The 56703-nt window shown below is 42.3% G+C and carries 55 protein-coding genes and 1 riboswitch; of the genes, 37 read left to right on the forward strand and 18 right to left on the reverse strand.

All coding sequences use genetic code 11. The annotated features are described in order from the left end of the window. Positions 1-124: 124 nt before the first annotated feature. The 4 genes from FCV43_RS16140 to hemC are packed head-to-tail and all read right to left on the reverse strand — an operon-like array spanning position 125 to position 4210. Entirely contained in the window at positions 125-1306 is a 1182-nt protein-coding gene (locus tag FCV43_RS16140; RefSeq protein WP_136995769.1) for a heme biosynthesis protein HemY, read from the reverse strand. Then, a complete protein-coding gene (locus FCV43_RS16145; protein WP_136995770.1) occupies positions 1306-2523 on the reverse strand; it encodes a uroporphyrinogen-III C-methyltransferase in 1218 nt (405 codons plus the stop codon). Before FCV43_RS16145 ends, FCV43_RS16140 begins: the two co-directional genes overlap by 1 nt. Positions 2524-2540: 17 nt before the next feature. Then, the gene (locus tag FCV43_RS16150; protein WP_017052857.1) at positions 2541-3269 is read right to left on the reverse strand and encodes a uroporphyrinogen-III synthase; all 729 of its coding nucleotides are present in this window, start codon (positions 3267-3269) and stop codon (positions 2541-2543) included. Between the two features lie 2 nt (positions 3270-3271). Further along, on the reverse strand, positions 3272-4210 hold the full coding sequence (gene hemC / locus FCV43_RS16155; RefSeq protein WP_136995771.1) for a hydroxymethylbilane synthase: 939 nt from the start codon (positions 4208-4210) through the stop codon (positions 3272-3274). 347 nt (positions 4211-4557) lie between these two features. Here hemC and FCV43_RS16160 point away from each other — a divergent pair, with 347 nt between their 5' ends. Beyond that, entirely contained in the window at positions 4558-7086 is a 2529-nt protein-coding gene (locus tag FCV43_RS16160; protein ID WP_136995772.1) for a class I adenylate cyclase, read from the forward strand. An 84-nt stretch (positions 7087-7170) separates the two neighbouring features. On the opposite strand, the gene cyaY is transcribed toward FCV43_RS16160, so the two are convergent. Continuing rightward, positions 7171-7485 (reverse strand): iron donor protein CyaY, encoded by a 315-nt coding sequence (gene cyaY, locus FCV43_RS16165; RefSeq protein ID WP_017052860.1) that lies wholly within the window; start codon positions 7483-7485, stop codon positions 7171-7173. A gap of 75 nt (positions 7486-7560) precedes the next feature. Between cyaY and lptM the strand changes: the two genes are divergently transcribed. The 8 genes from lptM (at position 7561) to FCV43_RS16205 (ending at position 17551) form a co-directional block, all read left to right on the forward strand. Continuing rightward, positions 7561-7677 (forward strand): LPS translocon maturation chaperone LptM, encoded by a 117-nt coding sequence (lptM, locus tag FCV43_RS20870; protein WP_017052861.1) that lies wholly within the window; start codon positions 7561-7563, stop codon positions 7675-7677. Positions 7678-7708: 31 nt separating this feature from the next. Further along, positions 7709-8962, forward strand: coding sequence for a diaminopimelate decarboxylase (lysA, locus tag FCV43_RS16175; RefSeq protein WP_136995773.1), 1254 nt, complete (start codon positions 7709-7711; stop codon positions 8960-8962). A gap of 11 nt (positions 8963-8973) precedes the next feature. Beyond that, positions 8974-9804, forward strand: a complete 831-nt coding sequence (dapF, locus tag FCV43_RS16180) for a diaminopimelate epimerase (protein ID WP_113798807.1) — start codon at positions 8974-8976, stop codon at positions 9802-9804. 40 nt (positions 9805-9844) lie between these two features. Continuing rightward, positions 9845-10564 carry a DUF484 family protein gene (locus tag FCV43_RS16185; RefSeq protein WP_136995774.1) on the forward strand — a complete coding sequence of 240 codons (720 nt, stop codon included), beginning with the start codon at positions 9845-9847 and terminating at the stop codon, positions 10562-10564. Beyond that, on the forward strand, positions 10530-11471 hold the full coding sequence (xerC, locus tag FCV43_RS16190) for a tyrosine recombinase XerC (protein WP_113798809.1): 942 nt from the start codon (positions 10530-10532) through the stop codon (positions 11469-11471). The genes FCV43_RS16185 and xerC overlap by 35 nt, the downstream gene beginning before the upstream one ends. A gap of 55 nt (positions 11472-11526) precedes the next feature. Continuing rightward, positions 11527-12243, forward strand: a complete 717-nt coding sequence (gene yigB, locus FCV43_RS16195) for a 5-amino-6-(5-phospho-D-ribitylamino)uracil phosphatase YigB (RefSeq protein WP_136995775.1) — start codon at positions 11527-11529, stop codon at positions 12241-12243. Between the two features lie 165 nt (positions 12244-12408). Further along, positions 12409-14898, forward strand: coding sequence for a bifunctional diguanylate cyclase/phosphodiesterase (locus FCV43_RS16200; RefSeq protein ID WP_136995776.1), 2490 nt, complete (start codon positions 12409-12411; stop codon positions 14896-14898). Positions 14899-15064: 166 nt separating this feature from the next. Next, the gene (locus tag FCV43_RS16205) at positions 15065-17551 is read left to right on the forward strand and encodes a bifunctional diguanylate cyclase/phosphodiesterase (protein ID WP_170961679.1); all 2487 of its coding nucleotides are present in this window, start codon (positions 15065-15067) and stop codon (positions 17549-17551) included. Between the two features lie 96 nt (positions 17552-17647). Here the strand turns inward: FCV43_RS16205 and FCV43_RS16210 are convergent, their stop codons facing one another. From FCV43_RS16210 to FCV43_RS16225, 4 genes are all read right to left on the reverse strand, one after another. After that, the gene (locus FCV43_RS16210; RefSeq protein WP_029203402.1) at positions 17648-18286 is read right to left on the reverse strand and encodes a tRNA-uridine aminocarboxypropyltransferase; all 639 of its coding nucleotides are present in this window, start codon (positions 18284-18286) and stop codon (positions 17648-17650) included. Between the two features lie 50 nt (positions 18287-18336). Then, complete coding sequence (locus FCV43_RS16215; protein ID WP_017052870.1) at positions 18337-19365, reverse strand: COG3650 family protein; 1029 nt, start codon at positions 19363-19365, stop codon at positions 18337-18339. A 187-nt stretch (positions 19366-19552) separates the two neighbouring features. Further along, complete coding sequence (locus tag FCV43_RS16220) at positions 19553-20404, reverse strand: Cof-type HAD-IIB family hydrolase (protein WP_170961676.1); 852 nt, start codon at positions 20402-20404, stop codon at positions 19553-19555. 152 nt (positions 20405-20556) lie between these two features. Further along, positions 20557-21543 carry an alpha/beta fold hydrolase gene (locus FCV43_RS16225; protein WP_136995778.1) on the reverse strand — a complete coding sequence of 329 codons (987 nt, stop codon included), beginning with the start codon at positions 21541-21543 and terminating at the stop codon, positions 20557-20559. A 76-nt stretch (positions 21544-21619) separates the two neighbouring features. Between FCV43_RS16225 and rhtB the strand changes: the two genes are divergently transcribed. The 6 genes from rhtB to arsJ all read left to right on the forward strand — a co-directional run bounded on the left by rhtB (position 21620) and on the right by arsJ (position 26860). Beyond that, positions 21620-22237 carry a homoserine/homoserine lactone efflux protein gene (gene rhtB, locus FCV43_RS16230; RefSeq protein WP_017052873.1) on the forward strand — a complete coding sequence of 206 codons (618 nt, stop codon included), beginning with the start codon at positions 21620-21622 and terminating at the stop codon, positions 22235-22237. Between the two features lie 38 nt (positions 22238-22275). Then, on the forward strand, positions 22276-23502 hold the full coding sequence (locus tag FCV43_RS16235; protein WP_017052874.1) for an EAL and HDOD domain-containing protein: 1227 nt from the start codon (positions 22276-22278) through the stop codon (positions 23500-23502). 120 nt (positions 23503-23622) lie between these two features. Next, positions 23623-23958 carry a metalloregulator ArsR/SmtB family transcription factor gene (locus FCV43_RS16240; RefSeq protein WP_017052875.1) on the forward strand — a complete coding sequence of 112 codons (336 nt, stop codon included), beginning with the start codon at positions 23623-23625 and terminating at the stop codon, positions 23956-23958. A 36-nt stretch (positions 23959-23994) separates the two neighbouring features. Continuing rightward, positions 23995-24996 (forward strand): ArsJ-associated glyceraldehyde-3-phosphate dehydrogenase, encoded by a 1002-nt coding sequence (locus FCV43_RS16245; RefSeq protein WP_136995779.1) that lies wholly within the window; start codon positions 23995-23997, stop codon positions 24994-24996. A gap of 12 nt (positions 24997-25008) precedes the next feature. Further along, the gene (locus FCV43_RS16250) at positions 25009-25512 is read left to right on the forward strand and encodes a cyclin-dependent kinase inhibitor 3 family protein (RefSeq protein ID WP_136995780.1); all 504 of its coding nucleotides are present in this window, start codon (positions 25009-25011) and stop codon (positions 25510-25512) included. Between the two features lie 124 nt (positions 25513-25636). Continuing rightward, positions 25637-26860: an organoarsenical effux MFS transporter ArsJ gene (gene arsJ, locus FCV43_RS16255; protein WP_017052878.1), complete on the forward strand. Its 1224-nt coding sequence runs from the start codon at positions 25637-25639 to the stop codon at positions 26858-26860. 103 nt (positions 26861-26963) lie between these two features. On the opposite strand, the gene FCV43_RS16260 is transcribed toward arsJ, so the two are convergent. Continuing rightward, on the reverse strand, positions 26964-27803 hold the full coding sequence (locus FCV43_RS16260) for a LysR family transcriptional regulator (RefSeq protein ID WP_113798830.1): 840 nt from the start codon (positions 27801-27803) through the stop codon (positions 26964-26966). 143 nt (positions 27804-27946) lie between these two features. Here FCV43_RS16260 and FCV43_RS16265 point away from each other — a divergent pair, with 143 nt between their 5' ends. Together FCV43_RS16265 and FCV43_RS16270 are read left to right on the forward strand one after the other, a co-directional pair. Beyond that, positions 27947-28666, forward strand: coding sequence for an SDR family oxidoreductase (locus FCV43_RS16265; protein WP_017052880.1), 720 nt, complete (start codon positions 27947-27949; stop codon positions 28664-28666). Positions 28667-28787: 121 nt separating this feature from the next. Continuing rightward, positions 28788-29801, forward strand: a complete 1014-nt coding sequence (locus tag FCV43_RS16270) for an acyltransferase (RefSeq protein ID WP_136995781.1) — start codon at positions 28788-28790, stop codon at positions 29799-29801. A gap of 26 nt (positions 29802-29827) precedes the next feature. Here the strand turns inward: FCV43_RS16270 and FCV43_RS16275 are convergent, their stop codons facing one another. Continuing rightward, positions 29828-30163, reverse strand: coding sequence for a DUF2500 domain-containing protein (locus FCV43_RS16275; RefSeq protein ID WP_136995782.1), 336 nt, complete (start codon positions 30161-30163; stop codon positions 29828-29830). Between the two features lie 247 nt (positions 30164-30410). Between FCV43_RS16275 and FCV43_RS16280 the strand changes: the two genes are divergently transcribed. From FCV43_RS16280 to FCV43_RS16300, 4 genes are all read left to right on the forward strand, one after another. Further along, entirely contained in the window at positions 30411-30779 is a 369-nt protein-coding gene (locus tag FCV43_RS16280) for a hypothetical protein (protein WP_017052883.1), read from the forward strand. Between the two features lie 934 nt (positions 30780-31713). After that, complete coding sequence (locus FCV43_RS16290; protein WP_113798836.1) at positions 31714-32334, forward strand: lysoplasmalogenase; 621 nt, start codon at positions 31714-31716, stop codon at positions 32332-32334. A gap of 75 nt (positions 32335-32409) precedes the next feature. Beyond that, positions 32410-32643, forward strand: coding sequence for a YecH family metal-binding protein (locus FCV43_RS16295; RefSeq protein WP_017052885.1), 234 nt, complete (start codon positions 32410-32412; stop codon positions 32641-32643). Positions 32644-32740: 97 nt separating this feature from the next. After that, on the forward strand, positions 32741-33325 hold the full coding sequence (locus FCV43_RS16300; protein WP_017052886.1) for a YhgN family NAAT transporter: 585 nt from the start codon (positions 32741-32743) through the stop codon (positions 33323-33325). 75 nt (positions 33326-33400) lie between these two features. On the opposite strand, the gene FCV43_RS16305 is transcribed toward FCV43_RS16300, so the two are convergent. Together FCV43_RS16305 and rsmD are read right to left on the reverse strand one after the other, a co-directional pair. Further along, positions 33401-33667 carry a DUF1145 domain-containing protein gene (locus FCV43_RS16305; RefSeq protein ID WP_017052887.1) on the reverse strand — a complete coding sequence of 89 codons (267 nt, stop codon included), beginning with the start codon at positions 33665-33667 and terminating at the stop codon, positions 33401-33403. Beyond that, positions 33664-34263: a 16S rRNA (guanine(966)-N(2))-methyltransferase RsmD gene (gene rsmD, locus FCV43_RS16310; RefSeq protein WP_017052888.1), complete on the reverse strand. Its 600-nt coding sequence runs from the start codon at positions 34261-34263 to the stop codon at positions 33664-33666. The genes FCV43_RS16305 and rsmD overlap by 4 nt, the downstream gene beginning before the upstream one ends. Before the next feature lie 184 nt (positions 34264-34447). Here rsmD and ftsY point away from each other — a divergent pair, with 184 nt between their 5' ends. The 6 genes from ftsY (at position 34448) to glpG (ending at position 39977) form a co-directional block, all read left to right on the forward strand. After that, positions 34448-35680 carry a signal recognition particle-docking protein FtsY gene (ftsY, locus tag FCV43_RS16315; RefSeq protein WP_136995783.1) on the forward strand — a complete coding sequence of 411 codons (1233 nt, stop codon included), beginning with the start codon at positions 34448-34450 and terminating at the stop codon, positions 35678-35680. Positions 35681-35724: 44 nt separating this feature from the next. Next, positions 35725-36399, forward strand: a complete 675-nt coding sequence (gene ftsE / locus FCV43_RS16320) for a cell division ATP-binding protein FtsE (RefSeq protein ID WP_017051804.1) — start codon at positions 35725-35727, stop codon at positions 36397-36399. Then, complete coding sequence (ftsX, locus tag FCV43_RS16325; protein WP_017051805.1) at positions 36389-37360, forward strand: permease-like cell division protein FtsX; 972 nt, start codon at positions 36389-36391, stop codon at positions 37358-37360. Before ftsE ends, ftsX begins: the two co-directional genes overlap by 11 nt. Positions 37361-37566: 206 nt before the next feature. After that, complete coding sequence (gene rpoH, locus FCV43_RS16330; RefSeq protein ID WP_017051806.1) at positions 37567-38424, forward strand: RNA polymerase sigma factor RpoH; 858 nt, start codon at positions 37567-37569, stop codon at positions 38422-38424. A 398-nt stretch (positions 38425-38822) separates the two neighbouring features. After that, positions 38823-39143, forward strand: a complete 321-nt coding sequence (gene glpE / locus FCV43_RS16335) for a thiosulfate sulfurtransferase GlpE (protein ID WP_017051807.1) — start codon at positions 38823-38825, stop codon at positions 39141-39143. Next, entirely contained in the window at positions 39144-39977 is an 834-nt protein-coding gene (gene glpG, locus FCV43_RS16340) for a rhomboid family intramembrane serine protease GlpG (protein ID WP_136995784.1), read from the forward strand. It begins immediately after the preceding gene. 133 nt (positions 39978-40110) lie between these two features. Here the strand turns inward: glpG and FCV43_RS16345 are convergent, their stop codons facing one another. After that, the gene (locus FCV43_RS16345; RefSeq protein WP_017051809.1) at positions 40111-40518 is read right to left on the reverse strand and encodes a flagellar basal body-associated protein FliL; all 408 of its coding nucleotides are present in this window, start codon (positions 40516-40518) and stop codon (positions 40111-40113) included. A gap of 151 nt (positions 40519-40669) precedes the next feature. On the opposite strand from FCV43_RS16345, the gene FCV43_RS16350 reads away from it, so the two are divergent. Both FCV43_RS16350 and ubiA read left to right on the forward strand, forming a co-directional pair. After that, on the forward strand, positions 40670-41209 hold the full coding sequence (locus tag FCV43_RS16350) for a chorismate lyase (protein ID WP_017051810.1): 540 nt from the start codon (positions 40670-40672) through the stop codon (positions 41207-41209). Further along, positions 41210-42064 (forward strand): 4-hydroxybenzoate octaprenyltransferase, encoded by an 855-nt coding sequence (gene ubiA, locus FCV43_RS16355; protein WP_017051811.1) that lies wholly within the window; start codon positions 41210-41212, stop codon positions 42062-42064. A gap of 77 nt (positions 42065-42141) precedes the next feature. Here ubiA and plsB read toward each other — a convergent pair whose 3' ends face one another. Then, complete coding sequence (plsB, locus tag FCV43_RS16360; protein WP_136995785.1) at positions 42142-44562, reverse strand: glycerol-3-phosphate 1-O-acyltransferase PlsB; 2421 nt, start codon at positions 44560-44562, stop codon at positions 42142-42144. Positions 44563-45031: 469 nt separating this feature from the next. On the opposite strand from plsB, the gene lexA reads away from it, so the two are divergent. From lexA to dinF, 3 genes are all read left to right on the forward strand, one after another. Continuing rightward, positions 45032-45646: a transcriptional repressor LexA gene (gene lexA, locus FCV43_RS16370; RefSeq protein ID WP_029203273.1), complete on the forward strand. Its 615-nt coding sequence runs from the start codon at positions 45032-45034 to the stop codon at positions 45644-45646. An 83-nt stretch (positions 45647-45729) separates the two neighbouring features. Next, positions 45730-46542, forward strand: a complete 813-nt coding sequence (locus FCV43_RS16375) for a class I SAM-dependent methyltransferase (protein ID WP_136995786.1) — start codon at positions 45730-45732, stop codon at positions 46540-46542. A gap of 114 nt (positions 46543-46656) precedes the next feature. Then, complete coding sequence (gene dinF, locus FCV43_RS16380) at positions 46657-48027, forward strand: MATE family efflux transporter DinF (protein WP_170961677.1); 1371 nt, start codon at positions 46657-46659, stop codon at positions 48025-48027. 135 nt (positions 48028-48162) lie between these two features. Here dinF and sthA read toward each other — a convergent pair whose 3' ends face one another. Continuing rightward, on the reverse strand, positions 48163-49563 hold the full coding sequence (gene sthA / locus FCV43_RS16385; protein ID WP_017051815.1) for a Si-specific NAD(P)(+) transhydrogenase: 1401 nt from the start codon (positions 49561-49563) through the stop codon (positions 48163-48165). A 300-nt stretch (positions 49564-49863) separates the two neighbouring features. Between sthA and fabR the strand changes: the two genes are divergently transcribed. Beyond that, positions 49864-50505 carry an HTH-type transcriptional repressor FabR gene (fabR, locus tag FCV43_RS16390; RefSeq protein ID WP_029203275.1) on the forward strand — a complete coding sequence of 214 codons (642 nt, stop codon included), beginning with the start codon at positions 49864-49866 and terminating at the stop codon, positions 50503-50505. Next, on the forward strand, positions 50505-50882 hold the full coding sequence (locus FCV43_RS16395; RefSeq protein ID WP_017051817.1) for a YijD family membrane protein: 378 nt from the start codon (positions 50505-50507) through the stop codon (positions 50880-50882). The genes fabR and FCV43_RS16395 overlap by 1 nt, the downstream gene beginning before the upstream one ends. A gap of 61 nt (positions 50883-50943) precedes the next feature. On the opposite strand, the gene trmA is transcribed toward FCV43_RS16395, so the two are convergent. Next, positions 50944-52053, reverse strand: coding sequence for a tRNA (uridine(54)-C5)-methyltransferase TrmA (trmA, locus tag FCV43_RS16400; RefSeq protein WP_136995788.1), 1110 nt, complete (start codon positions 52051-52053; stop codon positions 50944-50946). A gap of 154 nt (positions 52054-52207) precedes the next feature. After that, positions 52208-52412, forward strand: a riboswitch (cobalamin riboswitch). 40 nt (positions 52413-52452) lie between these two features. Here trmA and FCV43_RS16405 point away from each other — a divergent pair. Genes FCV43_RS16405 through murI form a run of 3 tightly spaced genes read left to right on the forward strand, consistent with a single transcriptional unit; the run spans position 52453 to position 55847 of the window. Continuing rightward, the gene (locus tag FCV43_RS16405) at positions 52453-54267 is read left to right on the forward strand and encodes a TonB-dependent receptor domain-containing protein (RefSeq protein WP_136995789.1); all 1815 of its coding nucleotides are present in this window, start codon (positions 52453-52455) and stop codon (positions 54265-54267) included. 42 nt (positions 54268-54309) lie between these two features. Next, on the forward strand, positions 54310-54987 hold the full coding sequence (locus FCV43_RS16410) for an ATPase (RefSeq protein WP_113798861.1): 678 nt from the start codon (positions 54310-54312) through the stop codon (positions 54985-54987). A gap of 56 nt (positions 54988-55043) precedes the next feature. Beyond that, positions 55044-55847, forward strand: a complete 804-nt coding sequence (murI, locus tag FCV43_RS16415; RefSeq protein WP_170961678.1) for a glutamate racemase — start codon at positions 55044-55046, stop codon at positions 55845-55847. Here the strand turns inward: murI and FCV43_RS16420 are convergent. Beyond that, positions 55810-56262, reverse strand: a complete 453-nt coding sequence (locus FCV43_RS16420; RefSeq protein WP_017051822.1) for an RNA recognition motif domain-containing protein — start codon at positions 56260-56262, stop codon at positions 55810-55812. The genes murI and FCV43_RS16420 overlap by 38 nt on opposite strands. Between the last annotated feature and the right edge of the window lie 441 nt (positions 56263-56703).

The following is a 56703-nucleotide window of genomic DNA, read 5'->3' on the forward strand; positions in this document are numbered from 1 at the left end:
GCAGACAGAGCCAAATAAATAAGCGTATTCAATTAACGACTCTAGATCTAGCGGTGATCATAGGGAAGGTTTTGGCAATAAAAAAGCCGATGCATTGCATCGGCTTAATGAGCGTAGTTAGGTATTAATCATTGGCAACTAGCGTTAATGCTTTACGAGACACCTCATGGGCTGCTTTCGTTAAGTTTTGCTTCTCTAGCGCGTCAGAAAGATAACTGTAGTCAGAGACGCTTGCACGTAACTCTAGTGCTTTTTCAAAGTGGTCTTGTGCTTCTTTCCACTTTTGATCTCGTAAGTAGAATTGAGCTAGAGCACTGTGCGCTTCCGCATTGCTACTGTCCTTATTCAATGTTTTTTCCAATAGGACCGTCGCAGGATATGTATCAGGAAGATTCATTTCAGGCAATAGGGTAAAAAGCTCAGGGCTTGGGTTCTTTTTCAGAGCTTCTTTGACAACCGTATAGGCTTCAGAATCAGCTTTTCTTGCAATAAGCTGTTTAACAAAGCAATGAGTTAGATGTTGGCTCTGCTTTACTTTGCGAGGTAGGGAGTCCCAATGGCTAATTAAGCCTTCACTTCCTTGTTGTTGAGCAACCTCTGTTAATAAACCGCACTGCGCCGTTTGAGTTAAGCTCGCGTGCTCTTCACTATCGATTTGCTTAGCTTTAACAAGTTTAGGCAGCAAATCCAATAGTGGTTGCCATAGGCTTAATTCCATGTAGGTGGTTTTCAGTAGGTTCAATACAATGCTGTTATTTGGGTAACTTGATTTAAGTGATGACAAGATATCGAATGCTTTATCAAATTCACTATCGCGTACCGATTGCTTCGCCTTAGTTAGCTCAACAGCAAGATGAGAGTTTTCCTCTTTACTTGCTAATGCTAAATAGTTATCACGCTTCTCTTTATCGCCCATGCCTTGTGCTGCTTCAGATGCGACTAAATAGCAGAGTAAAGGCATATCGTGGTGGTTTGCCCAGCGAGTGACTTTTTTCTCAGCCCCTTTCCAATCACCTTCTAGCAATTTTATGATGCCTTCGTTGGTATAGCGGCGAGAACGCTTCAACTTACGGACGCTAAACCAGTTCCATGTTGTTGAGCTTGCGTACAATGCTTTTTTAAATAGGAACTCTAAGCCAAATAAGATAGCAAGCAGTGCAATAATCATTAGCACTAATGTAGTGACACTCATCTCTATGGTTTTTTCAGCGATAGAGATCAGTACGTAACCCTGCTGTCCTGAAAATTGGGTTCCGACGAATAGTCCAGCCCCAAGGATAATGAAAAGAAAAATCCAACGTACCATTATTTCTCCTCCGTAATGATGGTTGTCACTTCACGGCGCAGACGATCGGTTATTACATCGGATAGAACATTTTGTGTTTGCAGTTTCACTGGGTATTCAACCTGAACATTCTGCTTACTTAGCTGATTCAAACTCTTATTGAACTCTTTTACGGCATTATCATCTTGATTGAAGAAAGCTTGAGACCAATCATTCGCGACCGATAAAGCCGTGGTGTATATCTCTTGTTGGTCAACATAAACAGCTTTGATTGCTGTTTCTAATTTGGCTTTAATGTTCTCTCTTAAATAGAAGTGCTGCTCAGGAGAGAGAAGAGGGATGACATTACCATCACGAGTTCGGAAGGTAATAAACTGCTCGGAGAATGCTTTGAGTGAGGTCGTTAAGTTAGTCTGCCAATCATTGATATCTTGAGATACTTCTTTTTTAACTTCTTGAGGTGCGTCAGGAAGAATTGCATTGGCTAATGGAAGTTTATTCACTTGCTGTTGAAGGCTTGTTAAGCGTAGAACGAGACCATCTCTATCAATGAGTGGAATGGTTCTTAATTTGGTGATGTCGTTAGCCATTGCTTGACGCAGAGGGACAAGGCTTGGATCATTCAATGCCGCTATGCGCTGATCCGCACTTTCCATTAGCTTAGTTGCACTTACCACGTCCTGTTCTAGGAATAATTTACGGCCTGCAAGTTTTACTAGGTAATCGGCTTCTGCTAGCAACCAATCATTTGGTCGGCGGCCTTTAACATCGGCAATCGCAAGTTGAAGGCTTTCAATGCTTTTTTGTTGTTGACCTAAAATGACTTCAGCTTTATGGCTCGCAACCGTCGCTTTCTCGATGGTTTCATTTTTAACGTTATTAAGCTCACTCTGCATTGATGTTTGAGCTTGTCCTAGCTGATCTTTTAATGCTGAGATTTGTTGTTGGTACTCGGCATCTTTTTGCTGCATTTGGAATGTTAATCCGCCACCAAAAATAATGGATAAAATAATCGCAACAGTACCGAGTTTGACGCCGCGTTTTCCTTGTTTTTCTACAAATTCAGCAGGTTGTGCTGGCGCATTTTCTTTCTCAGGTTGAGGAGGCATGCTTTGCTCTTCTTGCTTGGCTTCAGGCGTAAGGCTTTCGGCTTCAACAGAAGTTTCGTCAACTACGGGGTGGTTTTTTTCGTTCTTATCTTCAGGTTCAATATGCTGATTGTTTTTTTTACTTGTCATACTTATATCCTGTTGTGCTATGGCTGGAGAGTAGCCAGTAAATCTGAATTTGATGCGCTACCTACGTTCAGCGCGTTTATAAAGCCTAAATTTATTGCTGTTTCTACAATACGTTGACTTGGAACGAGCAGTTGAAGGTTAAACAGCCAAGTCTGATAAATTGGTGGTGTTTGAGAGACAAGAAACGCGAGTTGTTCACTACTTGTTATCACAATGCGAGTAACGTCATGTTGTTGCCAGTAAGGGAATGCTGATTCTGCAGAAAATGAGATAAATTCTCTGCAGTAGGTTTCACAATATTCAACCTTTGCTTGGCGTTGAACTAAGCGTTGATAAATTAACTCACGGCCACCATTACCGCGTAAAATTAAAATTCTTTTTCCATCAACATCTTGTAGTTCTGGTATTTCCAACAAGTGCTCACTATCCCCTACAAGCGGATAGTTTACTTTTTGTTTTGATAGTTTGCTTAAATAGTGTGCTGTTTTTTGACCAACGCCAAGGTAAATAATACCCGCAGGCCAGTTTGAAGAAGCATTTGAGAGCAATTGCTGGGCGAAATTTACAGCGTGTTGGCTTATGGCTATTAAGATGTCACATTCCGCAAGTTGGTGAGCTAAATTGTTTCCATTAGGGTTTGCGACAATATTAATGAGCGGATGGTGGATTGCAGGAATCCCCACCCCCACCAATTGCTGGCAAAGTTCTCGCCCTTGTTGATCGGGTCTAGTGACCAACACAGTCATGATTAATCGTGTTCAGCGTAAAGTTTTTCTAGAATTTCACGCGCACCATCTTCTAAAAGTTGGTTGGCTAAAGTCACACCTAGAGTTTCCGCGTCTTTTCTATGGCCTTTAATTTCACCACGTACAATTTTTGAACCGTCTGGTTCGCCAACAAGCGCACGTAGCCAAATATCATCGCCATCGAGTAAAGAGTAACTGCCAATAGGAACTTGGCAGCCACCTTCTAAGGTGAGGTTCATCGCTCGCTCACATAGAACGCGATCGGCTGTGTCTTTGTGATTTAATGCACTAAGTAGTGAAATAACGCGTTCGTCATCTAGGCGACATTCAATACCAACAGCACCTTGGCCAACAGCAGGCAATGATTGTTCCGGTTCGATAAAGCTGCGAATGCGCTCTTCAAGTTCAAGGCGCTTTAGCCCCGCAGCCGCAAGTACAATAGCATCATAATTACCAGCATCGAGTTTGCCTAAGCGAGTTCCAACATTACCGCGCAACTCTTTGATGATTAAATCAGGACGCTGCTCTTTCAATTGACATTGACGGCGTAAGCTACAAGTCCCAACGGTTGCACCTTGAGGTAAGTCTTCAATGCAATCATAAGTATTTGAAACAAAGGCATCACGTGGGTCTTCACGTTCACAAATCGTCACTAAGCCTAAGCCTTCAGGAAAATCGACTGGCACATCTTTCATTGAGTGAACAGCCAGATCAGCACGGCCTTCTAGCATCGCGACTTCAAGCTCTTTTACGAACAAACCTTTGCCGCCAACCTTTGCAAGTGGTGTATCAAGAATGATGTCACCTTTAGTTACCATGGTAACCAATTCGACTTCTATACCTGGATGGGCCGCTTCAAGTTCGGCTTTAACAAAGTATGCTTGCCATAGTGCTAGAGGGCTTTTGCGAGTCGCAATGCGGATAGGGGAAGAGTTTGTCATTTGAGTTCCGATACTTATCTATTAATGGGGTAATCGTACCATTCAAATATCGAAAGTATTACTGTTAGATCGAGTCTGTGATAATTCGGTGATTGAATATGAATAATTAGCCAAAATAGTGTGACAAAGTTCTCATTTGATAGATGGACTATTATTAGTGAAGAGCATTAGAGTGGACACTATCGGCGCTCAAGCGTTTGTCAGTTTTTATCTCTTTGTTCGCTGAGATATGAAATTGCAAATTCTTTACCATTCAGGATAAAAGTGTTAAATTGATCACGTTTTGTTGTCGCTTTAGAATAAAACATAAACAAAACGTGCGTTTATACTCAAACCAAGGAAACACCTTGCAGGCTTACACTCAAACGTTAATCCAAAGATTAGATAACCTTAATCAACAGCGCATTGATCGTGCGTTAGCTCTCATGGATTTAGCCAGTCAGCGAGTGTTCCATCTTATTCCTACCCTATTTCATTTTAATCACCCTGTGATCCCTGGTTACTTCGATCAACAAGTGCCTTTTGGTATCCATAATTTTGAACTTAATGATATTCAATCGCAGTTTATTGAAGATACCCAACTGACTATTTCCCAAGAGCTTAATACAGCAGAAAAGCCTGCGATATTGGGCTTGTATACCATGGGCAGTACTTCATCTATTGGGCAAAGTACATCAAGTGATTTAGATATTTGGGTATGTGTATCACCACAAATGAGTAGTGATGATAAAGAGAATCTGAGTAATAAATGTTTACTGATCACTGATTGGGCGAAAGGTTATGGTGTTGAAGCGAACTTCTTTTTAATGAATGAAGAGCGTTTCAGAAGTAACCATTCTGAGGAGATGACCGGAGATAACTGCGGGTCTTCTCAGCATTTACTTTTGCTTGATGAATTCTATCGTTCGGCTGTGCGCTTAGCGGGCCAGCGATTACTGTGGCAAATTGTGCCTCCAGAAATGGAAGAGTGCTACGACGAATATGTGCAAGGCTTGTGTGACCAAGGTTACATTGATTGTTCTGACTGGATTGATTTTGGCAAATTGAATCATATTCCAGCAGAAGAGTATTTTGGTTCAAACTTATGGCAGTTATACAAAAGTATCGATTCGCCATACAAATCCGTATTGAAAGCCATTTTGCTTGAAGCCTATTCGTGGGAGTACCCTCACACTCAGTTATTAAGTATTGATACAAAGCGTCGTTTTTTCGCCCATGAACCCGATCTCTATGGCATGGATGCGTATTATTTGATGCTTGAGAAAGTGACTCGTTACTTGGTTCGTATCAATGATACGACTCGCTTGGACTTAGTTCGACGTTGTTTCTACTTAAAAACTCATGAGAAGTTGTCCCGAGAGCCTAGTATGGGATCGGTAGCTTGGCGTCGTGAAGCGCTCAGTGACATGATCCAGAAGTGGGATTGGGATGAGTCGGTGATTGAAGAGTTAGATTCACGCCGTAATTGGAAGGTTGAGCTCGTTCAAATTGTACATCATTCATTACTAGATGCTTTGATGTTGAGTTATCGAAATCTGATCCAATTTGCTCGTCGTAATGGCATAACGTCTGCGATTAGCCCGCAAGATATCAGCATATTAGCTCGAAAACTGTATGCTGCTTTTGAAGTGCTTCCAGGAAAAGTCACCTTACTTAATCCACAGATCTCGCCAGATTTACATGAAGAAGATCTTAGCTTTATTGAAGTTCGAGAAGGGCGCAGTAATAAAGCCGGTTGGTATCTATATAAACAGCCGTTGATTGCTCATCGCATTATAGGTCAACCGGCGTTAGAGCATCATGAATACTTAAGCAAACTGGTTGCGTGGTCATTTTTTAATGGCTTGATCACGGAGTCGACCCGTTTGCATTCGGTTGTTCGTGACGCGCATATTGATATTGATAAGTTTTACCAGATGGTCAGCGACTTGAGAAATACCTTCTCGCTTCGTAAGCGTCGCCCAAGTATGCAAGCGTTAGCGAGCCCGTGTGAAATTAGCCAACTGGCGATGTATATTAACTTTGAAGATGATCCGACCGCTGAATTAAGTGGTAAGTCTCTTAAGGTTGATTTGAAAAATATCGATATTTTTAGTTTCGGGCCTGAAGCAAAAAGCTTAGTGGGCAGTGTGGATTTGGTGTATCGAAATTCATGGCACGAAGTCAGAACCCTGCATTTTAAGGGTGAAACCGCCATGCTAGATGCATTGAAAACGGTACTCGGAAAAATGCACCAAGATGCGATTCCCCCTGAATCCGTTGATGTGTTCTGCTACAGCAAGAATCTGCGCGGTGTGATGCGTAATATGGTGTATCAGCTTTTGGCTGAATGTATTGATTTGCGCCTTAAACCCGTAGAGCAAGAGAAACGTCGTCGTTTTAAAGCGATTCGTCTTGCTGATCAAATGTATGGCCTGTTTTTTGAACGCCGTGGCGTATCGGTACAAAAACTCGAAAATTCCGTCGATTTCTATCGCAGCATTTCGACCAATAAGCTGAAAGGCTCACCGCTGTTGATGTTGGATCGTGATCAGGAGTTCCAATTACCACGAGTAGTGGATGGCTTTGCGAGTGAAGGTTTGATTCAGTTTTTCTTTGAAGATACAGATCAAGGTTTCAATATCTATGTGTTAGATGAAGCGAACCAAGTGGAAGTGTATCACCAGTATAATGGTGAGAAAGATGAAATGATCGCAAGCGTAAACAGCTTCTATACCTCGGTTAAAGATGAGAACCAAGTTTCGTCGAAATACATTAACTTCAACTTACCGCAGTACTACCAAATCGTATATCCGGAAGATGGAGAAGCTTACGTCGTGCCTTATCGTAATGATTCATCACCGCACTCTAAACCCTCTAAAGCGGTGAATGCTTAGGTTTCAGCTTTTGGGTATGAAAAAGGAGTGATGATTCACTCCTTTATTGATTTCATTGCTTATCAAGTGATCTAAATGAGCAGGTTAAACCCAATCAATCGCTTCACCAGCGTGTTTTACGCACTCTTCCTTAACCATCTCAAAGAGTTCGATACCCGTTTTCGAGCATGTCCATTTATCATCAATTAATTTGAAGTGAAAACCACCCGAACGAGACGCTAACCAGATCTCATGCATTGGCTCTTGGCGATTAATGATGATCTGACTGCGATCATCAAATTCAAGCGTCATCACATTGCCAGATGTCTCAAAATCAATATCCGCACCCGATTCATCGATCGCTTCTTCGATATTTTGCATCTGTGTATCTACAAGTTGATGAAATTCCGTATCGTTCATCCCGTCTATCCTATTGCTTTTCTTGAGTGTGGTGCGATTATAGGGGGCATTGAATCAATAATCACGATATGCAAAATGAAAAAATCAATCGCAGCCTTGTTTATGCTCTCTTTACTTGCCCTTTCAGGGTGTGGTCAAACCGGTGCGCTCTATCTACCAGAGCAAGCTCAACCAAGTGAACAGACGCAGTAATTGCAGTCGTTTTTTATAAGGGAAAAGAATTTTGGATTACTTCAACTATCAGGACGATGGCCAACTTTGGGCCGAAGATGTGGCGCTTTCAGAGCTTGCTCAGCAACACGGAACACCTTTGTACGTATACTCTCGCGCAACATTAGAGAGACACTGGAATGCCTTCGATCAATCTGTTGGAGAGCATCCGCATTTGGTGTGTTATGCCGTTAAAGCGAACTCTAACCTTGGAGTACTTAATGTTTTAGCTCGTTTAGGCTCGGGGTTTGATATTGTCTCTGCGGGCGAACTTGAACGAGTGATCGCTGCTGGTGGTGATCCCGCTAAAGTTGTTTTTTCTGGTGTGGGTAAAACTGAAGCAGAAATGAAGCGAGCTTTAGAGTTAAAAATAAAATGCTTTAATGTTGAATCTGAACCAGAGTTAGAGCGATTAAATGACGTTGCGGGAGAATTAGGGGTGAAAGCACCTATTTCACTTCGTATTAATCCCGACGTTGACGCTCACACCCACCCTTATATTTCGACGGGCTTACGTGATAATAAATTTGGTATCGCTTTTGATCGAGCACCACAGGTTTATCAGTTTGCGAAAACGTTAAGCAACCTAGATATCCAAGGTATTGATTGCCATATTGGTTCCCAGCTGACAGATCTTGCGCCATTTATTGACGCGACAGACCGTTTGCTTGCACTGATCGATCAACTTAAGGCGGATGGGATTAATATCAAACATCTCGATGTTGGCGGAGGCTTAGGGGTAACGTATCGTGATGAATTACCACCTCAACCGTCTGACTACGCAAAAGCACTACTTGCTCGTTTAGAAAAGCATGCAGATCTAGAGCTGATTTTTGAGCCGGGACGTGCGATTGCGGCAAATGCTGGTGTACTATTGACGAAAGTTGAGTTCTTAAAACCAACAGAGTATAAAAACTTTGCCATTATTGATGCGGCCATGAATGATTTAATGCGCCCAGCACTTTATCAAGCATGGCAAGATATTGTGCCTGTCAAACCACGTCAAGGCGAAGCGGTGACTTACGATTTAGTGGGGCCGATTTGTGAGACGGGTGACTTCTTAGGTAAAGATCGTGATCTTGTTCTTGAGCAAGGTGATTTATTGGCTGTCCGCTCGGCGGGTGCTTATGGATTTGCGATGTCGTCAAACTACAATTCTCGTTCACGAGTGGCCGAAATTATGGTCGATGGTAAAGATGCACACCTCGTTCGTCAGCGTGAAGCGCTATCAAGCCTATGGGCACTTGAAAATATTATCCCGGAGTAAGTTGAAGCATTATGCATTTCCATTTTTCTAAAATGCATGGTTTGGGTAATGACTTCATGGTCGTTGACTGCATTACCCAAAACATATTTTTTTCTCCTGATTTGATTCGCCGTTTGGCGGATCGCAATACAGGGGTCGGCTTTGACCAGTTGTTAGTGGTTGAAGCCCCTTACGATCCTGAAACTGATTTCCACTACCGTATTTTTAATGCAGACGGTAGTGAGGTGGAGCAGTGTGGAAATGGCGCTCGCTGTTTTGCCCGTTTTGTTCGTATGAAAGGTCTTACCAATAAATACACCATCAATGTCAGCACCAAAAAAGGCAAGATGGTATTAAAAATTGAAGACAACGATTTGATTACGGTGAACATGGGTGAGCCTGTGTTTGAACCGGCTAAAATCCCATTCAAAGCCAAGCAGACGGAAAAAACCTACATTATCCGCACTGATGAACACACCCTGTTCTGTGGTGCGGTAAGTATGGGTAACCCTCATGTCGTAACGGTCGTTGATGATGTTGATACCACCGATGTCGATAAACTGGGGCCTCTACTTGAATCACATGAACGATTCCCTGAGCGAGTTAATGCTGGTTTTATGCAAGTCGTCAATCGCGAAGAGGTTCGCTTGCGAGTGTATGAACGTGGCGCGGGTGAAACTCAAGCGTGCGGCAGTGGCGCATGTGGCGCTGTTGCTGTTGGTATTAACCAAGGTTTACTCGCTGAGTATGTGACGGTTCAGCTACCTGGTGGTGAATTGCAAATCAGCTGGCAAGGTCCGGGTTCTCCTCTGTATATGACAGGCCCTGCCACTCATGTATTTGATGGTCAACTTTCCTGTTAAGTCTTTCCATTATATAAAAATAAATTGTAGAGGATGAGTTTTGTCTCAAGTAGAAGCGAATGCCCTGACGGCTGAAATTGTTGCGGAGTATTTGCGTGATAACCCCGATTTTTTTCTCCAGCGCCGCGAGCTTGTTGATCGTCTATCGTTACCGAATCATCAACAAGGCGCGGTTTCGTTAGTTGAAGTTCAACTGAAGCGTCAGCGTCAACGAATTGAAGAACTAGAAGAAGAAATTACAACGTTAATGTCGTTGGCGGCCAGTAACGACAGAACTTTTTATGAATTTATGGAGCTTCAAGAGCAAATTTTACAGTGTGATAATATTGCTCAAGTGGTTAAGGCGATAAAGCTAAAAGCGAAAGATTTAGGCTTGAAGGCTTATGTCCGTTTGCTTAACCAAGAGGTTCCAGAACTTCGTCTTAGCCCAGAATTGAATCTTAGCAAAGAAGGTTGGGCTCGGTTTTCAACCAATCACTTAAATGGTAAAGATGCGTATTTAGGTCGGTTACGTAAAGCCGATCGAGAAGCGCTATTGGGTGAGCATTCAGGGCCAGAACTCGGATCTTATGTGGTTTTACCTTTAGTTAAGCAATCTTCATTAGGGGCTTTGGCTTTTTCAAGTGAAGATGGCGGCCATTTTCAACCTCATATGGATACCCTTTTCCTGCGCCACCTTGCATTAGTTGTGGCTCACCTTATTGAGACCTTAACTTGGCCAGAGAATGACGAACGAATCCAACACACCTCTTCCTTCTAGCTTGCAAAAGCCCTTAAACCGCTTCTATGAATACCTTAGAAGTGAAAAAGGGCTTAGCTTGCATACTCAGCGTAATTACAAACAGCAACTTGAAACCATGGGCAGCCATTTACTCCAAATGGGGCAAGATGAGTGGCAACAAGTGGATGCCGCTTGGGTGCGCCAGCTTGCAAGTAAAGGGATGCGAGAAGGGATGAAAGCCAGCAGTTTAGCGACTCGCCTCTCCTCATTACGTAGTTTCTTTGATTTTATGATCTTACGTGGAGAGATGACGGCCAATCCCGCAAAAGGGGTGTCTGCTCCTAGAAAGCAACGAACGCTACCAAAGAATTTAGATGTAGATGAAATGAACCAGTTGCTTGAGGTGAATGAAGATGACCCTTTAGCTATCCGCGATCGAGCGATGATGGAGGTGATGTATGGTGCGGGCCTGCGTCTGGCTGAAATGGTTGGGATTAATGTAAAAGACATTCATGGTAGCCGTGGTGAAATTCGCGTGATTGGTAAAGGCGATAAAGAGCGGAAAGCGCCGTTTTCTGGACAAGCCAAAGAGTGGGTCGCGAAGTGGCTTAAAGTCCGTGGTGATATTGCTGCACCGGGTGAACCCGCACTGTTTGTCTCTAAACTCGGCAGTCGGATCTCTCATCGAAGTGTGCAAAAACGAATGGCTGAGTGGGGTCAGAAGCAAGCTGTTGCCAGCCATATTAGCCCTCATAAATTACGCCACTCATTTGCGACACACGTATTGGAGTCGAGTAATAATTTACGTGCAGTTCAAGAATTGCTGGGGCATGAAAACATCTCGACCACACAGATTTATACGCATTTAGATTTTCAACACCTTGCTCAAGCGTATGATGACGCTCATCCTAGAGCTCATAAAAATAAGAAACCGAAAGAATCGTGAGTGAATTGGCACATCCACTCATTGAAAATTTGGCACAGTAACGTAGGAGTTAAGCATGCACATCTATCGCCGAACATCAGTCGTCAAAGCCATGACATTTGATCTTGATGACACCCTATATGACAACTGGCCTGTGATTCAAAATGTAGAGCAGAAGATGGTGGTTTGGCTGCATACTCATCACCCGGTATCGGCACTGATGAGCATTGAGCAATGGCAGGTGCTGAAACATGAACTGGCGATTCAAAACCCGAATTTAAAGCATGATGTCACTTTATGGCGCGAAACTCAGATTCAGCAGGGATTAATTCAATTAGGTTATGGTGAACCTGAAGCTACATCGGCAGCCAAAGAAGGGATGGAGCATGCATTGTGGTTGCGAAACCAGGTCGATGTCCCGGAACTTACTCACGAAGTGATGACCATTTTGGCAGAGAAGTTCCCACTGATCGCGATTACCAATGGAAATGTGGATCCTGATAAAATTGGATTGGGGCAATACTTTTCACATGTATTGAAAGCGGGGCCTGATGGTCGAGCGAAACCTTATGCAGATATGTTTGCGCGGGCGGTGGATTTGTTGGGCTTGCCTGCTGAGTCTATTTTGCATGTTGGCGATCATTTGATCACTGATGTATACGGGGCTAAGAGTAACGGCTTTCAAGCATGTTGGTATAATGACCAACGGAAAAATATTCAACATTGCGAAAAAGTGAGAGTTCTGCCTGATATAGAAGTAAATTCTTTGCGTGATCTCTTATACTTCAAATAGAAAAATTCCCATTTATGATAACTTATTGATAGATTAGATATTCTTGTACTCAATGTTTATCTGTTTATTCTTGATCTGCCTCGAAGAATGCGGACGGTGTCTAGATTTATGTTGGTATTGATTCAAATCTTTAACCGTACTTTATAGACAGATCATTAGGCTTTCATGAAAACACACTCAATTCTGTTTGATTCCATCGAACAGTTAAATGCCCAGTTAGAAAACTCAGCTTGGAATACGAACAAAAATTATCTAATCCAAGTCTTTTCAACTCAAGCGCCAGAAACAGTCCAACAATACGCCGAAATGCTTCAAATCAAATATCCTAATGGCGTGATCATAGGACAAAGCACAATGAATACCATTTGTGCGAACCAACTTGAGAGTGCGGGAACGTTATGCTTGGCGAGTGAGTTTGATGACACGACATTTTCAGCGACACGGCAAGAGTACAGTTTCTCCCCTAAGCACGATAGCGCCCAACTACTCAATTCATTGAACCTTAAGCCTAATACTCAAGCTATTATCAGTTTTTCAGATCAAATTGAGGATGGTGATTATCCCATCTATTGTGCTTTCAATCAGTCTGACAATTTACCACCTATTTCTGGGGGCCAAGCGCAAGAAAATAGGCATGGCTGTTGGGTTCTATTTGGAACCAAGACATATCAAAAAACGTGTGTCGCAGTGGCATTACACAGTGATAGCTTAAAAGTGTGGCGAGATGCTTACTCTGAGTGGAACCCGATAGGAATGAAACTGAGGGTGACAGAGGCACAAGGTAATCGAATCGATACCATCGAGTACAAACCCGCTTATGACGTCTATAAACATTACCTTTCCGATGGGCATAAGCTCTCTTTTGGTCAGTTGGTTCATTTCCCGTTGTATCGAGAATCCGGTACTTGTAAAGGCGTATGCACCGTCAAGCAGGTGCTAGATAATGGCAGTATAGAGTTTGATCAAGCGTGGGAAATCGGTGATGAAGTTCGTTTTTGCTATAACCACCCTTCGTTAACGGTTGAACAAGTTCGTCATGGTACCGAACGTTTAGCTCTGCATCAGCCTGAATCCGTATTCATCTATAACTGCGCATCTCGACTTGATTTTATTGATGGTGCCGAAGAGTTAAAAACCTTTGAAGGGGTGGCAAGTAGTCACGGCGTCTACTGCATGGGTGAGCTGTATCGCTCAGAGCAGAAGCAAGAAATTTTGCATCACAGTATGACCTATTTGGCGATGCGAGAATCGTCTGTGATTGCCAAAATGACCAAGTTTGTTCCTCAAAATGAGCATGTCATTTCTCCACTATTCAGTTTAATCCGTAACGCAATTTCTGATTTAGACACGATGAATGCGCGTATGGAATATAAGCTTGATAAGCAATCGAAGAAACTATTAGACAGCTATCGCTATGATTCCCGAACAGGCTTGTTAAATCGCGCAGCGTTAAAAGAACATTTGGTCCATATTGATCCTGATGAGCATTTATTAACGTTAAAGCTGGTGAACTTTACGCAAGTGAACGAAAAGTATGGTTACCAAGTGGGTGACCAATTGCTGTGTGATTTATCCCAAAACTTCCAATCCCGCTTGGCGGATGTGGTTGGGGAGAAAAGTGGTTTTCGTCTGTTCAGTATTGGTGTTGGTGAGTGGGCGGTTATGTTCAAATCGAACATGCCGAGTTATACCATTAAGGCCCAGTTCGTCCAATTTGCGGATGAAATTGAACACATGAATTTTGAACCTTATGGGTTATCCGATGTGGATTACTTATCCGTCTCTCTGTGTGGAGGGTTGGCAAGTCGTCGTGATTTCATGTCTGACAGCGGTGATGAATGGCTGCTGAAGGCGATAGAAGCTCGTCGTGAGGGGGTCAGAAATAATACTCACATCTATAATGCCAATGAGATTGAGTTGGGTGATGAAAAGCGAAGAGAACAACTTGGCTGGTTAAGCTGTGTAAGCCGAGCGATCTTAGAACAGAAGATTGTCACTTTTCATCAGCCGATTGTTGCCGCCCACACTCACGACGTGGTTTCACATGAGTGCTTGGTGCGAATTATTGAAGATGACCAGATTATTCTTCCCGGTAAATTCCTACCGATTATTGAAGGGACCCATCTTTACACTCGTCTAAGTCGACATATGATTAAAAAAACACTCGATTACATGTCAGATAAGGATCAGTCATTTTCAATCAATTTATCCCCTCAAGATCTGATGAGTGATAAAACGCTGCTATTACTTGAAGCATCAATTAATAATTTGCAGCACCCAGAAAATATTGGGTTGGAAGTATTAGAGTCGGAACAGATTAAAGATTACGGGCGGATGATTGAAGTTTGTAACCATTTCAAATCATTAGGCGCGCGGATTATTGTGGACGATTTTGGTTCGGGTTATTCGAATATCGATGAAATAATTAAACTTGAACCGCAAGTCATTAAGCTTGATGGAAGCCTTATTCGAAATATTGATACGGACTTAAAACAACGTAAAATTGCGTCACAACTTGTTAGATTATGCCAAGTGATTAATGCCAAAACCGTGGCTGAATTTGTGCATAATGGAGAAGTGTGTCGCATTGCTGAAGGGATGGGCGTCGATTACTTACAGGGTTTTTACCTCGGTGAGCCTAGCCGTCTGTTTTGATGGAGGGTTAACTTTTCACACTGCAAGGCATGTATCACAAATGAGAATTTTGGTTAGACTTAATCGTTAAATTCACATAATTAAAAAAATCTATAACCATTCAGTGCTATAGCGACGTTACCATTGCATAATGTTACGTATTACCACTCGTAACTGCTATGTGATTATGATATCTCAGTCTTACTTGATACACGATATTGAACAATTAAGAAGTGAATTGGCTCGCCTTGATAGCCAATTCACGGGTTCAGTGCTGGTTCAAATATTTTCATCACAGCCTCGTTCACTCGTCACGCAGTATAGCCGTGAAATTCAGCAATATTTTAATGACGTCACCATTATTGGGGCCAGTGGAAAGTACGCGATTAAGAGTGGCACGATCCAAAGTGAGAGTTCGTGTTTCGTCTTTACCTACTTTAAACAGTCGACATGTACATCATCGGTCGTGTCATATAGCGCTAATGCGGCGAGCGATAGCCAGTTACTTGCTAAAAACCTAAACCTGTCCTCATCGACAAAAGCCATCATCTGTTTTGCCGACCGTCTGTCAGTTAGTGAACGCTCACTTTTTTCAGCCTTCAGTGAAGGGGAGTATCGTATCCCTGTCGCGGGCGGAGCATCTGCTGATACCGATACTGGCCGCTGGATATTACATAACCATACGATCTATGAGAATGCTTATGTTGCTGTGGCGTTGCATGGCGCGGAATTATCGGCATGGACAGGAAGTTACTATGAGTGGAACCCGATAGGTAAAAAGTTTCGAATCACTCATGCCGATAAGCATCGAATTTACAGTTTGGATGATCAGCCGATTCAGCATATTTACAATCGTTATTTAGCGGATGGGCTTGATGTGCCTTATGCGCAGATTACCGACTTTCCTTTAATGATTGGCGATCCTCGTGAACAGAATGTGTACTTACCATTAGCTTGTCATCAAGATAATTCCATAACGTTTGACGGTGAGTTCAATGTGGGTGATGAAGTTCGATTTTGTTATGATCATCCCTCACTGACCATTGAACAAGTTCGTTTGGGGTTGCAGCAAGTTGCGTTGCATCACCCACAACAGTTTTTTATCTATAACTGTATATCTCGTTTGGATTTCATTGAGGGAAACCAAGAGTTAGAGCCTTTTCAACAGGTCGCGAATAGTGATGGATTCTTTTGTTTTGGGGAGTTTTGCTATGAGAATGACCATCAACAGATTCTACATCATAGCTTGACGTATTTAGCTCTGCGAGAAGGGCCTGCCGATAATGTGGTTCGTTCAATTCCGCATCATGAACACACGAGTTCTATTTCGCCGCTATTTTCTCTGATTCGAAACGCTTTATTAGATGTTGATATTATGCACCAGGATATGGCACAGAAAATTCAACATCAAGCGAAGGCATTAACAACAAGCTATCGAATTGAAAGAAGAACGGGGTTACCCAATCGAACGGTACTGCGTGAACATCTTACTAAAATGAAAAAAAGTGAGTATTTGCTAACATTAAAAGTCACGAATTTTCATCAAATTAATGAGAAGTATGGTTACCCGGTTGGGGATATGCTGCTTAGTGATTTAAGCCAATACTTTAAAGATAAGTTACACGGGGTATTTGATAAAAAATGCCAACTATATGGGGTTGGCATTGGTGAATGGTCCATCATCTTCGAAAGCCAAAATAAAATGTCACATATTCAGCAGCGTTTTTCTGAATTTGCTGAAAATATTGAGCATGTTAATTTTGAGCCGATGGGCTTGCCCGATGTTGATTACCTCTCTGTCTCAGTGAGTGCAGGTATCATCAGTAAAGCCGACTTTCCAAATAGCTCTGTAGATGATCTATTATTGCGTTCAATTGAAGCGCGTCGTTATGCGGTGAGCAATAATCAACACTGTTGCAATGCCCGTACTTTGAAAGAGCAAGAGCAGAAACGTCAAGAGCAGTTAAGGGTGTTATCTTGTGTTAGCCGAGCGGTGTTAAATCAAAATGTGATCGCCTATGCTCAACCTATCGTGGCTGCGCATAGTCATGAGGTGCAATCTTTAGAGTGTCTGGTTCGAATCGAAGAGGAAGGGGTGATTATTCCGCCAGGCAAATTCCTCTCGATTATTGAAGACACGCATCTTTATACTCGTTTGAGTCGCCAAATGATCTCACGTACTTTCGATTTCATGAGTAATACAACGGATTCATTTTCGATAAATTTATCCCCCCAAGACTTAATGAGTGATAGAACACTGCAACATCTTGAAGCCGCGATAAGCAAAATTAGCCACCCTCAACGCATTGGTTTAGAGGTGCTTGAAAGCGAGAAAATAAAAGATTACGGACGAATGATAGAAGTCTGCGATCACTTCAAAGATTTAGGGGTGAGCATTATTGTGGATGATTTTGGCTCGGGTTACTCGAATATCGATGAGATCATCAAATTAGAGCCGCAAGTAATTAAGTTAGATGGCAGTTTGATCCGTAATATTGATACCGATAAAAAGCAGCGTAAGATCGCGCAGCAATTGGTGAGTTTGTGCGGCATATTTAAAGCGAAAACTGTGGCTGAATTTGTTCACAACCAAGAAGTATGCAACATCGCAGAAGACATTGGTGTGGATTATCTACAAGGTTACTATTTAGGAAAGCCGAAGCGGTTGTTTTAAATCGGTGACGAAACCATTGCTGGTGGCAGTGTTGGTAAAAATGAAACAAAGGCTCGAATTTTCGGGCCTTTGCTTTTTCTTCGATGCGATGCATGGTTACTTTTTGAGAAGGTGACCGCATTTGTCAGCTTTGAACATGGCCATGTAATGATCAAAATACTGGCTGAGCTGTATTGATGAAGATGTCTCTCCTAGCTGACTGAGTAACTCAATAGCGACTTCACAGGTACATAAATGACCATCATCTTGATTACGTCGGAGCTGATAGCGTGAAGAGGCGGTCGATGACAAATGCACATGAGGTAATGCTTTTAGCCATGGGCTACGACGAAGCATCTTCTTGGCTTCTTGCCAGGTCCCGTCCAAGATAATAAAAAGTGGCTTAATGGCTTGGTGTTGAGATGACGTATCTGACTCTGCCGAATTTTGGGCAGCGGTAGTGTCATGCAGTGTCGTGACATCTACGCTGTGTTCATTGGGGAACAATAAGTAGGGCTGAAGACCTTGAATCTTTATTCGATTGAATAACGCTTCAGGCTGCTCTTTTCTGACCCAAACATGTTGGCTGCATTCGGGCAGCGTTTGTAATAGTAGACGCCCAGTATTGGTATCTCGCGATAGCTCATTTTCATGCATCAGCAATGCAATCGGTAATGACGAGTGAATGTTAGGTATATCATTACAGATGCATTGATGTTGGAACCCACAATGAGGGCATGGTGTAGTCTTGGTCATTCTGATTGTGTCTTATTTTAAGCTTAACGATGATGATTCGAGTGAAAGTCTTAATTCCCTTGTTCCTGAAATAACACCAATCCGCCATTCGCGATGGGGTAGATAGTGTCACCGACTTTCTCTTTTTGTGCCGTTATTTTTCCATTATGACCCGTAAAGATGCGTTCTGACACTAAGTATTGCCGTTGGTGGCGTGTCATCACCACTTGAATTTGATTGGTATTGAGTTGCTGCCAGAACCCCGTTTCAATCGTAGGAGAGTCACCGTTAGCATAATCATAGGTGGTGATTGCGGTGTGATCTGACTTTAGTTCTAAATTGACACTGAAGTTGACGGATTGAGTGTGGCTTGCAAAATAATTACCTACCCAAGCTAACGTAGGATCTTGATTCGCGAGTGTCGCACACCCGGTATAATCTTGTTTGTTAATATTCAGTTTTGCTTTCCATCCATAAATAGAGTCACTCATGGTGTCATTACAGGTGGTTTTATTAAGGCTCAGTTGCCCATCACTAAAATAATACTTGCGGCTTGCTTGTTGTATAAGGGTTTTATCTAATGCGACTGTTTTCGTTTCTTCTCCCATTGGCTCAAAGTTTATGTGCCCTTTAGAGAAAGAGAGAGACCAAAATGGTTCGTTACCAAATGCGCGAGTAGAACGTAAGGATTGGTCACAGCGGTTCGGATTTTCTGCGGTCAGGAAATTTACATGGTCGACAACAAAACGAGCGGTGTAATCAGCATCAAACCCCATTTGAGTTGGACGCTCTAAATGACCGATAACTTCCCCATATAAAGGTTGATATGGGCGGGAAGTTAAGTTCATCACTTGTTGAGCATACGTTTGAGGTAATGTGAGCCAGAATTGTTTATTACTGCCACAAGGTGTGATGGTTTGAGCTTCATGACCAATAACAACTTCACCTCGCATGATGAATGTAGGAGGCGAAATGGATGATGGGCTATCTAAGCTCGCCGTTGGCATAGGCGCTGGGCTAGGCTCTGATTCTTGTGGGGTAGAGCAAGCTTGTAAAGTGAGTAACACAAGCAGCAAGCCTGAGGTTTTAAGCGTTTTCATGCCATTCATTCCTTATGCGGAGACAAGTCTGCAATCATTATGGCATATCAGTGGTTTAAAATAGAGCGATAGGGCTTCAATTGACCGTTTCCAGACATTGAGGTAGCAGGTGTGAGGATAAAAATGTAGGCATGAAAAAGGCAACCTAAGCTGCCTTTGATTTCGTTACCCTGGATATGGCTTGTATTTAGAAAAGGTTATTTCGTAAGTAATGCGCAACGGCATCATCAGCATGGCTGCCAATGACCTGATTATCCGGTAGTGCTTTCATTACTTTTTCATGAGAAGTGGCCATGACTAACCCTTTTCCTGCCATTGAGAGCATTTCAACATCATTCATGCCATCTCCGAAAGCAATACAGTTCTCTAGCGTCTTGCCAAGTGATTCGGCTACAACCTTAAGAGCTTCGCCTTTTGACACCTCTGCGGCCATCACTTCTAAACACCAAGGCGTTGAGAATGCGACATTCAATTTATCACCAAAAGAGGCGTTGAGCTCCTCTTCAAACTTAACTAAGTATTCGTGATCTTTTTCGGGATGGGTAAGAAAAACTTTGGCAATGCCATCGGTCGGTGCATTGTCTTTATCGAATAGCGTGTAAGTAAAGCGTGAATCTTCATGAAAGTTTTTCATGTATTCATCTTCTTGGTTGAGTAACCAGTTGTCATCCTGATAGATGTGTATCATCAAATTAGGATCTTGCTTCATGATATCGACGACGGGCTGGATTAGATCTTGGGGTACATTCTGGCTGTACATTAACTGGTCATTTTTATCATGAACACGAGCGCCGTTTGAGGTGATCATGTAAGCAGGGATCCCTGTTTGCTCACGAATACCTGCTACATCTACATGATGGCGACCAGTCGCAAAAATAAAAGTGAACCCTTTTTGATGCAACTCTCGCAAGGTTTGCTTGGTAAAGTCACTAAGCTGATGATTTGGTGCCAGTAATGTTCCGTCTAAATCTGACGCTACAAGTTTGATCATTGCGTGATTATCTTCAATACAGTTTTTGCTTAGTGCGCTAGTGGTCATGCAACCCTCTTTGAACATCAATCGATGACAGTAGTTAATAAATATAGCCCGATTTAAAGCGTGGAAAGCCATCGGTTAAGCTAAGGATTTTACGCCAAATTAAACAGGAAAAAGAGGGTAAAAGTCAGGTGGTTGATTTCCTTATTTCGTCATTAATTGTTTTTAAAAAAATTAAACAGCGCATCTAATGTTTGGTTACGATACCGATCTTGTTCGAACAGTAGCTCATGTTTAGAGCCCGCAACACGGATTATTTGGCTGCAATGATTCGTTTTATTGAGTTTAGTAAAGAAGGCTTCTTGAGCGGTGTTACTGACGATCTGATCATTACCTGCCTGCAATAGAAGCAGAGGAATATGTATTTGTCGGGTTTGCTGAATGCACTGTTTTGCCGCCATCAAGCCTTGCCAAACCCAACGAGTACTTGGGCCTCCAAGTTTTAACTCAGGCTTTTTCTCATAAAGGTCTCGGAACCAGTGGTAGCGAATGGCACTTTGGGTAAGCAAGCTATCTTTAAAAGGCTTGGCATAATAGGCTTTATGGCCGGGAGCGTAATTTGGGGTTGGATGAACTTCGGTAAGCAGTTGGCTTAATCCCATTGCAATTGGGCGTAAGTACCAAGCAACGTTAATGCCGTACATTGGGGCACTTAACGCGATCGCATCAAAGCTATGCTGTGGTGTTGTCTCTAAGTAACGGGTCGCAATGGCACCACCCATAGAGTGAGCTAGTAGATAACGCTTTTGATAGTGGCCGAGTTTAAAATGGTCGACCATAGCAGCGAGATCCATCAGGTAGTCATCAAATTCATCTACGTATCCCATCTGTTTATCGTCAATCAGGCGATCGGATAAGCCTTGACCTCGATGATCAAAAGAGTAGATGTCATAACCCTGTTGGTAAAGGTCATAAAACAGCTCTTGATATTTCCAAGCGGACTCAATACGCCCATTGACTACCACAATGGCTTTAGTATGCGACGCTGAGGTAAGGGAGCACCAGTAGAGTGATTTTTTGTCGCTACTTTTGATATAGCCATCATTACGCTGCTGCCACAGTTCTGCAATCTGATGATTGATTGCTTGCTCAAAATTGCTCTCTTGGGTATAACGAGAATTCACAGAGCTCGAATTGACCATAAAACTACCTATTGTATGGATTGATCTTGAGTGGCGATTAATATTCGCTAGATTAAAGCAGTAGAGAGGAAATGCAATGGATACTCATGTTTGGTTGGCATATGTTGCTACCGCTATTATTTTTAGTTTAGCGCCGGGCTCTGGAACCGTAAATTCGATCAGTAATGGCTTAAGCTACGGCACTCGAAAGTCACTCGCGGCCATCGTTGGGTTACAGTTAGGCATGATTTTCCATATCATTTTAGTTGGAGCTGGCATCGGTGCATTAGTCGCGCAATCGGCATTGGCATTTTCAATCATTAAATGGGTTGGTGTGGTTTACTTGGTGTGGTTGGGTATCCAAAAGTGGCGAGATCGTTCGAGCATGGTTGCGAGAATGGGTGATGATGGTCTCTCAAGCATGACATTAATGCGTAAAGCGATACTGATCAATTTAACCAATCCTAAGTCGATAGTCTTCCTCGTCGCGCTTTTCCCTCAATTTTTAGACCCAGCGAAAGACCAACTTACTCAGCTTTTAATTCTGGGTGCCACTACGGTATTTATTGATGCGGTTGTTATGTTAGGTTACACATCATTAGCGTCACAAATGGGACGATTTATTCGCTCAGATGCCGTGATGGGTAAAATAAATAAAGTCTTTGGTTCAATGTTTATCGGTTGTGGTGCATTATTAGCGGCAGCTAAAGCGTAGCAGATCAAAATAATCAAATAGTTATATTGAGTGGATCGATGAATAACACCTATGTGGCAAGACAGCCTATTTTTAACCGAAAACAGAATACTATCGGGTATGAGCTGTTATTTCGTGACGGTGAAAATAATGCTTACCCAGCCCATATTGATTCAAACCGGGCCACTTATCGGCTGATTGTCGAAAATTTCTTATCGATAGGCGTTAATCCGACGATTCAAAGTTCGCGTTGTTTTATTAATTTCCCTCAAGCTAGCTTATTGCGTGGCTTGCCTCTGACTCTGCCTAAAGAAAGTATTGTGGTAGAAATTCTAGAGACGTGCGAACCGACGGATGAATTGCTTGAGGCGATACGTGAACTTTATCGCCGTGGTTATATTCTGGCTCTTGATGATTTTACCTTTCTTCCTGAATGGGAACGTTTTCTACAGTACGCCCATATCATTAAACTCGATATTATGGCGTTAGGCTTAGACAATGCTTGCCAAATTGTGCGTGAACAGCAGTTAAAAAGGACTAAGTGTCAGTTTCTCGCTGAAAGAGTCGAAACGGAAGCTGAATTTGAAAAAGCAAAAAACTCAGGTTTTAAGTTTTTCCAAGGTTACTTTTTTAGCAAACCTGAAGTGATGAAAACGCAATATGTCGGGCCAGAACAAGCGATTGCAATGGAGCTATTTCAAGAAGTTTGTAAGCCCGGAGTTGACTTTAAACAGGTGGAAAATATTGTCGCTAAAGATGTGGCGTTGTCATATAAATTATTGCGCTTTGTTAATACGATGTCACCGCGCCTTGAAGTCACTATCTCCTCTTTTCGCCAAGCTTTAGTCTATTTAGGGCAAGATAAGCTTAAGATTTTTGTCTCTTTGGCTGTTGCGTCTTATGTTTCTGATAAGAAGCCGAAAGAGCTATACAATATGTCACTGCATCGTGCTCAATTTTGTCAATTGATGTCTCGGTATCGCCCTTTTCAAGATCATCAAGAACAAGCCTTTATGATTGGACTGTTTTCAATGCTTGATGCTCTGCTTGATCTCTCCTTAGACAGTTTGGTTGAACAACTTCCGTTAAGCCATGTTATCAAGGTCGCACTACTCAGACGAGAAGGGCCCTACGGAAGCTTGCTAGCATTGGAAGAGTGTTATGAACATGCTGATTGGAGTGGCATGGAGGAGCACTGTAAAATATTAGGCTTAAATATGGATGATGTGCGCTATGAATTAGTGGCGGCACAGAAATGGAGCCAAGACATGGTCAGTCTTTCTTAATTGCTCGACGCCACCTTATCATTTTTGGATATGAATTTTTGATGACAAGAACGCACTCGCATTGACGGGTGCTTTTTTTTATCTATTATATATGGATATGCGTATATGTGAGATTTAAGTATGTTACCTCATCAATTTTTTAAAATGCTTGCGGATGAAACTCGCATGCGCTGCCTGCTCATTATTGCTCGTGAAGGCAGTTTGTGTGTGTGTGAATTAACGCAAGCTTTAGGTGAAAGCCAGCCGAAAGTATCGCGTCATTTAGCACAGTTACGTCAATCCGGCGTGCTGGTGGATGAGCGAAAAGGGCAGTGGGTGTATTACCAAGTCTCAAGCGATCTTCCTGGTTGGATGAGGAAAGTGATCACCAGCTTGAAGGAGTCAAATTGCTTGCAGCAACAGTATTTAACCGATAGTGAACGATTGAAATCGATGAGCGATCGACCTTGTGTTTAATGGATTGAATTGAGTAAAGATTGAGAGAGAAAGAGTATGACGATTAAGATTGGTATCAATGGATTTGGACGAATTGGTCGCTTGGCTTTAAGAGCGTCATTTGATTGGCCAGAAGTGGAGTTTGTGCAAATAAATGATGTAGCTGGAGATACCGCGACTTTAGCGCATTTGTTGGAATTCGATTCTATTCAAGGCCGTTGGCACCATGCTGTAACGGCTAAAGATTCAAATATTGTTATTAATGGCCATAAGGTTGCGACTTCGCAAGAGAAAGAGATTAATGCCGTTGATTGGTCTGGCTGTGATGTTGTGATTGAAGCGACAGGCGTACATCGCAAAACGGCTTATTTGAACCAGTACCTTGAGCAAGGAGTGAAGCGCGTTGTGGTTTCTGCTCCGGTAAAAGAGGACGGTATTGCCAATATCGTTGTCGGTGTGAATGACCATATTTTTGACCCAGCAGTACATAAGATTGTAACAGCGGCATCTTGTACGACGAATTGCTTGGCTCCTATCGTTAAAGTGATTCATGAAAAGTTAGGCATTGAGCAAGCCGCGTTCACGACGATTCATGATTTGACCAATACTCAAACCATTTTGGATGCGCCTCATAAAGACCTACGCCGTGCTCGTGCATGTGGTATGAGTTTGATCCCAACCACCACAGGGAGTGCTACAGCAATTGTTGAAATATTCCCTGAGCTAAAAGATAAGATCAACGGTCATGCGGTACGTGTACCTTTAGCGAATGCGTCACTGACAGATATTATTTTTGATGTTCAGCGCGATACAACCGCTGAAGAGGTGAATGCGTTACTGAAAGAGGCGTCAGAGAATGAATTAAGCGGCATTCTTGGCTTTGAAGAGCGTCCATTGGTCTCTATTGATTACAAAGGGGATCAACGTTCAACGATTGTGGATGCGCTTTCAACGATGTTGGTCGGTAAGCGCATGGTGAAAATTTATGCTTGGTATGATAACGAAATGGGGTACGCGACTCGTACTGCTGAATTAGTTCGTACTGTTGGTTTGGCATAAGGAGCAAACATCATGACAAATTCTACTGTTCACCCAACGTGGCAACTGGATGTAGAGACGGGAGCCTTAGTGCTCACACCGTGTCCAGGTACTAAAGGGGTCGATCTCGATACTTCTTTAGCCCAGCTTAAAACTCAAGGTGTTGAAGCGATTGTCACTGCACTTGATGACGCTGAACTGGCAAGCAAAGGCGTGAGCGAACTCGGTGAGAAGACCCAGGCTCTAGGCATGCGATGGTTTCAAATTGAAATTGAAGATGACTGTGCGCCAGGGGCTGATTTTGCCGAAAAATGGCAAGCGATAAGCCCGACCCTTCATAAGATTATAAGTAATGGAGGCAAGGTGGCGATGCACTGCATGGGTGGGTCAGGTCGTACAGGGCTATTTGCAGCGCACTTTCTATTAGAGAAAAACTGGGCATTAGAAGAGATTATTCGTGATGTTCAAGCTCTTCGTCCGGGAGCGTTTACCAAATCCGTTCAAGTTGAATACATCAACAGTGTCGCGGCTCAATAATTTTTGATTCGTTAGCGAAAAGAGCTTTAGGATCACCATGTTCCTAAAGCTCTATGAACGACAGCTCTGGAAATAAAAGCTCCATGAACTACCTGAATCATTTTCCTTCGATAGGTATGACGTTATGTTTTCAAGCCTAAGCAAAAGCGTTCGCCAATATATATTGGTCACTTTTAATTATTGGAATTTTACATTAACCGATGGTGCGCTTCGCATGTTGGTGGTGCTCTACTTCCATGATTTAGGTTACGGAACGTTAGCGATCGCGTCTCTGTTCCTTTTCTATGAATTCTTTGGAGTGGTGACGAACCTCATTGGTGGCTGGTTGGGTGCTCGATTAGGGCTAAATCGAACCATGAATGTCGGTTTAGCAATGCAAATTATCGCCTTACTCATGCTCGCGGTGCCAAGTGGGTGGTTGACGATACCATGGGTGATGGCGGCTCAAGCATTATCAGGAATCGCCAAAGATTTAAATAAAATGAGTGCAAAAAGCGCGATCAAGACACTAGTGCCAGATAACCAACAAGGTGCGTTGTATAAATGGATTGCGATTCTCACGGGGTCTAAGAATGCACTTAAAGGTGCGGGTTTTTTCCTAGGTGGGTTGCTGTTATCGATGATTGGCTTTCAAGCCTCGGTTCTGTTGATGGCTTCTGTCCTCGCGGTGGTACTGATTGGCAGTTTATCGTGGTTAGAAAGTGATATGGGCAAAGCGAAAAATAAACCTAAATTTACTCAGATCTTCTCTAAGTCTGAACCGATCAATATTTTGTCCGCCGCGCGAATGTTCTTATTTGGTGCCCGTGACGTATGGTTTGTCGTTGCTCTGCCTGTCTACCTTGGTAGCGTGTTTGGTTGGGATCACTTGTGGGTCGGTGGTTTTCTCGCCACATGGGTTATTGCGTATGGTGTTGTTCAAGGCTTTGCCCCTAAGATCACAGGGAAAGCGCAAGGACGAGTGCCAGATGGTCATGCGGCTCTACGATGGGCAGGGTTACTTGCCATCATTACAGGGCTGATTGCTTATGCTGTACAAATTGGTTGGCAGCCACAATTAGTGATTGTATTGGGGTTGATGATCTTCGGTGCGGTATTCGCGGTCAACTCATCATTACACTCTTACCTTATTGTGAGTTATGCCAAGGGTGATGGCGTATCAATGGATGTCGGTTTTTACTACATGGCGAATGCGATGGGCCGTTTGATTGGTACGATTCTGTCGGGTTGGGTATTCCAAGTGGCGGGGCTGGCAGCGTGTTTGTGGGTCTCGTTTGCTTTTCTATTGGTGACGACACTCATTTCACTCAAACTCCCGACACTTTCGAAAGATAGAGCCATTCAGTAGGGGATCTTATTGGTTGGCATTGAGTGATGAAGAAGCCGCGTATGATTATCCTACGTGGCTTTTTTTCTATTCATCGTAACGAGCACCAATTGGATAATTGAATTTACTCGTTATGCTCTCGACTTAGCGCTTTTAAGATCAGTTGCAGTGCTGGTTGTAAGCTCGTTGTGGCGGGGTAACATAGCCCTAAGCGGCGAAACATTCTTGGTCCATTGAGCGGACGAGTGATCAGTTTTTGAGAGGCTTCTAATACCCCTGTTGGCAGAAATGAAATACCTAACCCAGACTGCACCAAGTGCATGACTTGAGTTTTGTGTTCTGCTTTTGCCACCATATTCAGGGCGAGTCCATCACAAGCCAGTAGTCCTACGGTTTGTTGATGCGCTTGGCAAGGTGGACACTCAATAAAATCGTGCTGGTGGAGTTGATATGGCTCGACACTCTCTTGTTCGGAAAGTGGGTGATCAGGCAACATACAAAGAACGTAGTCCTCATCCCATAGCGGTAGGAATATCTCATCTTCCCCCTGAAATAGATCTAGGGTGATTCTCGCATCGCACTCTGCATCATGATCGACAATCTCTATCAGTAGGTTTGGGATCTGCTGAGTTAATCTTTTGAGCAGTTTTGCCATTTCAAGCTGGCTGATATCAGGGAAATTTGCCAGCTTGATCGGTAAGCATTCGGTTCTTTCTTGGAATAAGCTAGGTAACTTATTTATGTCATTAAGTAAACGAATGGCAAGAGGGTAGAGGTAATGCGCCTCATCAGTGAGGTCGACCCCTTTTTTATGTCGAACAAAGAGCGACGTATTTAACTCTTCCTCTAGCTGTTTTACGGCATTTGAAATGGAGGGTTGAGAGACAAAACAACGTTCAGCCGCTGCCGTGATATTTTTCTCTTCATAAACAGCAACAAAGCTGCGTAACAGGCGTAAGTCCATCCTCATTCCTTTTCTAAAAATTAAACCATAAGTTTAACTTATCATAACTCTAAGAAAACGATATTTATCATTTACTCTTGTTATCCATATAGTAGCGCCATCCACACAAAACGTGTGACTCAAACAAGATAGGAAGAATCAGAATGTCTAAATTAATCGTCGTTACAGGTGCAAGCTCTGGTATTGGTGAAGCAACAGCGAAGCAACTTTCATCTGAAGGTTTTTCATTACTACTTCTTGCTCGTCGCGTTGAAAAACTAGAAGCATTAAACCTACCAAACACACTTTGTCGTCAAGTAGATATCACAGATCTAGAAAGCTTCCGCAGTGCAGTTGCTGAAGCAGAAGAAAAATTCGGCCCAGTTGACGGTTTAGTTAACAACGCTGGCGTAATGCTGCTTGGTAATGCTGATGTTCAAGATCCAGCAGAATGGAAGCAAATGTTTGACGTAAACGTACTTGGTCTTCTAAACGGTATTCACTTAGTTCTAGAGAAAATGAAAGCGCGTAAAACAGGTACGGTTATCAACATCAGTTCTGTTGCAGGTCGTAAAACATTCCCAAGCCATGCGGCTTACTGTGGTACTAAATTTGCGGTTCATGCGATTACTGAAAACATCCGCGAAGAAGTGGCAGATGATAGCGTACGCATGATCACGATTGCACCAGGTGCGGTAGAGACAGATCTTCTTAGCCACACAACTAACGAAGATATTATTTCTGGTTACCAAGAGTGGAAAGAAGGCATGGGTGGTGCAATTGCTCCTCAAGATATCGCTAATGCCATCAGCTACGCTTACAACCAACCACAAAATGTCTGTGTACGTGAAATCGTGATTGCTGCGACTCGTCAACCTGCATAATTTTTTGCAACCGACATAAGCTTTTACTTATCGCTGACCTTGTGTATTCACAGGTCAGCTTTTTTGTTGTTATAGTTTGATGACGCCACTTATTCGGCTCGACTACAGGTCATCAATTTATATGAGACAAAGAGTTCAATTTTTCGATTTATTGCGATGTGTGGCAGCGATTGCCGTTATTGCCATTCATGTACTCGCCCCTTACCGTTCTGAGTTAGGTTCGATTCCATTCGACCAGTGGTTAACGGCGGTGAGCATTAATAGTGTGAGTCGTTGGGCTGTCCCAGTGTTTATTCTTATCACTGGTGCATTAATGCTGAGTGATACACGCCCTTTTGATGCGAAGTATTATGTCAAAAGACGCTTAGGAAAAGTGCTGCTTCCTTTTATTATTTGGTCTCTTTTCTACACTTATCTTTCAGGCTGGTCGGCTGCAGGGTTTGATGGTGCGGTGAGTTGGGATGTACTGCTTAATAGTTACCACCATTACACTTACTACCATTTAGGCTTTTTTTACTACTTTATTCCACTCTATTTCGTGATCCCATTCCTGCAGATCTTCGTCAGGAAAACAGACGACTCCGCCATATATGCGTATACCGCAATATGGTTACTGACCACCACGCTATTTCTATTTAAAATTGATGGCCCTTGGAGTCACCAGTTATGGCTGTATAGTGGGTACTTACCATTGGGGTATCTGCTGTTTAAAAAAGTGCCGTTAAATAAAATGACCCTCTTCCTGTCGGTAACGTTAGGGGTCATTGCTTTGGCTGCAACGATTGCAATGGTGGTTTCAGGAAGTGTCACTGCTGAAAAATATACAGTAGGGCGCTGGTTATCTTACAAAACGCTGAATACGGTTTTAGCGGCGAGCATGGTGTTTGTGGTGTGTCGTTATTATGGTGAAAGGCTATCTCACCGTAGTCATCAAGTGGTGAGTTTCATTAGCCAACATAGTTTAGGGATTTATATTCTTCATCCGATTTTTTTATGGCCGATGAAAGCGTTTAACTGGCATCAAGGCCATCCTGCTTGGGTTATCCCTCTGTGGGTCATCATTGGAGGCGCTGGTGCCTTAGGGTTAAGTTGGTTGTTGTCTCGTTCAGCCAAAACGCGCTGGTTATTACCATAGATAGCGAGTGCGATTAATAAAGGTGCTTAGCTTTCTCTCTGTTTCGCAAAATGTAGAAAGCGAGTTCCTTGGTATGTCATCACTCCTTTATCCCCTGGTTGAAGTGCATGGAAGTAGTGAATGCCAACTTGAAATTCTCGTTTTAATCCCATGCGGCCTCGCTGTACATAAATCCAATACTCTTGGTCATCTTCTCCTGGCTGAGCGTCTTCTATCTGAATGGATTGCTTATCAAGAATCGTTACATTCGCAGTTTGTTCTGGTGCATTCTCACCTTGAATATGTTGTTGGTAGAATCGACTGAACCCCCAACCTGCGAGGATAGCTAAAGTAATAAGAGAGAGTAAAAGTGAGACTGGCATGGTGATGACCCCTATTGTAATAAGTCTATATTCTATATGGAGAAGTGCTCTGAAAGTCGGACTTTGATATTTATCTGCGATTTTACTTAGACATGGGGAGTTATTTTTCGGCTCACTTCACAATCTTTGGTGTGGTATATGCATCGTATTTACTCAAATTTACGCTTAAGTGCTCGAAAATGTGTTCTATTTATAGAAGAATGGAAAGTAGCTCGACTAGAATTATGATGAGTTAAGGAGAACTGCGATGTCTGATATTGAGAAAGTCGTCACGCGCACTCGAAAGATCGAGAAGCTGTTGAGAGTTCAATACCATGCCGACGGAAAGGGCTTGCATCAACTGATTACCAGTAGTGAAGAGAGATTACCTCACGACGTTATCGGTAAGTTGAGATATATCGCGACGATTCGTAATAAGATTGTTCACGAGGATAATTATAAGCTTGATGACCGAAAACAGTTTTTATCGGTGTGTGATGAATGTGAAAGAGAGTTAACCCCTAGAAGTAGCCGATTCATTTGGCGAGTTGTGGTGTTATTGATGGGGCTGATCACTTTTGCAGCATTGGGTGTTTATTACTTACACTGGGATGAATTAATGAATCATCTTTCATAATAATGAGAATAAAACAAAAAAGGGACGCAATCGCGTCCCTTTTTGTATTTTTGATAGTACTGATTAGTACATCATTGGCAGTGTCATTAGGCCAACAACTACTGCGATCATTACAAGCCCTTGTTTTTGCGACGAAGAAATCATAACACTGCTCCTTTGTTTGGTGGATGTTCTCTATGTCTTTAACAATATCATTACTTTGGTGGTTTGATCAACTAATTTGTTGTCAAGCTTTCGTAAATATACATTATCTACCCAGTAATCTTGTTTATATCCTTACTTTTTTTGTATTTTTGATGTGTTTTTTATTTGTGCGTTAAGTCTAAAAAACATACGCGAACGGTTTTAACCTATTGTTTTTGTTGGTGGTATTTAGTGTTTTTATTGTGTTAATAGATGTAAAGTTTGCTTAATTGCGCTTTCCTTGTCTGAATCTTGTTTTGGTCGGTAAATGATACTTTTGATTATTCCTGTTGGCTCTGTTTGTAAGGTGAGTGTCAAAAAAAAGATGCAATGACAATAAAGCGTCATCAATTCCATTGTTTTGTTGGCTCTGGATAGGTTGTGTAGTCTGTCTCTGTGTAAGTTGTTATTTTTGTTTTAACTGTATGAAATTAGTAATTATTTGTTGGGTATTTCTGGTTTTTTTTAGGGTTTGAAAGGACAAAAGTAGGCATGACCATGCTCGCAGGTGGAGGTTACTAGAGAGTAAGCGCTGTAATCGTTTGCTTTTGATGTTTTACTTTAATTTTTGAGCCGGAGAGGCCGCCATAAAAGGCTTGAGCGTTGTGAGGAATACGCGGCGAGATTATTTATAAACTCGTAATGCCAATAAATACTTATTCACAATCAAGATCCAACTTTTTCTCTATATCGCTTTACATCAAATCATAGCTCCCTAGACTGACGGCGATGAATCATCAGAGGTAATGATATGTGGAGTTGGCTAGCTGTTAGCCTATCAGGCTATATTTGTATTTCGGCCGCTAATCGAGGCGAGCGAACTCACTCTTTAGCAGCGAAAGTATTTACGCTGTTGTTACTGATTTTGATTGTTTTGACCGAAGTTCAGACTCAAAGCACTGCGTTCTGGATGGTTTCGGGTTTAGCGCTCTTCATGTTCTCAGATGTGTTGCACGTACTGACAGAAAAAAGAGTCTTACCTTTTATTGGCTTTCTGATTGCACAAATATGCTATAGCAAACTATTTTGGTTGCAGCTTTCTGGCGATATTGTGTGGTGGTTACCTGCATTGTTGTTGGCGACCAGTATCGTGGCGTTTCTGTTGCTTCTTCCCCAGCTTGATAGTTTTCTATTTCCAGCCACAATTATGGGGATTGTCTTAATACAGTTAAGCTGGGCGAGTGGAGAGTTGTGGTTACTAGAACCCACGCTAGGGCATAGCCTTGGGTTTATTGGCTGTTTTATTCTTATTTTTTCGGGGTTAATGTTTGTTATTAACAGTTATCGAAAGCCGATAAGAGGTGCGAACTACTGGATATCAGGTAGTTATTTTCTTGCTCATGCGCTTATTGTGTCTTCTATCATTTTCTAAAATTAAACTGTGATAAATCAAAACAGAGCATTGATAATTCGCTATGCTGTGTGCCTCAAAATAGGAGTGAATAAAATGACTGAAGTTCATGGCCATAATGTGCTGAATTTATTAAACGAAACCCCAATGTCTAAAGAAGACCTACATGCACATGTTGCCGCTGAACATGGTCAAGATACTCGCTTTTGTACTTGTCAGCACAGCGATCTTACATTAGATGATCTGCTTGAGTTCCTATTATCAAAAGGAAAACTGGTGGAAGTGGATGGAAAACTGGCAACAAATACAGAGCGTGTTTGTCATCACTAATACGTTTCCATTCTAAATAGTATTCCCGCTTTTAGCATCGAAAAGCCAGAATTAGGCTGTTATACTGCGCCAATTCTGGCTTTGTGAGACTATCTTCATGGAAATCTTATCTGCTGCAACCATGTTGTTCCTTATTATGGATCCACTTGGTAACTTGCCTATCGTTTTATCGATCCTAAAACACTTAGATCCAAAGCGTAGAAGAATGGTTTTAATTAGAGAGCTGTTCTTTGCTCTAATTATTCTCATGGTCTTTCTATTTGCAGGTCAGGGGATCTTGAGTTTCCTTCACGTCCAGCCTGAAACATTAAGTATTTCTGGTGGTATCATTCTATTTATCATTGCGATTAAGATGATATTCCCGCAAGCAGGAAGCATTACTGGTTTGGCGGCTGGTGATGAACCTTTCATCGTACCAATGGCCATTCCCATGATTGCAGGGCCATCGGTTCTTGCATCTTTGCTTCTGCTTTCAAGTAAAGAGCCCGATAGACTTTTTGACTGGTCTATCGCTGTGTTACTCGCTTGGGGGGCTACTTTCTTTATTTTGATGTTCTATAACTTCTTCCATAAATTACTTGGTGAGAAGGGACTGAAAGCCATTGAGCGACTCATGGGGCTCATGCTAGTGATGATTTCAACTCAAATGTTCCTCGATGGTGTGAAGCTTTACCTAGGCTAGACTACGAATAGAGTGTATTGAATAAAAAAACGGAGCTCGATAATGAGCTCCGTTTTTATTTGGTACGATGAAAGATCACATCATATGTTTACGACGTATATCCAGCAGAGCGAAAATACCAAAGAAAAGAATCGACCATCGTTCCCAGCGACTCATTTTGACTTTATCGCCGAAAGCTCCAATGAAGATAAGCATTTGCAAGCCATGCATAATGAACAGAAAGGCCGTCATGATATATAGAGCAATGGCTGCTTTGCCTGGGAAAGGCTGAAAAATATTAAACAGCAATACAAACCACACAAAAGCAATAGACGCTTTCGCTAATAAAATTAGAATTTTCATTCAGTTACCCTTTCAAATAATCGATAGCAAACTTGGCCTGCGGTTTTCTCGCGGTGTAAGTTCCAATGCTGAGGTATCCCCTCTAACAGCAGCTCTTTTTCTGTCTCAATATAGATCATCGCGCCATCACTGAGCCAACCATTTTGCTCTAAAAGTGTAACGGTTTCTGTCAGTAAGCCTTTATGAAAGGGAGGATCAATAAAAACCACATCATAAGGGGTACCTGATTGGCCTAAAAAAGCTAAAGCATCGGTTTTTACTGCCGTTATGTTATTGGCTTTCAACGCGGTGATGTTAGTCTTAATCTGTTGGAAAGCCGCAGGGTTTAACTCCAATAAGGTCACTTTGTCTGCTTGACGAGAGGCGGCTTCAAAACCTAGCCCTCCTGAACCAGAAAAAACATCCAAGCAGTTAGCATGTGGGATATCTTGTGCTAACCAATTAAATACCGTTTCTTTCACACGATCGGTCGTTGGTCGTAGACCTTCAGCATCATGGACAGGAAGTTTTCTGCCTCTCCATAAGCCACTAATGATGCGCACAAAGCCAGTTGAAGGCTTTTTTTGTGATGTGTTTTGCTGACGACGTCTTACCATAGATTTTTTGACCGCTAATAAAGTGATACTATACCGAGCCCCATGACATTGGAGTGGGTGTTAAACAAATTTGTAATGGTGAAGTGTAGCAAGCTAAATGAAAAATTTTCACTGCTTTATCATTTTTCTTTGTCGAAAAGGCAGAGAGTTGTAATTATTTAAGTAGATCTAGGAAGCTCCTCAGATGACAGAAAAAAAGAAGCGCGGATTACTCTCGTGGCTTGGCTTTGGTGATGATGATCAAAAAGCCCCAGTAGAAAAGCAAGAGATTGAAGAGTCAGCATTAGAACAAGAAGCCGTTGAGCAAGAACTTGCCCAGCAGGAATTGGTCGATGAGCTTAAAGAAGAGGTTTCTGAGGTTGAAGAAACTACACAAAATAGTATTGAAGAAGAGACGGTGGTCGATAATGCTGACCTAGCAGAAGCAGAAGCAGAAGCAGAAGCAGAAGCAGAAGCAGAAGCAGAAGTCAGAGTTCAAGAGCAAGAGAAGCCAACAGAAAGCTTTTTTGCACGCCTAAAACGCAGCTTAAGCCGCACGAAAGCCAATATTGGTGCTGGGTTCTTTGGCTTGTTTAAAGGCAAAAAAATCGACGAAGATCTTTTTGAAGAACTCGAAGAACAGTTGCTTATTGCTGATGTGGGAATGAACACCACAGTAAAAATTATCGAAAACCTAACGGAAAAAGCATCGCGTCAAGATTTGAAAGATGGTGAAGCGTTATATGGCCTATTAAAAGAAGAGATGTCAGACATCTTGACTCAAGTCGACCAACCACTAGAAGTGGATGCCACCAAAACACCTTACGTTATTTTGATGGTGGGTGTGAATGGTGTTGGTAAAACCACGACGATTGGCAAACTTGCGAAGCAGTTCCAAGGCCAAGGTAAAAAAGTCATGCTTGCGGCGGGTGATACTTTCCGAGCGGCAGCCGTTGAACAACTGCAAGTTTGGGGTGAGCGTAACGACGTTCCTGTGATCGCGCAACATACCGGAGCAGACAGTGCTTCTGTTATTTATGATGCCATTGAAGCGGCGAAAGCGCGTGGTGTTGATGTTGTGATCGCCGATACCGCTGGTCGTTTACAGAATAAGAGCAACCTGATGGAAGAGTTGCGTAAGATTGTTCGAGTGATGAAGAAAATTGATGATTCAGCACCGCACGAAATTATGCTAACCCTTGATGCGGGTACAGGACAGAACGCAATTAGCCAAGCAAAGTTGTTTAGTGAAGTTGCGCCAGTAACCGGTATCACATTGACTAAATTGGATGGCACAGCAAAAGGCGGCGTTATCTTTGCGATTGCAGACCAATTCCAGATCCCTATCCGTTTTATTGGCGTGGGTGAAGGCATTGACGATTTACGTCCGTTTGAAACTCAAGATTTTATTGAAGCGCTATTTAGCCGAGAAGAGTAATAGTTCACCGTTAATGGTGACTAACTTGTAAGAGGATATATTCGGTGATCAAATTTCAACAAGTGAGTAAAGCTTATCGCGGTGGGCGACAAGCATTGCAGAAAGTGGATTTTCATTTACGTCGCGGTGAAATGGCGTTTTTGGGGGGGCATTCTGGTGCAGGTAAAAGTACCTTGTTGAAATTGATCTGCGCGATTGAAAGACCAACTGATGGCAAAATCAGTTTTAATAATCACGACATCACGCGAATCCCAAACAAAGATATCCCATTTTTGCGTCGTAACATTGGTATTGTCTTCCAAGAACACCGCTTGTTAATGGATCGCAGTGTATTTGAGAACGTCGCGCTACCAATGCGAATTGAATCTATCTCTGAAAATGAGATAAAACGCCGAGTGTCGGCAGCATTAGATAAAACCGATCTATTAGATAAAGCGCGTTGTTTGCCAAGCCAACTGTCTGGCGGTGAGCAACAGCGCGTTGGTATTGCACGAGCAGTGGTTAACCGACCAACGCTACTATTGGCCGATGAACCTACTGGTAACTTAGATACAGAACTTTCCAGCCGAGTACTTAAGCTATTTGAAGAGTTCAATCGTGCAGGTGTCAGCATTCTATTAGCGACGCATGATGTCAGCCTCGTGAATTCTCGACCTCAGTATCGTCACTTAGAGTTGAATCAAGGTTTTTTGAGTGAGGTCGAAGATTATGGCCGCTAATCGTCGTAATAAAAAAGTCCAAAATAAATCTCGAACGGGCTACCGACCAAAAACAGATGGCTTCATTCGCATCCACATCAACCAAGCAAAATCCTCATTTTCAGCATTGTGGAGCCGCCCTTTAGGCAACTTATTAACCCTAGCCGTTATTTCAATGGCATTGAGCATGCCAGCTTGTCTTTACTTATTGGGTAAAAATATTTCAGTTGCGGCACAAGATGTTACGGGCTCTTCGCAAGTGAGTGCTTATATAGAGGAAGGAATGCCAGACGCCCGGGTCATGGTGCTTAAAGATGAAATTGAACGATGGGATGTGGTGGCGGGGGTCGAATATATCTCTCCACAACAAGGCCTCAATGAATTAAGTCAGTATTCTGGTTTTGATCAAGCGATCAGTCTGCTTGATGACTACGCCTTGCCCGGTGTCCTTGTTATTACTCCTAATGTGAGTGATAACACAGAAGTAAAAGGTATCGCTAAGCAGGTTCAAGCGAAACAAGAAGTGACAGATGTGCGTTTGGATGAAGATTGGTTGGCGCGGTTGAGTGCCATTCAGACGTTAGCTACGGCAATCGTCATTGCATTAACGATTTTGATGGTTGGTGCCGTATTTTTGATTGTAGGTAATACATTACGCTTTAATGTATTGGCGAATAAAGATGAAATCCAAACCATGAAGCTTATCGGTGCGACTGATAGCTTTATATTACGCCCATACCTTTATTCAGGAATGTGGTTTGGTCTGTTAGGTGCGGTAAGTGCGTGGGTATTAACCGCATTAATAACCGTATTACTTAACAGTACTGTCGCCGATCTTGCTCGGCTTTATGACAGTCAATTTCGATTAATAGGCTTGAGTTGGGATGAGTCCTTATTGTTGCTCATGCTTGGGACGTTACTCGGTTGTATGGCTGCGAAGCTTTCTGCACAAAGGCACCTAAAAGAAATTGAACCTGTATAAGTGAATGGGGTCATATTTAAACAATAAGTAAGCTCTGTGGTTTATTTATTGACTTGTATCAGGGGAAAGTTTATGCATAATAACTTCCCCCAACTTGAATCCTGTTCATTTTAGGTTCAAGATAGGCGGTTAGAATACTCAATCGATGTAAGTTTAATCGATTCGAAGTAGGTAATACTCCAGATCAGAGATTGATGAGGAATTGAATGACAAAGCAAGCATACCCAATGGCTCTAGTCACACAAGACAGTTTAGACAGCTATATTCGTTCTGCTCACAGCTACCCAATGCTGACACCAGAAGAAGAGCGCAGTCTAGCTGAGCGACTACATTACAAGGGTGAAATCGATGCAGCGAAAGGTTTGATCCTTTCTCACCTTCGATTTGTTGTCCATGTGGCTCGTGGTTATTCCGGTTACGGACTGCCAATGGCCGACCTTGTCCAAGAAGGTAACATCGGTTTGATGAAAGCGGTAAAACGCTTTAACCCAGAAGTGGGCGTCCGACTGGTCTCTTTTGCTGTTCATTGGATTAAAGCTGAAATCCATGAGTACGTATTACGTAACTGGCGTATCGTAAAAGTAGCAACGACAAAAGCTCAGCGTAAATTATTCTTTAATCTACGTAAGTCAAAAAAACGCTTAGGTTGGTTTAATAATGGTGAAGTTGAGACGGTAGCGAAAGAGTTGGGTGTCGACCCTTCTGAAGTTCGTGAAATGGAATCTCGCTTGGCTGCTCAAGATCCAACGTTTGAAATGCCTTCTGACGATGATGATTCAGCTTCTGCTTATACTGCTCCTGTTCTGTATCTTGAAGATCATGCTTCAGATGTTGCAGAAAACATTGAGGCGGATAACTGGGAGTCGCATACTAATAACCGCTTAGGGCTCGCTTTGGCTACTCTTGATGAGCGCAGTCAGCATATCGTGCGATCTCGTTGGTTAGAAGATAATAAATCGACCTTGCAAGAGTTGGCCGAAACTTACAGTGTTTCTGCCGAACGAATTCGCCAACTAGAAAAAAATGCCATGAAGAAATTGAAACTGGCGGTTGGAGAGTTCTAACGACCTCAAACAAATATTATGAAAAAGCCGAGATCATTTGATCTCGGCTTTTTTGTTGGTGATCGAAAATAAATCGAAATAAGATCGTATATGACAACTTTACCTGTGGGTAAGTCTGTGGGGTAATTCTTCAACAGTAGTGAAAAAGCAGGGTGTATCAAGGCAGGAGAGCGGTTTGTCTTGTGGGGATACTTTCCATCTTACACACAAATAAATAAGGATCATTACTATATATAGTGGATCTAATCTGTAGGTAACACTTTATCAACGCAATCCACAGCTTTATCCACAAACGATGGTTTTTTGAACGTTAGTGGATAACCCTACTGAGTGTCTGTGCTTGTTTGTCTTGGGATAGGTTACAATGATTAAATAATAATTAGCCTAAGAGAAAGTCAATGGAACAGTTTCAACACATTAATGTTCAAGATGCCAACAACCTGATAGAGCAAAAAGGCGCTCGCCTTGCCGACATTCGAGACCCACAGTCTTTTGCTGTTGCTCATGCGAAATCGGCTTACCATTTAACCAATGACAGTATGGTTTCCTTTATGGATGAAGTAGAATTTGAACAGCCTATTTTAGTTATGTGCTACCACGGAATTAGTAGCCAAGGTGCGGCACAATATCTAATTAACCAAGGCTTTGAACAAGTTTATAGTGTCGATGGTGGGTTTGAAGCTTGGCACCGTGCACAGTTACCAATAGAGAATCACTAAATGATAAGACTGATCACATTAAATAATCCTCGAGTTGCCCAATCGTTCATTGATTATATGGCAACGCGTCAAATTGAAGTTCAGATGATGCCTGAAGGAAGTGGTCAGTTTGCATTGTGGCTCAGGGATGCGCAATTTCAAATTGAGGTCGAATCTGAACTGAATCAATTTTTGCAAAACCCTCAGCAGAGTAAATACCAAGCTGCATCGTGGGATGTGGCTGAAACGAGAAAGAACGTACTACATTATCCAATGCCAAGCATGCTAGCCATGATAAAAGCAAAGGCTGGACCTTTTACTCTTGTGATTATGCTGACTTGTATTGTCGTTTTTATTTTGCAACAAGTTGGTTTTGGACAGCAGATATTCTCTGCTTTGCATTTCCCAGCAATTGAAGGACAGCAATGGCAAATTTGGCGTTGGTTGAGCCATGCTGTATTGCACTTTTCTGTCATGCACATCGCATTTAATGTGCTGTGGTGGTGGCAACTCGGCGGCGATATTGAGAAAAAGTTGGGCGTGTTCAAGCTCGCCCAGATATTCGTCATTTCTTCCGCTTTATCAGGAGCAGGGCAATACTGGATTGAAGGGGCTAATTTTGGTGGGCTCTCAGGGGTTGTGTATGCATTGGTTGGCTACTTATGGGTCTTTGGCACTCGTGCGCCACATCAAGGTTTATCGATTCCAAAACCAATCGTGGGGTTCATGCTGGTATGGCTCGTTCTGGGGTTTGTTCAACCATTTATGGCGATAGCAAATAGTGCACACTTAGCAGGTTTGCTCAGCGGTGTTGTTCTTGCCTACATCGACAGTGCTAAATATAAGAAAGCGTAATAGCCTTTCTGTTGGGTTTGAATATAAAAAAAGCGACATGAAGTCGCTTTTTTGGTTCTTTCATCGGTATAGACCTCATTGGTCTAGAGCTAATAGATGGTTTATTAATAGAAAGCTTTACTGGTGACGCGTTTTATTGATAAAGATATTTTGTGAAAAGTAGATCGGCGATTAACGTTTTTCCCGTTTCAGGGAGTAAAATCGTATTTAGGTGATCAACTAACACTTTTCTCAAATCTTCACGTCCTGAGAGTGATTTTACGGTATCTTCTGATTGTTGGCCAAGTAGCTCAATAACAGCATCACGAATTAATGGTTGGTGAAGCTCCACCGTCGCTAAGTCTGCTGAATTAGCGACCATGATATCGATACGAACTTGAATATAGCCAAGCTTCTTACCTTTGGTATGAAAATTGGTTGTTAGATCCGGTTCTAATGTAAAGTAAGCCAATGTTGGAGCCGCTTCTTCTTCCGCAACGGTTGGGAGCGACATAAGAACGCTGAATGCGAGAAGTATCTGGGTTATATAACGTTTATACATAGTGCTAACTTTTCTTTCTCTTATCTCGATATTCGAAACGCCTTTGTCTTGGTACAATGGAGAGTCAAAAATTTATAATAAACAATATGGTCAGAGTGACCACTCATTGAAGCTTTATTGTACGATATAAAGCCACTAATTGAATACTAGTATGAATCAACTTACAGCACCTTATCTATCTTATTTATTAGAGGTAGAGTGGCAAAAAATAGAAAATTTCGTGTTTCCGAGTGAATTTGCCAAGCAATGGCTTTTAGAGCAAGGATCACTTTCACGTCGATTAGGTGAACATTGTCAGAATTTGACGGTTGAACTGTTACATAACCAGATTGTTGATATGTCCGTACTCAAGGATGACGAAGCGAGCTTATTATCTCCTCAAGAATGTTTATTACGAGAAGTGGTGTTGAGTGGTGATAAACAAGCTTGGGTTGTAGGTCGAACACTGATCCCACGTTCAACATTGATTGATCAGCAGTATGATTTAGCAAGGCAAGGGGATATCCCATTAGGGCTGACCGTGTTCAGTGCTGATGCCGTTAAGCGTGATGGCTTGCAAGTGGGAGTTATTATGACTCCTGATGGTCCACTATTGGCTCGTCGCTCTCGGTTATGGATGAACCATAAGCCGATGCTCGTGGCTGAACTATTTTTACCGACATCCCCAATTTACTCTAAGGAGAGAGTGTAAATGACAGCATCGAAAGCTCGCGCCTATTGGCAGTTGATGCGTATGGACAGACCTATTGGAACCTTGTTGCTCTTATGGCCGACCCTTTGGGCATTAATTATTTCAGCACAAGGCATCCCAGATGTAAGCGTGCTTGTGGTATTTGTTGCTGGTGTGATTCTAATGCGTGCTGCTGGTTGTGTGATTAATGATTTTGCTGATCGCAAAGTCGATGGGCATGTTAAAAGAACCAAGTCACGTCCATTACCCGCAGGAAAAGTGAGCTCGAAAGAGGCGGTAGGGCTGTTTTTAGTGCTCGCTGTGGTCTCTTTTCTGCTGGTATTAACCATGAACCCACTCACCATTCAGCTCTCTTTTGTCGGGCTTGTGTTAGCGTTCATCTATCCATTCATGAAACGCTTTACCCACTTACCACAACTGTTCCTCGGTTTGGCATTCAGTTGGGCGATTCCTATGGCTTGGGCTGCACAGTCTGGTGAATTACCGACGTTAGTGTGGTTTGTCTTTGGTATTAATGCACTATGGACAATTGGCTACGATACTCAGTATGCCATGGTGGATAGAGATGATGATCTTAATATCGGCATCAAATCGACGGCTATATTATTCGGTCGTTTTGATAAGATGGCGGTAGGGTCTTTTCAGTTAATATCGCTAGCGATGCTTATTGTGCTGGGTAACTGGTTAACGCTAGGGGCGAGTTATTATTGGGCATTGTTAATCGTTGGCGCTCTGTTTGTCTATCAGCAGCACCTAATTCGTCATCGAGATCGAGATCTCTGCTTTCAAGCTTTTTTGAATAATAACTATGTCGGCATGCTTGTCACATTGGGTTTGTTTATTGCTTACTGGTAACCAAAAGCTATAGAAAGATAGAAAAAAGGCATCCCTCGGTAGGATGCCTTTTTGATCATGGTGTTACCAACGCTCACTTAAGCGTGGTAAGCACTTTCTTGAATGGTTAGGCGTATCTCTGGGTAAAGCATAGAAAACAGTAGATTAGAGAATTCACGCGTTTTCTCTAAGTCACAGTTACCATCTTGGTCGAGATAATTTTGTTCTTTCAATGTATTGAACATCGCAGAGAACACGCCTTTATCGAAGAATTCTGGTGCATTGATACCGTGTAGGCGACCTAAGCGCTGAGCGATATCTTGGCTCTTCTGTTCTAAATCTGATTTACCTAGCTCAGGGTTTGATACCAATAAGTTCATCGTAATCGAGTAGCGTTGTAGCGTCTCTGTAATCGTGCGTCCTAGCAGCATTAACGTCTGGCTATTTGATTCATTGATTGAGATGACATCGTCATCAATCGTGAGCATTTTCTGTTGAGAAAGTTCATTCACAATCGCCGTGACTACGCCATCTAACTGCTCATCTTCATAGCTTAAGAACAGCTCTTTCTTTAAGAAAGGATAAATGTTCGCAACATTCTCTTGGACTTGTTGAATCGATAAGTGGCGATGACGAATCAACATCTGTGCAATGAGCGAAGGCAAGGCAACTAAATGAATGATGTTATTGCGATAATAAGTCATCAAAATCGACTGGTTGCGATCGAGTGAAATGATATCACCCATGCTGTCAGATTCGATTACAAACTTATTCAGTGACTCCGCGTGTTTCACTAACTCAGCCGCACTCTCACTTGGAATTGTACTGGTTGCTGAGTAAGGGATGTTTCTTAAGATCGATAGATAACAGTCAATCTGAGAGATCAATGAATCACGAGATAATGCACGCTGACGAGAAGCCAATAGAGCGGTGGCACATAAAGTTAACGCGTTGGTGGCAGCAGCATCATTGATATGCGTCATCATCTTAGTGGCAAGTTGATTAACCACAGGGTTTAGCCATTGTGGTTTGGTTGTGCCCATCGCATCAATATCTTTATTCCACTCAGGAGCATGTTCATTTAGGTATTGATTCAGAGGGATCGGCTCACCAAAGTTAACGTACCCTTGGCCGAAATTACGCAGTTTACGAATGGTTCGTAGAACTAAACTCGCATTCTCTTTCTCTTTGCGTTTACCGCGTAGCTCTTTGGCGTAAGTGCCCACTTCCATTACATGCTCATAGCCGATGTAAACCGGGACTAGCGTAACAGGGCGATCCAATCCACGGAGCATGGCTTGAATCGTCATCGCAAGCATACCCGTTTTCGCTTGCAGTAAACGGCCAGTACGAGAGCGTCCACCTTCACTGAAGTATTCGACAGAGTAGCCTTTAGTGAACAACTCAGCTAAATACTCACGGAAAATAGTCGAATATAATTTATTGCCTTTAAAGCTACGGCGAATAAAGAATGCGCCACCACGGCGGAAAATAGGACCCGCAGGGAAGAAGTTTAAGTTAATACCAGCGGCAATATGTGGTGGAACCATACCTTCATGATAAAGCACATAAGAAAGTAGTAAGTAGTCCATGTGGCTGCGGTGACAAGGAACATAAACGATTTCATGTCCATCTTGTGCTAAACGACGCACGGTTGCCGCATTATTAATATTCAGACCTTGATAGATTTTATTCCATACCCAGCCCAATATTTTTTGACCATTTCGGATGAGCGAATATGAGAAGTTCGCAGCAATTTCATCCATGATCGCTTGGGCTTCTTTGCGCACTTTCTCTATCGGGATGTTTTTGGCTTGTGCTTCTTCTTCAATCGCTTTTTCAATAACCGCTGATTTCAGTAAGCGATCAAACAGCACCATGCGATTAGGTAAGTTAGGGCCAGATGCTGCCAGTTTTTGGCGAGAAAAGTGAATTCGAGCCACTCGAGCTAATTTGTGCGCGATAGTTTCGTCGGTGCCGTGGGTATCTGCCATATGGCGTAGTGATACCACAGGGCTAAAGCGAACGAGGCAGTCTCGGCCAGATACGATAACGGCTTTCGCTTTTTGTAAACCATTCATCGCTTGCAAGTACGGCTTCTGTTTATCTTCTTTACCTGGCTTGCGACCCCAAAGTACCGTCGCAGGGATAACCTGTACGTCTAACTCAGAATCCAAGCTATGTAATTTTAGTAGCTCTGAGAATAACGAAATTGAATCACTTGGAACATGCTGATCATTTTGAACAATCGTAGGTCGTGATGAGATAAACACAAAACGTTTAAAGGATTGGCCATTGATCTCTAAAGGTGAAAGTGGATCGGGTAGCCCGAACTCTAGAGCATGTTTTTGTAGAGTCAGTAGGTCGACACTGGAGCGAAAAGGCAATGCATAAACAATGGGTTTATTGATATCAATACTATGGTCTTCAATAGGATTTGAAGGAATAGCCGTTCCTTTTACTAATAATGACATGGGTAATTTTAGTAATGAACGTGAGAAAGAGTGCCCTGAAGACATAAAGGTTCGCAGCCTCGAAAGTTATAAAAAATACATAGGCGTATCTTTACTTTCAACCACATAAGACAGAAAGGCTTAGGAAAAAAATAGAGATAGGCATAAGCGTTAAATTTAAGCGATGCAAGAATACCAGAAACTGGTCGAACCTTTTAATGGTATTAGTCATGTGAGCATCAATTAATGTAAAAGTATTCACTCACTAAATTTAAGTATACGCGATAACGGGTTAAAAAATATTAAACCATCGCTCTAGAAGCGTTGATGTTTAATCGGCTGAATGTATGAATAGTTCAGTCGTTCTCGCAATGAATGAAGAGATTAAAAGTCTAAAAAAGAGAGGTTTTTCCTCGGTAATGATGCAGGAACTCGTGCGTCTTTATGAAACAAATTAAAAAACAACCAATTAGCTTTTCATTTCACCACTTACTGGATATACTCACAGTCAACTGTATAAAAAGACAGGTGACTTATGAAGCCGTTAACGCCCCGCCAGCAACAAGTTTTCGATCTAATCAAAAGTAAGATTGAAGAAGCCGGAATGCCACCAACACGAGCCGAAATTGCCCGTGAACTTGGCTTCCGTTCTGCGAATGCTGCAGAAGAACATTTAAAAGCGCTTGCTCGAAAACAAGCTATTGAAATCATTCCGGGAGCTTCACGCGGTATTCGTATCCTTCTGGAAGATGCCCCTGATGAGGGTTTGCCTCTCATTGGACAAGTTGCCGCAGGTGAGCCAATTTTAGCCCAGGAGCATGTTGAGACTCACTACAAAGTGGATCCTGGTATGTTCAAGCCTCAAGCGGATTTCTTATTGCGCGTAAATGGCGAAAGCATGAAAGACATCGGAATTATGGACGGAGATTTACTTGCGGTTCATAAGACACAAGATGTGCATGATGGACAAGTGGTCGTGGCTCGCGTCGATGAAGATGTAACCGTTAAGCGTTTAGAACGTAAAGGTTCTACCGTACTATTGCATGCTGAGAATGAAGAGTTCTCGCCAATTCAAGTTGACCTCACATCACAACATCTTGCGATTGAAGGCATCGCCGTTGGTATTATTCGTAATACAGACTGGATGTAGTTTATGGGATTTATTCTCAATAACTTGCAAGTGTAATTGATATTCATTATCATCTTCTTTATGGTGACATAAGGAAGATGATGATGCCCCGACCAAATAAAAAAACTGACTCTAGTTATCAAATTCCAGCCAATTTGTTACAACCTCTTTGGCTTCGAAGCCGAGAAAGTTTAGTTGATAATGGACTGGTGTATGACCCTATCGCAGCCCAAGCATGTCAACGTTGCTATCTTGCTGCTGAATGCTTATCTGGGAATGTTGACCAGAAACAACTCCTTCATGCCACTCTTACTCAATTATGCGATGCACAAGTACTCCTGTTCTTACAACAATACCCAGATGCGTGGGTGATTAACGTTGGAGCTGGGCTCGATACTCGTTTTTATCGTATTGATAACGGTCGTTGTCATTGGCTTGAGCTGGATGTCACTGAAAACCTAGTGTGGCGACAGAAACTATTTCACAAGAATGAACGTTACCAATTGAGCTGTGGATCTGTGAATGATTTATCATGGCTCGATAAGTTGAACATTCCTGAGCAAGCCCCTGTGATGCTCTTGTGTGAACAAGCGTTGTTAGATTGTTCAGAAAAGCAGGTTGCCAACTTTGTACAAGCTCTAGGCCGTCATTTTGTTCAAGCTCATGCGTGCTTGGTTCTCGCGGGAGATCAAACCTCTTCCCGTATTGGTCAAGGTTTAGGTTCTAGTGATTATCAACACGGCTTTTCATCTCCTAGTGAGAAAGTACTGAATTGGCTGCCATGGGCGCAGTGGGTTCGACAATTTTCGCCACTCGATAAAAACTGCAGCCGTTGGAAATCTTGGCAGCGATGGTTATGCCGTTTCCCCTCATTAAAGCAGAGGTTAACCCCCGTTCTTATTCAACTTCGCTGGTAGGTGAGTTAGAGCCTTGCTTTGATGTCGCTGATTGTCGCGTATGAGATCACCGCTGAATGAGTAGCGGCTGAAATTCGACTAAGCTACACTCGCTCATCAACCAAAGAGGTGAGCGTGCAGAATCTATTCTTCCAAACTTTATCCAATCAAGCAGTACACAAACGCGTGTTGTTGCTTGCTATCCCAATGGTGTTATCCAATATCACGATTCCTTTATTAGGTTTAGTGGATGCTGCGGTTATCGGTCATCTTGAGCATGCTTGGTACCTCGGCGGTGTGGCTTTAGGTAGCATGATGATCAGCGTGACTTTCTGGTTACTTGGTTTCTTGAGAATGTCGACAACAGGACTTGCTGCTCAAGCATATGGCGGTGACGATAAACGCCAACTGGCTTTGGTTTTTGTTCAGGGTGTTGGAATGGCATTGAGTTTTGCATTTATTTTCTTGCTATTACACAGCGTCGTCGCCGATATTATTTTCGCTTTTAGCGATGCGAGTGAACAAGTTAAGCATTACGGAGAGCAATATTTTTCGATTCGAGCTTGGAGTGCGCCAGCAGCGTTAGCTAATTTTGTCATTTTAGGCTGGTTACTCGGAACGCAAAATTCGAAAGCGCCTATGTGGATGGTGATTATTGCCAATGTCACTAATATTGCACTCGATATTCTTTTTGTAATGGGGTTAGGGTTAAAGGTCGAAGGTGCTGCCTTTGCTTCCGTTATTGCGGATTATGCAGGGATGAGTTTCGGTTTGCTATGTGTCGTTCGTGTGTGGCGACAAAAATCACTGCCTTCCCCAATGGCGATTTTGTCTCAAACTCGTTCTGGTTTAAGCCGATTCATTAATTTAAATCGTGATATTTTCTTACGTTCACTTTGCTTGCAGGCCGCGTTTAGCTTTATGACCTTTAAAGGTGCGAACTTTGGTGATGAAGTGGTTGCTGCTAACGCGGTATTGATGAGTTTTCTAATGATGATCTCTTATGGCATGGATGGTTTCGCATATGCGATGGAGGCCATGGTTGGAAAAGCGATTGGAGCCAGGGATCGTGCGGAGCTAAATCAATCGCTCATCGGTACTTTTTTCTGGAGCTTGATCATCTGCGTTGGGCTGACCTTTGTTTTTGCTTTTTTGGGATCGCACATGATCCTGTTGATCACCTCTATCGCTGAGGTCCAAGAACTTGCCAATACCTATTTACCTTGGCTTGTAGCTATGCCTCTCGCGGCGATGTGGTGTTTTTTGTTGGATGGTATCTTTGTTGGTGCAACGAAAGGCAAAGAGATGAGAAATAGTATGTTTATTGCAACCAACGGCTTCTTTCTACTCTTTTTCCTTTTTTCTTCACTTGGTAATCATGCGCTATGGTTGGCGATGATCGGTTTTATGCTAATGCGTGGCATTGGTTTGGGAACTATTTTTATCTATCAATGGAAGAAAGGGACGTTTTTAGGTGATGTTGACATGAAGAGCAGTGTTGCCTGATTAATTAAATTTTATAATAAAAGCGCCCTCACTGACGAGGGCGTTTTTATTTGAAGGAGAAATCTAGCGTTACATCTGCTTATAGCAACTTAATCTCATTGCGGCCTAACCGATATCGGTTTGCAAATATGAAGGTTAAAATAAGCGATTCAGCCCATTTAATGCGGCAACACGATAAGCTTCAGCCATTGTAGGGTAGTTAAAGGTAGTGTTGACGAAGTACTCAATCGTATTCGCCTCTCCTTTCTGTTCCATAATGGCCTGACCAATGTGAATAATTTCCGCAGCACGCTCTCCGAAAACATGGATGCCTAAGATCTCTTTTGTTTCTCGGTGGAACAGTATTTTTAAGCTACCTAAATCTTTACCTGAGATCTGTGCGCGCGCTAAATGTTTAAACGCAGATCGTCCCACTTCATAAGGCACTTTTGCTGCGGTGAGCTCTTGTTCTGTTTTACCTACTGAGCTGATTTCCGGGATGGTATAAATGCCCGTCGGGATATCTTCAATCAGGTGACCTTTTGCTTGACCATGAGTGATCGCTTGAGCGACAAAACGACCTTGGTCATAGGCGGCACTGGCTAGGCTAGGGTAACCAATCACATCCCCGACAGCGTAGACATGGTCGATCTCAGTTTGATAGTTTTGGTTCACCGCAATTTGACCACGAGAGTCCGCAGATAACCCCGTCGCTTCCAAATTGAGTTTATCAGTATTACCGGTTCGCCCATTGGCATAGAGAATACAGTCGGCTTTCATTTTCTTGCCAGACTCTAAATGGACGATCACACAGTCATCAGTGCCTTCAATTTTCTCAAAAGTTTCGTCGTTACGGATCACGACACCGCTATTCCAAAAGTGATAAGACAAAGCGTCAGAGGTTTCGTTATCTAAAAAAGAGAGAAGTCGGTCGCGAGTATTAATCAGGTCTGTTTTGACGCCTAACCCACGGAAAATCGAGGCGTACTCACAGCCAATCACGCCAGCACCATAAATAATAATATGCTGAGGGTCGTGTTTTAACGATAAAATCGAATCGCTGTCATAAATTCGTTCATGTAAAAAATCAACATTGTCGGGTTGGTAAGGGCGAGAGCCTGTGGCAATCACAAATTTATCGGCACTGTAGATTTCAATGGTTCCATCGGCTTGAGTGACCGAGATTGTGTGAGAATCAGTAAATCGGGCGGTACCAAATACCAAGGTGCATTGGTTTCGATCGTAGAAACCTTGGCGTAAGCGAGTCTGTTTATCAATGACTGATTTGGCATGACCAAGGATGTTAGAGAACGTCGAGTGAATGCTGGAGTTGTTATTACAGAATAGGGGGTTGTTATTGAATTCAATAATACGACTGACCGCATGACGCAATGCTTTCGATGGGATCGTGCCCCAATGGGTACACCCTCCTCCAACGCTGCTCTCCTTTTCAATAATAGCGACATTCAATCCCGCTTTGGTTAATCCCATTGCTGCCCCTTCACCTCCGGGGCCACTACCAATTACGATCACGTCAAAGTGATTGGAATGTGCCATAATTCATCCTTGTTATAATTATTAACATTGCTGTAGCGAGATTTTAACTGATTAGTGGTCTTGGTAAACGAAAAGCACCCCAGAGAGTGGATCGGATCACGCAGATTCATCTAATTCTCAAATTTGGTATGCGGTATGTCTCCAAATGCAGAGTTGTCGATTGCAATTGGATCTCTGGGTGTATTAACTTCTTTGGGTTATTCAAGTGGGTGAATGTTAAGGCTTAAATTACGTCGTTATTCGCGTTATATTAAACACTACACATCATTCAATGATAACCAACAGAAGACCTAGTTAACTATGAAGTCCATGGGAATCCGCGCACAGCAAAAAGAGAAAACTCGTCGCTCATTGATTGACGCTGCATTTAGTCAGCTGAGTGCAGATAGAAGTTACTCGAATTTAAGCTTACGAGAAGTCGCTCGTGAAGCGGGTATTGCACCTACCTCTTTTTATCGTCATTTTAAAGATATGGATGAGTTAGGCTTAACTATGGTTGATGAGGGCGGATTACTATTAAGACAGCTGATGCGACAAGCTCGTCAAAGAATAGTCAAAGAAGGCAGCGTGATCCGGACATCGGTAGAGACCTTTATGGAGTTTATCGAGAGTAATCCTAATGTTTTTCGCCTCTTATTACGTGAACGCTCTGGTACCTCATTTGAATTTAGAACTGCGGTAGCTCGAGAAATCCAACATTTTGCCGCAGAATTGACAGAATATTTAATTACCACTGGTATGAATAGAGAAGAGGCGATGACTCAAGCTGAGGCGTCGGTCACTCTTGTTTTTAGTTCTGGTGCTGAAGTATTAGATGTAGAAAAACATGAGCGAGAAGAGCTCGAAGAAAGATTGATTATGCAGTTGCGAATGATTGCCAAGGGCGCTTTTTGGTATCGCAAAGAACGTGAACGTAACCGATTAAAAGGCAGGATTGAATAATGTCGAATGAAAATAATGCTACAACTCGTAAGTCTGAAAAAAAAACGTTGGTATTAGCACTCATCGCGGGTGTATGTGGTGATGCTCTTTTGTCTTGGATGACAATGAGCGAAGTTTCGTTTTCTATTTTTCCACTAATTGCATTGGTACTATCTGTTCAGATGCTATACCAAGAGTATCTAAGCCGTCCTGTATCTGAAGATATTCCATTAGTTGGTTTGGCATGTTTCTTTGTCGGGATGTTTGGCCACTCCGCTTTCGTAAAAGCACAATATCCAGAAGCAGGCTCAAACTTTTTCTCGATTATGGTCATGCTTGTCCTGTTGGCTTGGGTCGGCAAGAAACTTGGCTTTATGGATCGTCCAACGGCTGAGTAAGTGATTTTTAAAATAAAAAACGAGCCGAAAGTGGCTCGTTTTTTTTGCTTTCAATTCTGTTCTACGCTTTGCGCTCTAGGAACACGCCTGCTTCCATGTGGTGCGTATATGGAAATTGGTCAAATAGAGCAAAGCGAGTCACGTTGTGAGTTTCACTTAAAATATCTAGGTTTTCTTGTAGTGTCTCAGGGTTGCAAGAGATGTACATGATTCGCTCGTAGCTTTGAACCATCTTACAGGTATCGACATCCATGCCAGAGCGAGGTGGATCAACAAAGATGGTGTTGCAGTTGTAGCTCTTTAAATCAACGTTAGCTTGCTTCAAGCGACGGAACTCACGTTTGCCTTCCATTGCTTCTGTGAAGTCTTCAGCAGACATTCGGATGATTTGCACGTTATCGATATGGTTTGCTTCAATATTGTATTGTGCAGATACAACCGATGGCTTTGCTAATTCAGTCGCTAATACACGGTCAAAGTTTTGAGCTAAAGCTAATGAGAAGTTACCGTTCCCACAATACAGCTCAAGTAAGTCACCACTGCTATCTTGAGTACAATCGATAGCCCATTCTAGCATTTTCGTTGCAACTACACCGTTGGGTTGAGTAAAGCTATTTTCGACTTGTTGGTAGATATAAGGCTTGCCGTTCACGTCCAGTTTCTCGATGACATAATCGCGGTCTAATACAATTTTCATCTTACGCGCACGGCCAATAATGTTTAGATTGAACCCTTCATCATTAAGTCGCTGTTTTAGAGCTTTGGCGTTCTCGATCCATGCTTCATCTAATTGGCGATGGTAAAGCAGAGAGACTAAGATCTCACCACTGAGTGTTGATAAGAAATCGACTTGGAATAATTTATGACGCAGTGTCTCACACTCTTTCATGGCATCAGTAAGCAGTGGCATTAAATCATTTATTAATCGACTTGCTGCTGGGAATTGATCGACGCGATATTTCTCTTTAGTCTCTTGATTGAACATGACGTAGTAGAGATCGTCACCTTCATGCCAGACGCGAAATTCTGCACGCATACGATAATGCTGCTCTGGAGATTCGAAGACTTCCAATTCAGGCACGTTGTATTGAGTAAACATTTGAGTAAGGCGTTCAACCTTCTCGGCCAATTGTTCTTGGTAGCGTTGCGGGTTTACATCTAGAGTCGCCATGTTCATGCCTTTTTGGTCGCGTGCATTTAAATCAGAGCGCAGATTTTATTCAATCCCTCGCGCTTGTCCAGTGCTGTTGTGTAATCCGTCTAAATTGTGTCCTAAAAACTATAGCTTATGCCTATCTTTAACTAGACAAACTATCAATAGCTTAATACTATCCTCGCGAGCTGGTGCTATTTTAGATGTATAGATGGCCGAAAAGGGAATCTGGTGCAAATCCAGAACTGACGCGCAGCGGTAAAAGAGAACGAGTATTTGTCAAACACTGCACATAGGTTTGTGTGGGAAGTTAAATATAAGGTGGCCTATTGGCTGTGCTCTTAAGTCCGAATACCTGCCAGCAGCTGAGTCATATCGGATGATTTAGTCGGAATTTACGCGATTTAGGAATACAAAATGAACAAATCCCTTTTAGCGATCGCTGTAGCATCGCTGCTTACCCCTATCTCTTATTTACATGCCCAAGAAGCCTCTGCTGATGAAACCATGGTGGTGACGGCTAATCGCTTTGAGCAGCCTCTAAATGAAGTTATTGCTTCAACTACTGTTATTACCAAACAAGAAATTGAAGAGTACCAAGCAAAGTCATTGGTTGATGTATTAAAACGAGTGCCTGGAATTGAGGTTTCTCAAACGGGTGGCCGTGGGCAAAGTGCCTCTATTTTTATGCGTGGCTACAATAGTGATCATGTCTTAGTCCTGGTTGATGGTGTAAGAATTGAAACGTCGGCAGGAAAAGTTAGCTTTAATCACTTCCCAATTGGCTTAATCGAGCGTGTAGAAATTATTAAAGGAGCTGGTGGCGCTTTGTATGGTTCTGATGCGATTGCTGGTGTCATCAATATCATCACAAGCACACAAGATGCTGGAGAAAGAACATCTGTAAATGTTGGCGCGGGTAGTGACAACCAGCGTGAAGCGAGCTTCTCGACAACAAAAAAAGTAGCGGCAAGCGGTACGCTTAAACTTGCTGGTGGTTTTGAAGAAACTGAAGGTTTTGATATTAAAGACCCTGCAACAGGGTTGGATTACGGATATGAAAGCAGCAATATCTTTGCTGGCTATTCCCATCAAATTTCAAAACAGTGGTTAGGTTCACTTTCTGTTCGTTGGTTTGATAGCTTGGCGGAGTACGATTCATCTGGGAAAAAATTTGGTTATACAGAAAACTTAAGTGTAACCGGAGAAGTGCAATATCAAGGTGATAAACTCAATTCCGTGTTTCGATTAAATCAACAGGCCATTGATTCTCTGGAATATACTTCTGCGGAAGGTAAAGATGGAGCGGGAACTAAGAAATTTATTGATCAAACCAGTGCTCAATTCCTCAATCTTTATGCAATAAACAATTTGGCTTCTCTTGGTGCTGGTGCGGATTGGAGACAAGAAAAGCTCAGCGATGATTCTGTTGGTTGGGGATTAGACCCACTAGTCGGGGAGACTCAAAATACGACTGGTGTTTATATTTCTGGTGATATTAAAGATGAACGCTTTCATGTAAACGCAAGCGTTCGTAATGATAAGCATGATAAATACGACAATTATACCACTTGGAGTCTAGGTGGAGCTTATAGTGTCGCTGAAAATCATCAAGTGCGAGCAAATATAGGTACGGCTTTTAAAGCGCCTAGCTATTCTGATTTATCAAGCAACCCAGATTTGAAAGCCGAAGAGTCTATCAATCGTGAAATTGGATATAGTGGCCAATTTGATCTCATTGATGTTGATGTCACTTATTATAACAATGAAGCCGACAATTTGATTATCTGGTACCAAGGAAGCCCATGGTATGCCGAAAATGTAGATGCGAAGCTGAAAGGTATCGAGATTTCAGCTGGATTTGATACCGGATTTATTCATCACACGATAGTTGCTGAATATAAAGATCATAAAGATTCTAGAGGCAACAAACTCGCTAAACGAGCAGATGAAAATTATAAATGGTTGCTAGATGCTTACTATGAAGATGTTGAGTTCAACTTAACTTACCTTTATACCGGTGAGCGATTGGGGAATCCTGATGAAACCAATATTTCCGGAAATATGCTGCCATCAGTTAGCCTTTGGGATGTGTCTGTTGGCTACTGGATCAGTCCTGAACTAGTTGTTCGCGGTAAAATTGATAATTTAACTGATGAAAAATACCAAACGTCGCTGGGCTATAATGCTCCAGAGCGTCGGTTCTTTACTAATTTAAGCTATCAATTCTAAATATCTAAACCGCCTTCGGGCGGTTTTTCATTAGGGATAATTATGAAAAAGAACGTTGTCATTAGTTGGTCATCAGGCAAGGACTCAACTTTAACTTTAGAGAGACTAATTGAAGATCCAGATTATGATGTGGTTGGCCTCTATACAACATATGTTGGAAACCAGGTTCCCTTTCAAGCAACACCAATCGCTGTCGTTGAGATGCAAGCCCATCTTATTGGTTTGCCTCTAATCTTAATAGAGCTGCCTGAAGTCTTTCCAAGTAATGAGGTATACCAATCAGCAATTGTTGATGGTTTAAAGCAAAGCTCATTAGACATTCAAGCCGTAGCGTTTGGGGATATGTTTTGTAACGGTATTGCCGAATACAGAAAAGAATATATTGAACCTGCTGGCTGGGAATGCGTTTTCCCACTGATGGGTACACCAAGCGAAGAACTTGCTGAAGAGATCATTCAACGTGGTATTCAAACATTTATCGTGACGGTCGATGGCCAGCATTTAGCGAATGATTGGTGTGGAAAAGCGTATACAAAGGAATTACTGAAGAACCTGCCAAGTTCGGTTGATCCATGTGGCGAAGATGGCGAATTCCACACGTTGGTGACGAACGCTCCTTGCTTTAAAGGGAGCATTGATATTGTGCTACAAAATATCGATAGTGAAGGGCGTTTTAGTCATCAAAAATATTTAGCAACCTTGAACGAAAATTCGAGGTGATTGCCAAAATATTAGGAGCGAGTATTATTGCTGCGTATTTTTCTCGAGGCTGAAGCGTGTCTAAACAAAGTAAACGAGTGCTGGTTTTTGATTCGGGTGTTGGTGGCTTATCTGTATATCAAGAAATCAAATGCCTCTTACCTCAACTTGATTACATCTATATTTTTGATAACGAAGCTTACCCATACGGTGAGCTCGAACAAAGTGTATTAATACAGAGAGTCAAAGCTCTTGTGCTTGATTTTGTAGCCAAGCATGAGGTTGACCTTGTTGTTATTGCTTGTAACACGGCCAGTACAATAGTACTTCCGACTCTTAGAGAAGAGTTAACTATACCGATTGTCGGTGTGGTTCCTGCCATTAAACCTGCATCATTGCTATCAACCAAAGCCGTGGGACTTATCGCTACACCAGCAACTGTCACTCGAGAGTACACACATGATCTCATTAAGAGCTTCTCTCTAGATAAAAACGTAAAACTCCTTGGCTCTACAAGATTAGTTGATATGGGAGAAGAAAAGCTAAGAGGCGAAAGTGTCAATATCGATGAACTTGCGACGATTTTATCGCCTTTAGTTAATCATATTGATGTTGCGGTTTTGGGATGTACTCATTTCCCTCTAATTAGAGATGAGATTCAACAAGTGCTAGGGTCGAATGTTGTATTAATCGATTCAGGAAAAGCAATTGCGCGGAGAGTTGAAGAGTTGCTCGAACTCACCGAGATAAAAGAGAAAAGTCAGGTAGGAATGAATCAAATTTTTTGTAGTGCGCCTCCTATAAAAGAGGACGCACTAAATATTATATTGAATCAGCTAGGTTTTATTCCTGTTCAGCTTCATCAATTTCAGGATGTTTAGGGTCATTTGCAATACGTACCTTCAGAGTTCGCTGCATATAATCCTTATCATTTAATGCTGAAATAGCCGTTTGCACATCATTGCTTGCCATAACAACAAAACCAAACCCTCTACGTTTACCAGTACGCTTATCTTTCATTAGGCGTACAGCAAACACTTCACCCTGCTCAGAGAACAATTCGCGAACATGAGATTCGTTGGCTTTATAAGGCAAGTTACCTACATAAAGTGTTTTAGTTGATGGGTTTTGTTCAGGCTCACTTGCCGACTTGGTGCTTGAAAGATTAAGAATAAAAGCGGAAGCCAAAACACCGATAACAAAAGTTAGCGCAGGGGAAATAGCAACCTGCGAGAATACAATGCCGCCTAGAACAACTAGAGCGACGATTAACAAGATAGATTTTTTTGAGTTCATATATGAATACTACATTTTAAGTAACGAAATAGACGCATCTACTATTAACATAATAGATACATGAATCTTACGTACATGCTTGACGTTTTTCCAACCCATTGCTGTGATGCGTTTCAAATGTTGAAATTTTATTCGATAAACAATGGATTGTTTGTATTTTAAACGAACAGAAATTTATTGCAAAAAAGTACTTGTCATAAATTCATTCATCTCTATAATGCCGCCTCACTGACACGGAACGAGACGCAAGTCACGATTCGAAATCAGAAGAGAAAATAAGTTTTTTTAAAAACATATTGACTCTTAAATTGGGAAGCGTATTATTCGCACCCCTAGCGACATGCCGAAAGGCAAGCTAGAAAAGCTCTTTAACAATTTAGACCTATCAATCTGTGTGGGCACTCGTTGATGATAATCACTAGTTTCGTACTGTTTGTTTTC

Origin of the sequence: Vibrio genomosp. F6 (genome assembly GCF_005146325.1) — a bacterium.
GTDB classification, from domain to species: Bacteria; Pseudomonadota; Gammaproteobacteria; order Enterobacterales; family Vibrionaceae; genus Vibrio; species Vibrio cortegadensis.

Excerpts from the sequence above, each read along its gene's own strand:
- rsmD (WP_017052888.1), bottom strand. The coding sequence starts at position 34,263 with ATGGTAAGACGTCGTCAGCAAAACACATCACAAAAAAAGCCTTCAACT.
- lptM (WP_017052861.1), top strand. The coding sequence starts at position 7,561 with ATGAAAAAATCAATCGCAGCCTTGTTTATGCTCTCTTTACTTGCCCTT.
- lexA (WP_029203273.1), top strand. The coding sequence starts at position 45,032 with ATGAAGCCGTTAACGCCCCGCCAGCAACAAGTTTTCGATCTAATCAAA.
- yigB (WP_136995775.1), top strand. The coding sequence starts at position 11,527 with ATGCACATCTATCGCCGAACATCAGTCGTCAAAGCCATGACATTTGAT.
- FCV43_RS16260 (WP_113798830.1), bottom strand. The coding sequence starts at position 27,803 with ATGGACTTACGCCTGTTACGCAGCTTTGTTGCTGTTTATGAAGAGAAA.
- FCV43_RS16200 (WP_136995776.1), top strand. The coding sequence starts at position 12,409 with ATGAAAACACACTCAATTCTGTTTGATTCCATCGAACAGTTAAATGCC.
- xerC (WP_113798809.1), top strand. The coding sequence starts at position 10,530 with ATGACGAACGAATCCAACACACCTCTTCCTTCTAGCTTGCAAAAGCCC.
- FCV43_RS16405 (WP_136995789.1), top strand. The coding sequence starts at position 52,453 with ATGAACAAATCCCTTTTAGCGATCGCTGTAGCATCGCTGCTTACCCCT.
- cyaY (WP_017052860.1), bottom strand. The coding sequence starts at position 7,485 with ATGAACGATACGGAATTTCATCAACTTGTAGATACACAGATGCAAAAT.
- FCV43_RS16280 (WP_017052883.1), top strand. The coding sequence starts at position 30,411 with ATGTCTGATATTGAGAAAGTCGTCACGCGCACTCGAAAGATCGAGAAG.
- ftsY (WP_136995783.1), top strand. The coding sequence starts at position 34,448 with ATGACAGAAAAAAAGAAGCGCGGATTACTCTCGTGGCTTGGCTTTGGT.
- FCV43_RS16345 (WP_017051809.1), bottom strand. The coding sequence starts at position 40,518 with ATGTATAAACGTTATATAACCCAGATACTTCTCGCATTCAGCGTTCTT.
- FCV43_RS16300 (WP_017052886.1), top strand. The coding sequence starts at position 32,741 with ATGGAAATCTTATCTGCTGCAACCATGTTGTTCCTTATTATGGATCCA.
- FCV43_RS16210 (WP_029203402.1), bottom strand. The coding sequence starts at position 18,286 with ATGACCAAGACTACACCATGCCCTCATTGTGGGTTCCAACATCAATGC.
- FCV43_RS16270 (WP_136995781.1), top strand. The coding sequence starts at position 28,788 with ATGAGACAAAGAGTTCAATTTTTCGATTTATTGCGATGTGTGGCAGCG.
- FCV43_RS16150 (WP_017052857.1), bottom strand. The coding sequence starts at position 3,269 with ATGACTGTGTTGGTCACTAGACCCGATCAACAAGGGCGAGAACTTTGC.
- FCV43_RS16205 (WP_170961679.1), top strand. The coding sequence starts at position 15,065 with ATGATATCTCAGTCTTACTTGATACACGATATTGAACAATTAAGAAGT.
- trmA (WP_136995788.1), bottom strand. The coding sequence starts at position 52,053 with ATGGCGACTCTAGATGTAAACCCGCAACGCTACCAAGAACAATTGGCC.
- ftsX (WP_017051805.1), top strand. The coding sequence starts at position 36,389 with ATGGCCGCTAATCGTCGTAATAAAAAAGTCCAAAATAAATCTCGAACG.
- FCV43_RS16420 (WP_017051822.1), bottom strand. The coding sequence starts at position 56,262 with ATGAACTCAAAAAAATCTATCTTGTTAATCGTCGCTCTAGTTGTTCTA.
- sthA (WP_017051815.1), bottom strand. The coding sequence starts at position 49,563 with ATGGCACATTCCAATCACTTTGACGTGATCGTAATTGGTAGTGGCCCC.
- arsJ (WP_017052878.1), top strand. The coding sequence starts at position 25,637 with ATGTTTTCAAGCCTAAGCAAAAGCGTTCGCCAATATATATTGGTCACT.
- glpG (WP_136995784.1), top strand. The coding sequence starts at position 39,144 with ATGATAAGACTGATCACATTAAATAATCCTCGAGTTGCCCAATCGTTC.
- FCV43_RS16290 (WP_113798836.1), top strand. The coding sequence starts at position 31,714 with ATGTGGAGTTGGCTAGCTGTTAGCCTATCAGGCTATATTTGTATTTCG.
- FCV43_RS16245 (WP_136995779.1), top strand. The coding sequence starts at position 23,995 with ATGACGATTAAGATTGGTATCAATGGATTTGGACGAATTGGTCGCTTG.
- FCV43_RS16220 (WP_170961676.1), bottom strand. The coding sequence starts at position 20,404 with ATGACCACTAGCGCACTAAGCAAAAACTGTATTGAAGATAATCACGCA.
- FCV43_RS16140 (WP_136995769.1), bottom strand. The coding sequence starts at position 1,306 with ATGGTACGTTGGATTTTTCTTTTCATTATCCTTGGGGCTGGACTATTC.
- ubiA (WP_017051811.1), top strand. The coding sequence starts at position 41,210 with ATGACAGCATCGAAAGCTCGCGCCTATTGGCAGTTGATGCGTATGGAC.
- FCV43_RS16240 (WP_017052875.1), top strand. The coding sequence starts at position 23,623 with ATGTTACCTCATCAATTTTTTAAAATGCTTGCGGATGAAACTCGCATG.
- FCV43_RS16275 (WP_136995782.1), bottom strand. The coding sequence starts at position 30,163 with ATGCCAGTCTCACTTTTACTCTCTCTTATTACTTTAGCTATCCTCGCA.
- fabR (WP_029203275.1), top strand. The coding sequence starts at position 49,864 with ATGAAGTCCATGGGAATCCGCGCACAGCAAAAAGAGAAAACTCGTCGC.
- FCV43_RS16250 (WP_136995780.1), top strand. The coding sequence starts at position 25,009 with ATGACAAATTCTACTGTTCACCCAACGTGGCAACTGGATGTAGAGACG.
- FCV43_RS16395 (WP_017051817.1), top strand. The coding sequence starts at position 50,505 with ATGTCGAATGAAAATAATGCTACAACTCGTAAGTCTGAAAAAAAAACG.
- FCV43_RS16145 (WP_136995770.1), bottom strand. The coding sequence starts at position 2,523 with ATGACAAGTAAAAAAAACAATCAGCATATTGAACCTGAAGATAAGAAC.
- hemC (WP_136995771.1), bottom strand. The coding sequence starts at position 4,210 with ATGACAAACTCTTCCCCTATCCGCATTGCGACTCGCAAAAGCCCTCTA.
- FCV43_RS16295 (WP_017052885.1), top strand. The coding sequence starts at position 32,410 with ATGACTGAAGTTCATGGCCATAATGTGCTGAATTTATTAAACGAAACC.
- FCV43_RS16410 (WP_113798861.1), top strand. The coding sequence starts at position 54,310 with ATGAAAAAGAACGTTGTCATTAGTTGGTCATCAGGCAAGGACTCAACT.
- glpE (WP_017051807.1), top strand. The coding sequence starts at position 38,823 with ATGGAACAGTTTCAACACATTAATGTTCAAGATGCCAACAACCTGATA.
- FCV43_RS16350 (WP_017051810.1), top strand. The coding sequence starts at position 40,670 with ATGAATCAACTTACAGCACCTTATCTATCTTATTTATTAGAGGTAGAG.
- rpoH (WP_017051806.1), top strand. The coding sequence starts at position 37,567 with ATGACAAAGCAAGCATACCCAATGGCTCTAGTCACACAAGACAGTTTA.
- FCV43_RS16215 (WP_017052870.1), bottom strand. The coding sequence starts at position 19,365 with ATGAAAACGCTTAAAACCTCAGGCTTGCTGCTTGTGTTACTCACTTTA.
- FCV43_RS16375 (WP_136995786.1), top strand. The coding sequence starts at position 45,730 with ATGCCCCGACCAAATAAAAAAACTGACTCTAGTTATCAAATTCCAGCC.
- FCV43_RS16265 (WP_017052880.1), top strand. The coding sequence starts at position 27,947 with ATGTCTAAATTAATCGTCGTTACAGGTGCAAGCTCTGGTATTGGTGAA.
- FCV43_RS16235 (WP_017052874.1), top strand. The coding sequence starts at position 22,276 with ATGAATAACACCTATGTGGCAAGACAGCCTATTTTTAACCGAAAACAG.
- FCV43_RS16305 (WP_017052887.1), bottom strand. The coding sequence starts at position 33,667 with ATGAAAATTCTAATTTTATTAGCGAAAGCGTCTATTGCTTTTGTGTGG.
- dapF (WP_113798807.1), top strand. The coding sequence starts at position 8,974 with ATGCATTTCCATTTTTCTAAAATGCATGGTTTGGGTAATGACTTCATG.
- rhtB (WP_017052873.1), top strand. The coding sequence starts at position 21,620 with ATGGATACTCATGTTTGGTTGGCATATGTTGCTACCGCTATTATTTTT.
- FCV43_RS16225 (WP_136995778.1), bottom strand. The coding sequence starts at position 21,543 with ATGGTCAATTCGAGCTCTGTGAATTCTCGTTATACCCAAGAGAGCAAT.
- plsB (WP_136995785.1), bottom strand. The coding sequence starts at position 44,562 with ATGTCTTCAGGGCACTCTTTCTCACGTTCATTACTAAAATTACCCATG.